A 55,796-nucleotide genomic window follows, 5' to 3' on the forward strand; every position below is an offset into this window, starting at 1 on the left:
CGGCTATGTCGGCTCCAGCGGCATGGCGACCGGCCCGCATCTGCACTACGAGGTGCTGGTCGCCGGCAGCCAAGTGAACCCGCTGAGCGTCGACCTGCCGACCGGCACCACCCTGGCCGGCCGCGACCGGACCGAGTTCAAGCGCCGGGTCGAGACGATCGACCGGCAGTTCCGGCAGCTGACCGAGGAAGCGCCGGTCGCCTCGGTCGGCCGGGTGGACGGCTAGATGCGAGACGAATCGAGGTCCGGCCGCATCATGGCCTGACAGGGACGACGAGCATCCGCGGGACGGCCGGGTGACGGCGGATCCCGGCCTCGACAAATGCCCCTCACCCGGAGACGCAAGCGCCTCCGGCCCCTCCCGCGAGGCGGGAGAGGCGAAAGGGAACCGGTTTCGCAGGTCGGGTTCGCGGCACGCGAACCAGTTCCCGTTCCCCAGCTGATGTGCCTGAGGTCGGGCATCCAGAGATGCGTCGACATTTTCTGGATTGCCGGTCAAGCCCGGCAATGACAGCTGGAGGGATCGCGTCTACCCGGTGTCCGGCGGCTTGCGGCGGGCAGGGGCGGCCGAGCGGGGCTCCGGCGGATCGTCGGCGTCCTCGCCGGCCTGCGGCGGCAGGAAGCCGAGCTCCTCCATCGCCTCGTCGGCCATCTCCAGCCACTGCTCCACCCGCACCGGATAGCCCCAGCGCCGGCACAGCGCCGCCACCGCCACCTCCGGACGGCTGGCCTCGATGAATTCCACCACCTCCGGCCGCTCCAGCCGCTCATGCATCTCGGCTTCACGGCGGTCGGCCTCCTCGCCGTCCCCGGACGCCTCATAGGCCGCCGCCATCATCGCGAGATTCACCCGCAGCCCGTGCCAGTCCTCCTGCGCCGCCTCCCGCTGCGCCGCCGCCTTGCGCTTCTCCTCCGCCTGCCGCGACAGCTTGTCCTCCAGCAGCAGGGTCAGACGCAGCGACCGGGTGACGACGGCGATCCGCTGGCCATAGTCGACGCCGGGCTGCGGCGCCTCCACCGCTTCGGTGCGGGTGGCCTCGATGATCTCCATATGGACGTCCGCCGCCCGGGCGAGCATGCGCAGATGCCGTGCCGCCCGCTCCTCCTGAAGAGCGGGCGCGGCCTCCGATGTCCGATCGGTCTGCGTCGCGTCCATGGAACATAGCATGAACAAAGATGACCGATAATACTACTGCGATCGTGGTCCCGGCCCGCAGGCCGGATCCGGCGTCACGCCATGGACGCCGGGGCCCTCAGCCGGCGAATCGCAGCGCCAGGCCGGTTCCCGGCAAAGGCGGCACCCGCACCTCGCCCGGATGCCGGGCATGGGCGACATGGCCGGCCCGCAGCGCCGCTTCGCAGGCGTCGAGGTCGCCGGTGGCGATGTGCAGCATCGGCTCGGCGCCGGCGCCGAGGGCGAAGCCGCCGATCACGACCGAATCACCGTCCTGCCGCGCCCCGTCCAGCGCCGCCCAGGCGGCCAGGGCGGAGTCTGCAAGGGGCGCCGGCAGGCCGAGCCGCAGGATCCCGGTCGCGCCGTTGGCGTGGCGCTCCCATTCCGGCCGGCGCAGCAGCGCGGGCGTCCGGTGCTCGGTGGCGAAGAGCGACAGGCCGAAGGCGTCGCGCCGAGCCGGATAGGCGAGCCGGAAGGAGGGCTGCACCGGCCCTTCCGGCAGATCGAGCAGCCGGGCCAGATCCCGCGCCGGCTCTCCCCCCGCTCCCGCAGCCTCGAAGGCGGCGGCGGCCGAATCGGCAGAACGGGTCGCGAGCGCGATGCCCAGCAGCCCTTCCCCGCCCCGGGCCAGGCGCTCGCCGAGGCCGTTGTCGAACTGGCTCGGGTCGAGCACGCCGAGCAGCTCGATGTAATCCGCCTCGAGCATGACGCAGTAGTTGGCGGTGCCCCAGCCGATGTGGCGGCCGCGCGGCGTCACGGTGAAGCCGAGGCGGCGCCAGGTGTCGCGCGCCGCATCCAGCGCCGACACCGCCAGGATGACGTGGTCGAGCCCGGTGATCGCCGCCATCAGAAGCCCCCGTGCTCGGCCAGATGCACCTCTTCCTCCGGCGTGCTGGCCCGGCCGAGGATGGCGTTGCGGTGCGGAAAGCGGCCGAAGCGCTCGATCACCGCGAGGTGGCGCCGGGCGTAGTCGACATACTCCGGATCGGCGATGCCGGCCGTCTGCAGCTCCAGGCTGCGCCGCTGGTCGGCCAGATCCTCGCTGTGCTCGAAGGGCAGATACAGGAACAGCCGGTGGTCGTCGGTCAGCGCCGGGTCCCGGTCGAAGCCCTGTTCGACCGCCGCCTTGGCCACGGCCAGCGCCTTCGGATCGGTGGCGAAGGCGCGCGGCGTGCCGCGGAACAGGTTGCGCGGCAGCTGGTCGAGCAGGATGCAGAGCGCGACGGCGCCGAGCGGCGACGCCGCCCAGTCGTCGTGCCGGCCGGCCGCCGCTTCCTCGTGCAGGGTCAGGAAGCGGGCCCGGATCTCGGCGTCGAAGCCGGCGTCGCCGGAGAACCAGCGCTCCTTCCCGGATTCCTCGAACCAGAAGGCCAGCACGTCGTGGGCGGAAACCGAGAGAGGGGTCATGCGGGGCAGAGTCCGTAGCCGATGATGTCGTCGAACAGGGCATGCAGCGGATCCTCGGCGAGGTCCACCGTCCCCTGCGGGTCGAAGCGGGCGGCGAAGCGGCCGGCCATCAGCGCCTTGCGCCGGTCACCCTCGGGGAGATCAGCTGCCGCCTCCTCCAGCATCAGGGCCGCGGCCAGCAGCTCCGCCGCAGGATGCATCAGCCGCCGGGCCAGGCGCGGCCCGTCCTCCGGCCGTGCCCGCAGATGGGCGAAGCCGGCGCGGCAGCCGTCGAGCACCGGGCGCAGCCGCACGGCGATCGGCCGCAGCGCCCCGGGCGCCGAATCGAGAATGCCGGAGACCCGGTCGAGCAGCGCCCGGTCGCCCGGCAGCTTGCCGATGGTGGCGCGCAGGAACTCCAGCGCCTGGACATTGGCCGGCCCCTCCCACACCGCGGTGACCAGGGCGTCGCGGTAGAGCCGGGCCGTCGGCCATTCCTCGGTGTAGCCGTTGCCGCCGACGATCTCGACCGCCTGGGCGGCCGCCGCGGTCGCCTCGGCCGCGGTCCAGTACTTGGCCAGCGCCACCGCGGCGCGGCGCCAGCCCTCGACCGCGGGATCCTCGCCCGGCGCCTCGAAGGCCATGGCGGCCTCGAAGGCCAGCGCCGCCGAGGCCTCCTGCGCCGCGGCGAGGTCCAGCAGCGCGTCGCGCATCATCGGCGTGCTGCGCAGGAGCGTGCCGCCGACCCGACGGTGGCTGGTCCAGGCCAGCGATTCGAGCAAGGCGCGGCGGTGCAGCCCGGCGGCGCCGAAGGCGTTGTGCACCCGGCTGTATTCCAGCGCCTCCAGCATCGCCTTCAGGCCGTGCGGCGGCGGCGCCACCTCGACCGCCCAGGCGCTATCCAGCACGGTCTCGCCGGTGGCCAGGCCGCGGGTGCCGACCTTGTCCTTCAGCCGGCGGACATGCAGCCGGTTCGGCGTGCCATCCGGCAACACCGAGGGCACCAGGTAGCAGCCCAGGCCGCGCGCCCCGTCCGGCGCGCCGCGCGGCCGGGCGGTGGCCAGCGCCGCCCCGGCCCCGGCATTGCTGGTGAACCATTTCAGCCCGGTCAGGCGCCAGGCCGCGCCGTCCGGCTCGGCCACCGTGGTGGTGGCGGCGACATCGGTGCCGCCATGCAGCTCGGTCGCCCAGGTGCCGCCGGACAGCGCCTGGCCGTCCATCCGGGTCAGGAGCGGCAGCCAGCGGCTGCGCACCGGATCCGGAGCCAACCGGTCGAGCACCCAGGCGACGGCGCCGGTCAGCGTCACCGGGCAGTGCAGCGACACGTCGGCCTGGGACAGCACGCCGCCCATGACGAAGGACAGCAGATGCGGCGCGCCCTCCGGCCCGAAGGCCAGGCCGATGATGCCGCGGCGATAGGCATCGGCGTGGCAGGCGCGGTATTCGGCGTTCAGCACCACCCGGCCGACCGGCGCGCCGGCGCCGTCATGGCTTTCGAGCCGCGGCGGGGCGTGCCGGCTGGTGTAGTCGGCCTGCGCCTCCACCGCCTCGCCGACCCAGGCGCCGAACTCGGCAAGCCGGTCGCCGAAGCGCGGCAGCAGGTCCGGGCTGCGCCGGGCCAGGCGGCGCTGCAGGTCGCGGTCGGTCGTGAACAGGTTCAGCCCGCGGATCGCGGGCGGCAGTTCGAGCGGTCGGGTCTCGGTCCGGTCCATGGCGCCCTCCCGGATGGAACACCTGCCCAAAATAGCACGGGGCGGTGCAAGCACCGCCCCGTGCAAGCCCTATCCACGCGAGGATCAGTGGGCGTTGGCCCAGACCTTGCGCTTCACCGAGTACAGCAGCCCGGCGAAGATGATCAGGAACAAGATCACCTTGACGCCGGTGTGCTTGCGCTCCTCCAGCGACGGCTCGGCCGTGAACATCAGGAAGTTGACGACGTCCCAGGCCATCTGCTCGTGCTTGGCTTCGGTGCCGTCGGTGTAGGTCACCGCGCCATCCGTCAGGATGTTCGGCATCGCCGTCACGTGACCCGGGAAATAGGCGTTGTAGTTCAGCCCGTCCGGCACCTGGAAGCCTTCCGGCGCGTCGTGGAAGCCGGTGAGGAAGGCGAAGATGTAGTTCGGGCCGTCGGTCTCGCCGCCCGCGCCGCGCGCCTTGGCCATCAGCGACAGGTCTGGCGGCACCTTGCCGCCATTGGCCGCCGCCGCCGCCTTGTCGTTCGGGAACGGGTTGTGGAACCGGTCCGAGGGCAGCGCCGTGCGCTCGATCGGCTCGCCGGCGTCGTTGGTGTCCGCCACCTTGTACTCGGCGGCGATCGCCTTGACCTCGTCCTCGCTGAAGCCCAGCCCGCTGAGATCGCGGTAGGACATCAGATGCATCGAGTGGCAGGTCGAGCAGACCTCCTTGTAGACCTGGAAGCCGCGCTGGGCGGAGGCCCGGTCGAAGGTGCCGAAGAAGCCGCCGAAGGTCCAGTTCTGGGCCGGCGGCTCGGCCCCCTCCTCCGCCGCCTGGGCCGGGAGGCCGGCGCCAAGCGCCAGCAGGACGGCCGCGGCGGTGAGGGCGGATCTGAGCATGATCTTGTCGAGGAGCGGCATGGTCACGCCTTCACCGTAGTCGTAGCGGCCGACGGCCCGAGGACGGATTCGCTGATGCTGCGCGGCAGCGGCAGCGGCCGTTCGATCTTGCCCAGGATCGGCAGGATCACCAGGAAATGCAGGAAGTAGTAGACCATGCCGACCTGGCCGATCAGCACCGGCAGCCCTTCCGGGGGCTGCGACCCGGCGTAGCCGAGGCCGATCACCGAGGCGACCAGGAGCCAGAAGCACCAGCGGTAGATCGGCCGGAACCGGGCGCTGCGCACCCGGCTGGTGTCGAGCCAGGGCAGCACGAACAGGATGGCGATGGCGCCGAACATGGCGATGACGCCGAGCAGCTTCGCCGGGATGCCGAACAGGCTGAAGGTGATCGAGCGCAGGATCGCGTAGAACGGCAGGAAGTACCATTCCGGGACGATATGCGCCGGCGTCTGCAGCGGGTTGGCCTGGATGTAGTTGTCGGCATGCCCCATCAGGTTCGGCGCGAAGAACACGATGAAGGCGTAGAAGATCAGGAACACGGCGATGCCGAAGCTGTCCTTGGCCGTGTAGTACGGGTGGAAGGGCAGCGTGTCCTGCGGCCCCTTCGGGTCGATCCCCGACGGGTTGTTCGAGCCGGTGATGTGGAAGGCGCCGACATGGATGATGACGACGCCGAGGATCACGAAGGGCAGCAGGAAGTGCAGCGAGTAGAAGCGGTTCAGCGTCGGGTTGTCGACCGCGAAGCCGCCCCACAGCCAGGTGACGATGTTCTCGCCGACCAGCGGGATGGCCGAGAACAGGTTGGTGATGACGGTGGCGCCCCAGAAGCTCATCTGGCCCCAGGGCAGCACATAGCCCATGAAGGCGGTGGCCATCATCAGGAGGAAGATCAGCACGCCGAAGATCCACACCAGCTCGCGCGGGCTCTTGTAGGAGCCATAGTACAGGCCGCGGAAGATGTGGATGTAGACGGCGATGAAGAACATCGACGCGCCGTTGGCGTGGATGTAGCGCATCAGCCAGCCGTAATTGACGTCGCGCATGATGCGCTCGACCGACTGGAAGGCGAAATCGACATGCGGCGTGTACTGCATCGACAGGAACAGGCCGGTGGCGATCATGATCACCAGCATCATCCCGGCGATGGCGCCGAAGTTCCAAAGGTAGTTGAAGTTCCGCGGAGCCGGGTATTCGCCGTACTCCTTGTACATCATCGAGAAGATCGGCAGCCGCGAATCGATCCAGCGGATCGCCGGGTTCTTGAAATGGGTCGGTTGGGCTGAGGCGTGGGCCATGGCAAGTCTCCGGAGCGAGCGGCTCAGCCGATCTTGATCTTGGTGTCGGCGGTGAAGGCGTAGGTCGGCACCTCGAGATTCAGCGGTGCCGGGCCCTGCCGGATGCGCCCGGAGGTGTCGTAGATCGACCCGTGGCAGGGGCAGAACCAGCCGCCGAAGGGCCCGCGGTTCTCACCCGGGTTCTGGCCCAGCGGGATGCAGCCGAGATGGGTGCAGACGCCGACGACCACGAGCCATTCCGGCTTCTGCACGCGCGCCGAATCGGGCTGCGGGTCCGGCAGCTGGCTGAGCGGGACTTCCTCGGCCGCCTTGATCTGGTCTTCCGGCCGGTGGCGGATGAACACCGGCTTGCCGCGCCACTTCACGGTCAGGGACTGGCCGACCGCCACCGGCGCCAGGTCGACGTCGATCGTCGCCAGGGCCAGGACGTCCTTCGACGGGTTCATGCTGTCGATCAGCGGCCAGGCGACGCTGGCGACGCCGACGGCGCCCACCGCGCCGGTCAGGAGATACAGGAAGTCGCGTCGAGTGCCCCCCTCCCCGGATGCGTGATCCCCGGTCGGCGTATGGCTCGGGCCCGGCGTGCCCTGGAGGGTGGTATCCGACATTGTTGCAACGGTCCTTCTTGGTCGACCTTATGTTCCCCCGCGCCTCCCGAGCTGGCTTCGGCCCGGATTCCGGGCAGGAGGCGGCCTCGGGTCTATACAATGCCATTCCGACCCTTGCAATTCGCTAGAACCACACAGCGACGCAGCACCGCGGCCCCCTATGCGCCTTGTCCTCTACGAACCCGATATCCCGCAGAATGCGGGCACGATGATGCGGCTGGCGGCGGCGCTCGGCGTCGCCGTCGACCTGATCGAGCCCTGCGGCTTCCTGGTCGACGACCGGCGGCTGCGGCGCGCGGCCATGGACTACGCGGATTTCCTCGATCTCACGCGCTGGACCAGCTGGCGGCGCTACGCCGAGACCACCCATGCCGGGCGGCTGGTGCTGCTGACCACGAAGGCCAGCCAGCCCTATGCCGGCTTCGCCTTCGCCCCCACCGACCGGATCATGGTCGGGCGTGAGAGCGCCGGCGTGCCGGACGAGGTGCATGCTGCGGCGGATGCCCGCATCGTCATCCCGCTGCGGCCGGAGGCGCGTTCGATCAACGTCGCGACCGCGGCGGCGATGGTGCTGGGCGAGGCGATTCGCCAGACCGGCGCCGGGCCCTGAGACGCCCTGCGGCGCGGATGGCCATTTCCCGCCCATGGCGCGCATCCTATGGTGCCGGCGCTGCAACGAAGGTCCGCCGCATGAGCCCGACACCCGACCTGACCGACTCCCGCAAGGCCGAAGCCGCCGCCTGGTTCGCGGCGCTGCGCGACCGGATCTGCGCCGCCTTCGAGGCGATCGAGGACGATTATGCCGGCCCCCTCGCGGACCGGCCGCCGGGCCGCTTCGAGCGCAAGGCCTGGGACCGGCCGGGCGGCGGCGGCGGAGTGATGTCGATCATGCGCGGCCGGGTGTTCGAGAAGGTCGGCGTCAACATCTCGACCGTGCATGGCGAGTTCTCCGAGGCGTTCCGGGCGCAGATCAAGGGCGCCGAGGGCGACGGCCGGTTCTGGGCCTCGGGAATCAGCCTGGTCGCGCATCTGCAGAGCCCGCTGGTGCCGGCGGTGCACATGAACACGCGGCGGATCGAGACCTCGGTCGGCTGGTTCGGCGGCGGCGCCGACCTGACGCCGATGGTGCCGGACGAGGCCGACACGGCCGAGTTCCACGCCGCGCTGCAGGCCGCCTGCGACCGGCACGACCCCGGCTACTACCCGCGCTTCAAGGAATGGTGCGACCGGTACTTCTTCCTGCCGCACCGGGACGAGCCGCGCGGCGTCGGCGGCATCTTCTACGACAATCTCGACAGCGGCGACTGGGACGCCGACTTCGCCTTCACCCGCGATGTCGGCCTCGCCTTCCTCGACGCCTATCCGCGCATCGTCCGCCGCCACATGGACCGGCCCTGGACCGAGGAGCAGCGGGCCTACCAGCTGCAGCGCCGCGGCCGCTACGTCGAGTTCAACCTGCTGTACGACCGCGGCACCACCTTCGGACTGAAGACCGGCGGCAACACCGAGGCGATCCTGATGTCGCTGCCGCCGCTGGTGGCCTGGCCCTGAACGTGCCGCAGCCCGGCGCTGCGCATTTGCCGGGTGGACAGCGCATCGAGGCCGACGTGAACTGCGCCCCGACATGGACGGCAGTCCCACGGGAGGCGCAGGAATGACGGTTCAGGCTTCGAGTCCCATTGGCCTTCGCGAGGGAGAGCGGCGGCACGCCATCGCCGCGGCCACGATCGGCAACGGGCTCGAGTGGTTCGACTTCACGGTCTACGGCTTCTTCACCCCGATCATCGCCCGGCTGTTCTTCCCCGCCGGCGACGACCTGACGTCGATCCTGCTGACCGTCGGCACCTACGGCGTCGGCTTCTTCATGCGCCCGGTCGGCGCCGTGGTGCTGGGCGTCTATGCCGACCGCGCCGGGCGCAAGGCGGCGCTGACCCTGACCATCCTGCTGATGGCGATCGGCACGGCGCTGCTGGGCTTCGCCCCGACCTATGCCCAGGCCGGGATCGTCGGGCCGCTGGTGATCGTGCTGGCCCGGCTGATCCAGGGCTTCTCCGCCGGCGGCGAGATCGGCGGCGCCACCGCCTTCCTGATCGAATACGCGCCACCGCGGAAGCGCGGCTTCTACGCCAGCTGGCAGCAGACCAGCCAGGCCCTGGCCGTGGTGCTGGGCGGCGTCTGCGGCACCATCGTCACCCAGGCGCTGGACCCGGCGGCGATCGACAGCTGGGGCTGGCGCGTGCCGTTCCTGTTCGGCCTGCTGATCGGCCCGGTCGGCTTCTACATCCGGGCCCGGATCGACGAGACGCCGGTCTTCACCGACGACCGCATCCGCAAGAGCGAGTCGCCGCTGCGCGACGCCCTGGCCGAGCATCCGCGCGGCATCGCCTCGGGCTTCGGCGTCACCATCTTGTGGACGGTCTGCACCTATGTGCTGCTGTTCTACATGACGACCTACGCCGTGAAGCAGCTGGGCATCCCGCTGGCCGACGCCTTCGTCGCCACCACCATCGGCGGCGTGGTGCTGATGCTGGGCTGCCCGCTGGCCGGCGCGCTGTCCGACCGGGTCGGCCGCAAGCGGCTGCTGCTCGCCGCCGCGATCGCCATCGGCGTGCTGGTCTGGCCGCTGTTCGCCTGGGTCAACGCGACCCCGACCCTGGCCGTGCTGGCCACGGTGCAGGCGATCCTGGGGCTGCTGCTGGCGGCTTTCACCGGGCCGGCCCCGGCCCTTCTGGCTGAGCAGTTCCCGGCCGGGCTGCGCTCGACCGGCCTGTCGCTGGCCTACAACTTCGCGGTCACCATCTTCGGCGGCTTCGCGGCGGTGATCGTCACCCTGCTGATCGAGGAGACCGGCAGCAAGCTGGCGCCGAGCTTCTACGTGATCGCGGCCGCCGTGGTCAGCGCCCTGACGCTGCTGGCCATGCGCGACCGCACCGGCCAGCCGATCGACTGAGGCGGACCAGGGAAAAGCGGCGGCATGTCGGATCCTCGTCTCTCCGGCCGTCCTTGGGTCGATCCCGGCGTGCGAAGCGCCGCCATTCGACAGGAGAGACACGATGAGGAAGGTCGTCGCCGCCGCGTTCCTGAGCCTTGACGGCGTGATGCAGGCCCCGGGCGGGCCGGAGGAGGACCCGACCGGCGGCTTCGCGCTGGGCGGCTGGACGTTCCATCACTGGGACGAGGCCATGGGCAAGGCGATGGACGAGACCTTCGGCGCCCCCTTCGACCTGCTGCTTGGCCGCAAGACCTACGAGATCTTCGCCGCCCACTGGCCGCATGTCGGGGCGGACGACCCGATCGGCAAGGTGTTCAACGCGGCGACCAAATACGTCGCCACCCGCTCGACCGCGCCCCTGGCCTGGCAGAACTCCGTGGCCCTGCGCGGCGACGCGGCCGAGGCGGTGGCCGGGCTGAAGCGGCACACCGGGCCGACCCTGCTGCTGCAGGGCAGCACCGACCTGATCCAGACCCTGCTGGCGCACGACCTGATCGACGAGTTCCGGCTGATGACCTTCCCGGTCGTGCTCGGCCGCGGCAAACGGCTGTTCGGCCGCGGCGCCATCCCGGCCGGGTTGACGCTGGTGAGCAGCCAAGCCTCGACCACCGGGGTGGTGATGAGCACCTATCTCCGGTCCGGCGAGGTGACGACCGGATCCTTCGCCCTGGGCGAGCCGTCCGAGGCCGAGCTGGCCCGGCGCGAGCGGATGCAGCGGGAAGGGTGAGGCCGGGAGGCCGCCGGGTCCCGGCGGCCTCCGCGGCATCGGCAGCTACGCCGGCAGGGCGCCGGAGCGCTTGGCGGTCCAGGTCGCGACGTAATCCATCAGCCCCGGCGACAGGCAGTCATAGGGCGGCAGCCCGAGCTCCTTCAGCCGGGCCCGGATGCCTTCCATCCGGCTCGGGTCGACGCCGGATTCGATGATCGAGGAGACGAAGGCGGCGAAGGTCGGCTCGGCATAGCCGTCGTGATCGAACCGCTCCGGATGGATGAAGGACAGGCCCTTGAACGGATGGTCGCGCTCGACCGGCCCGTAGAGATGGACGCCGCACTGCTTGCACGCGTGCCGCTGGATCAGGGCGTTCGGATCGATCACCGCGAGCTTGTCGCCGTTCTCCAGCACCGTCACCTTGTCGGACGGCACCACCGCGACGACCGAGAAGGCGGCGCCCTGCGGCTTCCAGCACTTGGTGCAGCCGCAGGCGTGGTTGTGGGCGACGTCGCCCTCGATGCGCACCTTGACGGGACGATCGGTGCACAGACAGGTCAGCGTGCCGCCCTGGAAGCTGCCGGACCCGCGACGCACGCCGCCGTCGACGACCGGGTGTATGGATTCGCTCATCGCGTTTCTCCCCTTGATGTTCGTTGACCCGGATGGCCGTTCCGACGGAAGTGTCGGACATGCGCGGCGGAATCTCTATTGGACCCTCGGACGAGAAATGGTGCCAAGATCGGGGATCCGCCCAGCCCGAGGAGAGCCATGTTCGACCCCGTTGAGCGCCGCCCGGTCGGCCGCACCCAGCTGCGCGTGTCCCGCCTGGGCATCGGCGGCGGCAGCCTGTTCAGCTCGATCGGCGACGCCGCCGTGGCCGCGCTGGTCGACCATTGCTGGGACCGCGGCCTGCGCCATTTCGACACCGCCGCCCTCTATGCCGGCGGGGTCAGCGAGGAGCGGTTCGGCACGGCGCTGGCGGACCGGCCGCGGGACGAACATGTGCTGTCGACCAAGGCCGGCCGCACCGCCGAGGACGGGCAGAACCGCTTCGACTACACGCGCGACGGGATCCTGCGCTCGGTCGAGCGCAGCCTGGCGCGGCTGAAGCGCGACCGGCTGGACATCGTCTTCATCCACGACGTTACTCCCGACCTGCTCGGCGACGCCTACGACGCCCGGTTCGCCGAGGCGATGGACGGCGCCTACCCGGCGCTGGCGGAGCTGCGCAGCCGGGGCGTGGTCGGCGCCATCGGCGTCGGCGTGGGGAACTGGGAGGTGTGCCGGCGCTTCGCCGAGGCCGGCGAGTTCGACTGCATGATGCTGGCCGGCGGCTACACCCTGCTGAAGCAGGATTCGGTGCCGTTCCTGGACGACTGCGCGAGGCGCGGGATCTCGGTGCTGGTGGCGGCGCCGTTCAACACCGGCATCCTGGCGACGGGCGCGGTCGAGGGCGCGCGCTACCACTACAAGCCGGCGACGCCCGAGGTGCTGGAGCGGACCCGGCGGATCGAGGCGGTGTGCCGCCGCCACGACGTGCCGCTGCCGGCGGCGGCGCTGCAGTTTCCGCTGCGCCACCCGGCCGTGGCCAGCGTCGTCGTCGGCCACCAGTCGGCCGAGGAGGTCGACCGCAACATGGCGCTGCTGCGGCGGGACATCCCGGACGCGCTGTGGGCCGAGCTGGCGGCGGAGGGGTCGGCGGCCTGAGCAACGGGATTCGTCGCAATCCCAAAACCGTCATGGCCGGAGAGCCGATCTCAAGGCCGCTGGTCTAAACCCCCGCCAATTCCCGCAGGCGATCCAGGCTCTCGTCCCGGCCGGGGCGCAGGCCCTGGGCGATCCACCAGCGCTCGACCTCGGCCAAAGCGCGGCCGACGGCGGGGCCGGAGAGGCCCAGAGCGACGACGTCGCGGCCGCGCACCGGCAGGGCGGGCACCGGCTCCTTCTCCAGCGCCGCCAGGGCGCGCCTGAAGCTCCAGCGCTTCGGCGCCGCGGCCCAGGCCAGGCGCAGCCGGTCGCGGCCGCCGGCGCGACCGTGCCGGTACAGCAGCAGCCGCCCCCCGATTTCGTCCGGCGCCTTGTCCGGGACGCTCTCCTGCAGCCCCCCCAGGCGGTCGCGTTCGTCGTTCGACAGCTTCAGTCGGGCTGCCACCGCCGCCGCGTCGCCGCGCAGCAGGGCCGCCAGCCGGAGCAGCGGATCGGCGTCGGGCGCGACCCGGAGCAGCCCCTGCAGCCGGGCGATGTCGCCATCCTCGCCGATCACTCGCCAGGCGATGTCCGTCTCCGCCATCGCCCGCCACACCGGCACCGGGTCGGGCGCGGCCAGCAGCTTCAGGAGCTCGGCCCGCACCCGCTCGCCCGACAGCCGGTCGAGGCTGCCGGCCGCGGCGGCGCAGGCGGCCAGCGCCGGCGGGTCGAGCTCGCCCCGGCCGTAATGGGCATGGAAGCGGAAGAAGCGCAGGATGCGCAGCGCGTCCTCGGCGATGCGCTGCGCCGGGTCGCCGACGAAGCGGACCCGGCCGGCCAGCGCGTCCGCCACCCCGCCGAAATAATCGTGCACCACGCCTTCGGGATCGGCCGACAGCGCGTTCATGGTGAAGTCGCGCCGCGCCGCGTCGGCCCGCCAGTCGGCGGTGAACTCGACGACGGCGTGCCGGCCGTCGGTCTCGACATCGACGCGGAGCGTCGTGACCTCGAAGCTCTTGCCCCCGGCGCGGGCAGTGACCGTGCCGTGCTCCAGCCCCGTCGGGATCACGCCGAGCCCGGCGTTGCGCAGCGCCACCATCACCGCCTGCGGCTTGAGCGGCGTGGCGATGTCGACATCCGCGGCGTCGCGGCCGAGCAGGGCGTTGCGCACGCAGCCGCCGACGAAGCGCGGGTCGAAGCCGGGGATCGACAGCGCATCGATCACCGCCCGGGCGGCGGGGTCGGCGGCCCAGCCGGGCAGCGGCGACAAACGATGGGGTGTCGTCATTCGGCCGTCCCGAGCAGCACGTCGCGGAGATTGCGCAGGATGCCCGCGGTCACGCCCCAGACATAGCGGTCGCGATAGGGGAAGGCCCAGTACTGCCGCTCCACCCCCTGCACGGTGATGCGGTGCCGCTTCGGGTTGCCCGGGGCCAGGATGAAGGCCAGCGGCACCTCGAAGATCTCTGCCACCTCGAACGGGTCGGGCGCGGTCTCCAGGGGCGGGGTCAAGAGGCCGACGAAGGGCTGGATCTCGAAGCCGGTGCGGCTGACATAGGTGTCGAGCCGGCCGACGACCTCGACCTTCTGCCGCGGCAGGCCGATCTCCTCCTCCGTCTCGCGCAGCGCCGCCGCCAGCGGGTCGGGATCGCCCGGGTCGACGCCGCCGCCGGGGAAGGCGATCTGGCCGGCATGGGCGTTGAGATGCGGCGTGCGCAGGGTCAGGAGGATGGTGTCGCCCTCCGGCCGCCGCACGATCGGCACCAGCACCGCAGCCGGCCGCAGCGCCACCAGAGGCTTCAGGTCCGGATTCAGGTCGTGGTCGCCGCGGGAGAGGCGCGGGCGGTACTGCCGCAGCCGCTCCAGGTCGGCCGCGGGCGACCCGTCGCCGCTCACGCCTGGTCCAGCGGGAAGAATGTCCGGTGGCTCCATACCCCCATCCGGCCGTCATGGCTGACGGCGATCTCGGCCAGCTCGTAGAACACCGGGCGCGACAGCAGGGCGTCGAGCCCCTCGGCGATCCGGATATAGGGCGACGGCTCGCCGGTGTCAGGCGCGAAGGTGACGCGGATCGGATGCTCCGGCCCGGCCTCGCGGACATGGTCGAGATTGGTGCGGAAGGTCAGGACCTGGTCCTCGCCCTTCCCCGCCGCCTCCACCGCCACGGCGACGAAGGGCGCGTCGTCGACCGTGATCCGCCCGCGCTCCGCCGGGGTGATCAGCCAGTAGTCGCCGGCGGCGTCGCGCCGCAGCACGGTGGCGAACAGCTTGACCAGGGGCAGGCGGCGGATCGGGCTGCCGTGATAGTACCAGGTGCCGTCGCGGCCGATGCGGATGTCATAAGCCTCGTCCTGCACCGTCGGACCCCGCCGGGCGCCGGCCAGCGCCGCCCCGACGTCTTCCGTGCCGGACTGCGTCCGGCGCCCTGCGTCAGACTGCGCCTGGGCCGGTTGCGTTTTCTTGGACTCGCCGTCGCTCAATTCCGCCATACTCTTGCAATAGATCCGTCAGTTCACCGGCAGAGCGGCACGCCCATGCAAACGACCGTCCCGACCGAGCTCGACACCCCGGCCACCCCAGCCGACATCGATGCGGCTGTGGAGCGGCTGGCCGCCGTGCGCAGCATGATCGGCCGGGTCATCTTCGGCCAGCAAGACGTGATCGACCAGAGCCTCGTGACCATCCTGGCCGGCGGTCATGTGCTGCTGGTCGGCTTGCCCGGCCTGGCCAAGACCCGGCTGGTCGAGACGCTGGGCACCGTGCTGGGCCTCGAGGAGCGGCGGGTGCAGTGCACGCCGGACCTGATGCCGGCCGACATCCTCGGCTCCGAGGTGCTGGAGGAGAGCGAGACCGGCCGCCGCAGCTTCCGCTTCATTCCCGGCCCGGTGTTCAGCCAGCTGCTGATGGCCGACGAGATCAACCGCGCCAGCCCGCGCACCCAGTCGGCGCTGCTGCAGGCGATGCAGGAGCACCGGGTGTCGATCGCCGGCCGCTACCTGCCGCTGCCGGAGCCGTTCCACGTCCTGGCCACCCAGAACCCGCTGGAGCAGGAGGGCACCTATCCCCTGCCCGAGGCGCAGTTGGACCGCTTCCTGATGCAGGTCGATGTCGGCTATCCCGACCTGGCGTCGGAGCGGCGGATGCTGCTGGCCACCACCGGCGTCCACGAGGCCCAGATCGAGGCGGTGATCAGCGCCGACACGCTGCAGCGGACCCAGCGCCTGGTGCGACGGCTGCCGGTCGGCGAGACGGTGCTGGAGGCGATCCTGTCGCTGGTCCGCGCCGCCCGCCCCGATTCGACCGACCTGCCCGAGGTGCAGCGCATGGTCGGCTGGGGCCCCGGCCCGCGCGCCAGCCAGTCGCTGATGCTGGCCTGCCGCGCCCGCGCCCTCCTGACCGGCCGGCCGTCGCCCTCGGTCGACGACGTCGCCGCCCTGGCCCGCCCGATCCTGCAGCACCGCATGGCCCTGACCTTCGCCGCGCGGGCCGATGGCGCCACCATCGCCGACGTCGTCGAGCGGCTGGTCGCGCGCCTGGGCTGAGGCCGAGGTGGCGGCAGGCTCCTCATCCCCCATGACCGGCGCCGCGCGGCGCAAGGCCGCCGATGCGCTGGCGGCGACGCTGCCGCCGCTGCTGATCGCCGCCGACCGCGTCGCCTCGACCGTGGCGCAGGGCGTGCACGGCCGCCGCCGAGTCGGCGTCGGCGAGAGCTTCTGGCAGTTCCGCCGCTACCAGGCCGGCGAGCCGATCGGCCGGATCGACTGGCGCCAGTCCGGCAAATCCGAGGGGCTGTTCCAGCGCGAGACCGAATGGGCCGCGGTGCAGACCGCCTGGCTGTGGCGCGACGCCTCGCCGTCGATGGACTACCGCTCCGACCGGTCGCTGCCGACCAAGCGCGAGCGCGCCGAGGTGCTGCTGCTGGCCCTCGCCTCTCTCCTGAACCGCGCCGGCGAGCGGGTGGCGCTGATCGGCGGCGACACGCCGCCGGCCACCGGCCGCGCCAGCCTGCTGCGCCTGGCCGCGGCGCTGGACCGCGGCACCTCCGACGACGCCAGCAAGGCGGTGCCGTGGGAGCTGCGGGTGCCGCGCCACGCCGCCATGGTGCTGCTGGGCGACTGCCTGGCTCCGCTCGACGAGTTCGGCGCCTCGGTCGCCGCCTATGCCGCGCGAGGCGTGCGCGGCCACATCCTGCAGGTCCTCGACCCGGCCGAGGCGACGCTGCCCTTCGAGGGCCGCATCCGCTTCGAGGGCATCGAGGAGGTCGAATCGGCGCTGATCCCGCGGGTCCGGTCGGTGCGCGACGCCTATCGCGAGCGCTTGGCCGAGCACCAGGACGGGCTGGCGGCGATCGCCCGCCGCGCCGGCTGGAGCTTCGCCATCCACCGCACCGACAAATCGGCCGAGGCGGCGCTCTTGAGCCTGTGGGGCGTGATGTCCGGCGCCGCGACCGGCAGGGCCAGATGGTGACGCTCGGCGGCCTCGTGTTCCTGGCGCCCGCCATCCTGGCGGCGCTGATCCTGCTGCCGGTGATCTACTGGCTGCTGCGGGTCACGCCGCCGGCGCCGCGGCGGCTGAGCTTCCCGGCGATCCGCCTGCTGCTGGGCCTGCAGGCGCAGGAGGAGACGCCGGAGCGGATGCCCTGGTGGCTGATGGTGCTGCGGCTGCTGCTGGCGGCGCTGATCATCGTCGCCCTGGCCCATCCGGTGCTGAATCCCGGATCTGCCCTGCCCGGCAGCGGCCCGGTGCTGCTGGTGGTCGACAACGGCTGGGCCGCGGGCAAGGGCTGGCCGCAGCGGCAGGAGGCCCTGCGCACGGCGGTCGACAAGGCCGAGCGGGCGGGCCGCGACGTGGTGCTGCTGGCCACCGCGCCGACCGCCCCGGGCGAACCGGTGACGGCGAGCCGCCTGCTGCGCCCGGGCGAGGCCCGCGGCCTGATCGACACCCTGGCGCCCAGCCCCTGGCCGACCGACCGGGCGGCGGCGCTGAAGGCGGCCGACGCGCTGCGCCTGCCCGGATCGACCCATGTCGTCTGGGCCAGCGACGGCATCACCGGGGAGAAGGAGGCGGATGGCGTCCGCGACTTCGCCGCCCGGCTGCAGCGCTTCGGCAGCCTGGAGGTGCTGACGCCGCAGGCCTTCGACCTGGCGCATCTGGTCGGCACGCCGCAGGTGGTGGACACCGCCCTGACCGTGCCGGTGAAGCGCGCCGCCGCCATCGGCGACGTGCCGCTGGTGCTGCGTGCAGCGGCCGAGGACGGCCGCCCGCTGGCCCGCACCGAGGTCCGCTTCCCCGCCGGGCAGCGCCAGGCCGAGGCCCGGTTCGAGCTGCCCTCGACCGCGCGCAACGCCATCGCCGCGGTGTCGATCGAGGGCGAGACCACGGCCGGCGCCACGGTGCTGGTCGACGAGCGCTGGCGCCGCCGGCCGGTCGGGCTGGCCGCGCCGCAGGACACCGCCCGGGCCCAGCCGCTCCTGACCGAGAGCTACTACCTGCAGCGGGCGCTGGAGCCCTTCGCCGAGATCCGCCGCGGCGGCATCGCCGACCTCCTGGGCGGCACCCAGCCGACCGACCGGCTGGCCGCCCTGCTGGTGCCCGACGGCACCCTGTCCTCCGAGGCCGACCGCCAGGCGGCGGAGCGCTGGATGGAGGGCGGCGGCGCCCTGATCCGCTTCGCCGGGCCGATCCTGGCGGCCAATCCCGACCCGCTGGTGCCGGTGCCGCTGCGCTTCGGCGACCGCACCCTGTCCGGCGCCATGTCCTGGACCGAGCCGATGCCGCTGGCGCCGTTCGACGCCAAGAGCCCGTTCCAGGGCCTGACCATCCCGGCCGATGTCCGCATCCAGCGCCAGGTGCTGGCCGACCCGTCGCCCGACCTGGCCGACAAGACCTGGGCCCGGCTGACCGACGGCACGCCGATCGTCACCGCCGAGAAGCGCGGCCGCGGCTGGCTGGTGCTGATCCACACCACCGCCGGGCCGGGCTGGTCGAACCTCGCCTTCTCCGGCCTGTTCGTCGACATGCTGCGCCGCGTGGTGGCGCTGGGCAGCGGCGTCGGCGGCGACAGCGCCCAGGCCAGCCTGCCGCCGGTCAGGCTGCTGGACGGGCTCGGCCGGCTGGTGCCGCCGCCGCCCCTGGCCCTGCCGATCGCGGGCCAGGCCTTCGCCAGCACCGTGCCGGGGCCGGAGCACCCGCCCGGCTTCTACGGCACCGAGGACAACCGACGCGCCCTCAATCTCGGCTCCGCCGTGACCAGCCTGGAGCCGATCTCGAACCTGCCGCCCGGCGTCGCGGTGTCGGGCTACGAGGCCCCGGCCGAGATCGACTTGCGGCCCTGGGTCTTCGCCCTGGCCATGGCGCTGCTGATCCTGGACGGGCTGATCGCCCTGTTCATGCGCGGCCTGCTGACCCCGCCGCGGCGCGCCGCAACGGCGTCGCTGCTGCTGGCCGGCGCCGTCGCGGCGTCGCTGCTGGCGCCGGGACCGGCGCGGGCGCAGGACGACCAGCGCATCATCGCCATGGCCAACCATGTCCGCCTGGCCTATGTCGAGACCGGGCAGCAGGATGTCGACGCGGTCAGCCAGGCCGGGCTGGAAGGCCTGGCCCAGGTGCTGCGCGACCGCACCTCGGTCAATGCCGAGGGCGCCGTCGGCATCGATGTCGAGAGCGACGAGCTGGCCTTCTTCCCCCTGCTGTACTGGCCGATGACGCCGGGGCAGCCGGCCCTGTCCGACGCCGCGATCGGCAAGCTGAACGCATTCCTGCGCACCGGCGGCACCATCTTCTTCGACACCCGCGACCAGGCGACGGGCGGCGGCGGCGCGCTGTCCGGCCCGGGGGCGGAGAAGCTGCGCCAGCTGACCCAGGGTCTGGACATCCCGCCGCTGACGCCGGTGCCGCCGGACCACATCCTGACCCGCGCCTTCTACCTCATGCAGGACTTCCCCGGCCGCTACACCGGCGGCGACCTGTGGGTGGAGACCGCGGACGCCACGGTCAATGACGGCGTCTCGACCATCATCATCGGCGCCAATGACTGGGCCGGCGCCTGGGCCACCGGGCCGGGCGGCGCGCCGATGCTGCCGGTGGTGCCGGGCGGCGAGCGCCAGCGCGAGATGGCCTACCGCTTCGGCGTCAACCTGGTGATGTACGCCCTGACCGGCAACTACAAGTCGGACCAGGTGCACGTGCCGGCGATCCTGGAACGGCTGGGGCAATAGGCCATGGACGCCACCTCCGTCGCCCTGTCGCCGCTGCTGCCCTGGACCGTGCTGGGGCCGCTGTTCGGCCTCGCGGTGCTGGCGCTCCTGGTCGGCGCCTGGCGCCGCGCCCCGGGCCTCGGCTGGCGCCTTCTCGCCTTCGCCGCCCTGGCCGCCGCCCTTTTGAACCCGTCGCTGGTGGAGGAGAAGCGCGACCCGATCCGCGACGTCGCCGTGGTGGTGGTCGACCGCTCGCCCTCCGACCAGATCGAGGACCGCCCGGCCCGGATCGACGCCGCTTTGGCCGATCTGCGCACGAAGCTGGCCGCCTTCCCGGACCTCGAGACCCGCTTCGTCACGGTCGGCGAGAATGCCAACGCGCCGCTGGACGAGACCCATCTGTTCGAGGCGCTGGGCGCAGCCACGGCCGACGTGCCGCGGCGGCGGCTGGCCGGCGCCATCCTGGTCACCGACGGCCAGGTGCACGACGTGCCGACGGACCCGGCGGTGCGCAGCTCCTTCGGGCCGGTCCACACGCTGCTGACCGGGCGGCCGGACGAGTTCGACCGCCGCATCGTCGTGGCCCAGGCGCCGAGCTTCGGCCTGGTCGGCCAGGACGTGACCGTGACGCTGCGGGTCGACGACCTGCCGAACGCCGAGCCCGGCGCCGTCGCCACCGTCACCGCGACCAAGGACGCCGGCGCGCCGGAGGCGCTGCAGCTGCCGGTCGGGCGCGACACCCAGGTCAGCTTTCGCCTCGACCATGGCGGCCCGACCGTCTTCGAATTCGCGGTCGAGGGGCTGTCGGGCGAGCTGAGCCAGGCCAACAACCGCGCCGCCATCGTCGTCAACGGCGTGCGCGACCGGCTGCGCGTGCTGCTGGTCTCCGGCGAGCCGCATCCGGGCGAGCGCACCTGGCGCAACATCCTGAAGTCCGACCCCTCCGTCGACCTGGTGCACTTCACCATCCTGCGGCCGCCGGAGAAGCAGGACGGCACGCCGATCAACGAGCTGTCGCTGATCTCCTTCCCGATCCGCGAGCTGTTCGAGACGAACCTCAAGGATTTCGACCTCATCATCTTCGACCGCTACCGGCGGATGGGGGTGCTGCCGAACCTCTATCTCGGCAACATCGCCCGTTACGTGGAGGAAGGCGGCGCCTTCCTGGAGGTCTCGGGCGAGGCCTTCGCCGAGCCGCTGAGCCTGTACCGCACGCCGATCGGCAACATCCTGCCGGCCGAGCCGACCGGCGAGGTGCTGGAGCAGGGCTTCCGCCCGCAGGTGACCGAGCTGGGCCAGCGCCATCCGGTGACGGCGACGCTGGACGGGTCGACCGGCGGCCCGGGCGGCGGGCCGAGCTGGGGCCGCTGGTTCCGCCAGATCGACGTGGTGCCGCATGGCGGCAACGTGGTGATGACCGGGGACGGCGGCCGGCCGCTCCTGATCCTCAACCGGGTCGGCGAGGGCCGGGTGGCGCAGATGGCGTCGGACCAGATCTGGCTGTGGAGCCGCGGCTTCGAGGGCGGCGGCCCGCAGGCGGAGCTGCTGCGCCGCCTGGCCCACTGGCTGATGCGCGAGCCGGAGCTGGAGGAGAACGTGCTGCGCGCCGAGGCGGCCGGGCAGCGCATCGAGATCCGCCGCCGCAACCTGGACCAGAGCAACCCGCCGGTCACCGTGACCGACCCGGACGGCAAGACCCAGAGCGTGACGCTGAGCGAAACCACGCCCGGCCTCTATGCCGGCCGGGTCAACGCCCAGGGGCCGGGCATTTACCGTGTCACTGACGGGGACAAGACCGCGCTGGCCGTGGTCGGCACCCTGAACCCGCCGGAGCTGAGCGACATGCGGGCGGTGACCGACAAGCTGGCGCCGGTGACCGAGGCCAGCGGCGGCGGCGTCGCCTGGCTGGCCACCGACGGCGTGCCGACCCTGCGCCGCACCCGGCCGGACCGGGCGGCGGCGGGCGCCGGCTGGTTCGGGCTGCGCGGCAATGGCGACTACACCGTCACCGGCATGACCGAGACGCCGCTGCTGCCGCCGCTGATCGCGCTGTTCCTGGGCCTCGGCGGGCTGATGGCCGCCTGGCGGCGCGAGGGGCGGTAGCGGCCTCCCCCGGATGGCGGATATTGCCGCCGCCGCCCAGAAAGCGTAATATTTTCATAAGTTTTTATGCGTCTATCGACTGTTGCGGCTGCTCCAGAGACCTCTTCGGGGGAGGCCAAGACGATGGTGGAATGGGAATTGAAGGCGACGGAGCTCGCCAACTGCAATTGCTCCTATGGCTGCCCGTGCCAGTTCAACGACCTGCCGACGCACGGGCATTGCCGCGCCGCCGCCGGGTTTCTGATCGAAAGCGGGCATTTCGGCGATGTCAGCCTCGACGGGCTGAAGGGCGGAGGCCTGTATCGCTGGCCCGGGCCGGTGCATGAGGGCAACGGCACCATGCAGCTGATCATCGACGAGCGCGCCGACGCCGCGCAGCGCGACGCGCTGCAGAAGATCATGACCGGCCAGGAGACCGAGGACATGGCGACGATGTGGTGGGTGTTCACCGCCATGTCGCCGAACCGGCTCGAGACGCTGTTCAGGCCGATGGAAATCGAGATCGACGTCGACCGCCGCCGCGGGCGGATCGTCGTGCCGGAGGTGCTGGAGATCAACGCCGAGCCGATCCGCAACCCGGTGACCGGCGCCGAGCACCGCGTCCGCATCGACCTGCCGCACGGCTTCGAGTACCGTCTTGCCGAGATCGGCAGCGGCACGACCAGGGCCACCGGCGGGATCGAGCTGGACCTCGCCGGCACCTACGCCCAGTTCGCCCGCATCCATCTCAGCAACGCCGGCATCGTGGCGTAGCTGCAGGATGCACGCCGGCGCCGCCCCCTCCGCGATCGAGGCGGTGCTTCGCCGCGACCGCCTGGTGACGCTCGTCGCCCTCGCCTGCGTCTGCATCGCGGCCTGGACGTATGTCGGCCTCGGCATCGGCACGGAAATGCCCGGGATGGAGATGCCCGGGATGGAGATGCCCGGAACGGAAATGCCCGGGACGGCGATGCCCGGAACGGAAATGCCCGGGACGGCGATGCCCGGAACGGAAATGCCCGGGACGGCGATGCCCGGCATGGACATGCCCGGCATGGCGATGGACCCGGCGGCGCCCGCGCCCTGGACCGGCGCCACCTTCGCCCTGATGGCGGCGATGTGGGCGGTGATGATGGTGGCCATGATGCTGCCCGGGGCTGCGCCGATGGTGCTGACCTATGCCGCGCTGCAGCGCCATCGCCGGCAGGCGGCCCCGCATGACGCGACCCTGCGGTTCGCGCTCGGCTATCTCGTGGTCTGGGCCGGCTTCAGCGTCCTGGCCGCCGCCCTGCAATGGCGGCTCGATTCTCTGGCCCTGCTGTCCCCGGCGATGGCGACGGCCAACGCGGTTCTGGCCGGCGGCGCGCTGGTGATCGCCGGCGCTTGGCAGCTCACCCCGCTGAAGCAGGGCTGTCTCGTCCGCTGCCGGTCGCCGGTCGAGTTCCTCACCCGGCACCACCGGTCCGGGCCGTTCGGCCTCGGCCTGCGCCACGGCCTGTTCTGCCTGGGCTGCTGCTGGGCGCTGATGCTGCTGCTGTTCGTCGGCGGCGTGATGAATCTCGCCTGGGTGGGCGCGATCGCGCTGTTCGTCCTGCTGGAGAAGACGATCCCCGGCGGCCCCTGGCTCGGCCGCGCCGCCGGCGCCGGCCTGATCGCCTGGGGAGGCTGGATGCTGGCGGCGTAGGCCGGGGGCCCCGGCCCACGCCCTGCCGGTCTCAGAGCCCTTCTGGAAATGCTACTGGCGCGGCCGTCTGATGGCGGTTTCTCCGCTTCCGGTGCTCACGCACCAAACGTGCGCTGAGCTCCGGTTCTCGAAACCACCACCAGCCGACTCACGCCAGCGCATTTCCAAAAGAGCTCTCAGTTCATCACGATCTCGACCCGGCGGTTCTGCGGCTCGCGCACACCGTCGGCGGTCGGGACCAGCGGGTCGGATTCGCCGACGCCACGCACGATGATCAGGTTGTCGGCGACGCCGTCCGCGACCAGCTCGCGCCGCACCGCCTCGGCCCGGCGCACCGACAGGGCCTGGTTGTAGGCGTCGGTGCCGGAGCGGTCGGTGTGGCCGGTGACGTCGATGCGGGTCGATTCGCCGCGCAGCGCGTCGGTGGCGGCCGAGGCGACGATCGACCGCGCCTCCGGCGTCAGGCGCGAGCTGTCGAAGTCGAAGAACACCAGATAGCTGCGCTGGCCGGTGTCGACAGGGACCTCCGGCGCCGGCTCGCCCGAGGCGGCGCCGAACTCGAAGACGTATTTGACGCCGAACAGGATGGTGTGGTTCGCCGGGGCGTCGAGCTTGACCTTGGTGCTGCCCGAGGTGAACTCGGCATCGGTCTCGCCGAAATAGCGGTACTCCAGGTTCGCGGCCAGCTTCGGCGTGATGTAGTAGGACACGCCGGCGATGCCCTGATAGGCGAAGAGCGGTGAATCGTATTCGAAGTCGATGTTGAAGTCCCTGGCCTTCACCTTCCAGGTGTTGAAGCCGACGCCGATGCCGCCGCCGATATAGGGCACGAAGGGCGAGCCGAACTCGAAGTCGTAATAGACATTGGCCATCAGGCCGATGGTGCGCTCGTGGCCCTTGACGTTGACCTTGACGTCATTGGCGCCGGGGACGGTGATGAACCGGTTCAGCCGGAAGGAATCGTAGCTGAGCTTCGTGGTTCCGATGTCGTTCTGGCGGAAGCTGCCTTCGATATCCGCCCGGATCGCCCCGAAATCATAGCCGATATAGACGTTGCCGGTCGGCGCCGTGTCGAAGGAGACGTCGGCATGGCCGTCGGTGGCCGGGTCGTCGAAGGTCCATTTCTGGTCCTGCCGGATGTTCACGCCGGCGCCCGCGCCCAGATAGATCCCCCTCGCCTGCTGGGCCATGACGGGCGTAGCCAGCAACAGGGCAACGGTTCCCGCCGCACACAAGGTCAGACTCTTCATCTGCCGCCATCCTGGTCAGAGTTCGAACCAGGGCGCCCGCTCCCGGCATTCTTATGCAGGGTTTCATCCGCCCCCGCCGCATCAATACGGAGACTTCGCTGGGCGATCAACCTGAAAACAAAGAATTCAGATCGAACTTTCTACGGACTCTTTATCAGATCGAAAGATTTCAATCCCAGAACAAGAGACAATGTCCGCTAAATGCTATTCAAACATTCCGGCCCATGCCGGTCACCACCCGATCAACGCCGCCGGCAGTCGAACAGGTGGTTCCGGTTCACCCGGAAACGGCGGCGCAGATGCGGCCGCAGCAGGGCCCGGCTGTCGACCACCGTGGGCGCCAGCCCGGCCGCTTCCAGCCGGTCGGGGAAGTCGCGGCCGTTGATGCGGTAGTGATAGGGGTGGCCGAAGCGGCGCATCCGTTCGGCCGGATCGGCGATCCCCGCGCCCTCCTGCGTCGGCCCCTTCGGATCGAAGGGCACCATCAGGATGGCGCGGCCGCCGGGGCGCAGCACCCGCGCCAGCCCGGCGATCGCCGCGCCGTCATCCGGGATGTGCTCCAGCACGTGGTTGGCGATCACCACGTCGAAGGCGGCATCGGCGAAGGGCAGCGCCGTCAGGTCGGCCTGGACATCGGCGAAGGGGTTGAACCGGTCGACCGAGCGGTAGCGGAGGTTCGGCAGCCCGCGCAGCCGCGCCTCCAGCCACGGCTCGGGCGCCGCGTGCAGCACCCGGTGCCGGCCGGCCAGCAGGTCGGTCCGGGCGGTCAGGTAGAGCCAGAGGAAGCGGTGCCGCTCGACGCTGCCGCAGCCCGGGCACATGGCGTTGCGCCGGCCCTCGAGGCCGAAGCGCAGGAAGCGCCGCGCCCGGGTGCCGCAGACCGGGCATTCCAGCACGCCCGGCGGGCCGGCCGGCGCCCGCGGCCGGGCGTAGAGCCGCTCGCGCCGGTACACCGCCGCCTCGTCCAGCCGGTCGCGGGCGATGGCGCCGACGACGCGGCCGAGGTCATGCAGCATGCGACGGCTCCCGCGCCTCCTCCCCGCCCCCGGCCGGGGCACCGCCATGGGCCGCGCCGTTGGCTGCGCGGGCGCCGTCGCGCTCGCGCACCGCGGTCGCCAGCACCTGCACCGCCTGCGGCAGCGAGATGTCGGCCGGGATCGGCTGGAAGGCGAGGTTGGCCTCGCGGAACGCCTTCCAGATGGCGAAGCGCAGATCGGTGCCGACGCCGGCGAAGTTGTCGACATTGGAGATGTGGCAGCGCAGCTCGAGGTCCAGCGTCGCCGTGCCGAAGGCCTTGAACGCCACCACCGGCGCCGGGAAGGCGCTGACCCGGCTGTCGGCCTTGGCGATCTCCAGCAGCAGATCGCGCGCCTTCTCCACATCGGCCGAGGCGGCGATCGAGACCGGGATGTCGACGCGGCCGTTCTTGTCCTTGTGCGTCCAGTTGACGACCTGGGACGAGATCAGGTTGCCGTTCGGCACGATCACCGAGGAGCGCTGGAAGGTCTGGATCTCCGTCGCGCGGACGCTGATCCGCCGGACCACGCCCTCGGCCCCGCCGATCACCACCCAGTCGCCGACCTTCACCGGCCGCTCGACCAAGAGGATCAGGCCGGCGACGAAGTTCTGGACGATGTTCTGCAGGCCGAAGCCGATGCCGACCGAGAGGGCGCCGGCGATCAGGGCCAGGTTCGACAGGTCGAGGCCGAGCACGCCGACGCCGAGCAGCGCCGCCAGCAGCACGCCGAGATAGCCGATGCCGGTGCGGATCGAGTTCTTCAGGCCCAGGTCGATCTGCAGCTTGTCGAGGAAGCGCGAATCGAGCCGCCGCTGCAGGAAGCGGGTGGCGGTGATGCCGAGGGTGAAGGCGACCACAGCGCCGAGGATGTCGAGCGGCGCGATGCGGACGCCGCCGACCGTGGCCCCGTTCAGGATCGCCGAGCCGATCGCCGAGATGTCGCCGGCGCTGAGCCCCAGCACCGGGGCCAGGGCCAGGAAGGCGGCGACGCCGAAGACGATGTCGGCCGAGAGGCCGGCGCCGGTCTCGAACGCCCACAGGCCGCGGTCGTTCGGGAACAGCGAATGGCGGAGCTTGGCGGTGGCGCCGACCGGCTGGGTCAGGAACCGGCCGACCGCCTCCTGCACCATGCGGCGCAGGATCAGGAAGGCGGTGCCGATGCCGATCGTGGCCGCCAGCAGATAGGTGATGTAGAGCGCCAGCTTCTGGTAGCCGATCAGCCCCGCCACCATTACCACCACGGCCAGCAGCGCGGCCAGCAGGCGCAGCCGCGGCCAGCGTCCGGGCGGCCGCGAGGCCGGACGATCGGGGGGCGGCCGGTCGTCGGCGGCCTCGCCCTCCGGCACGGCCGGCAGGTCGGCGCGATGGCCCCAGAGCGATCCGGGGAGCGCGGTCAGCAGCGCCAGCGCCCCGGCGGTCAGCGCCGCGGCGACCAGGAGGGCACGCAGCTCGCTCTGCAGCAGGATCCGCCCGTCGGCGATCGCGAGCGTCATGCCGGCCACGGCCCAGATCACGATCGCCGCCTGCAGGGCGCGATGCAGCGCCCGCGCCGAGGCGTCGGTCAGCTCGATCAGGCGCCAGGCCGGCTCGTCCGGGGTCAGCACCGCTGCGGTCGCGGCCGAGGTCAGGAAGTAGCAGACGACGCCCCAGGCCAGGACGCCCAGCGCGACCATGGCGACGTAGCTGGCCGGGCGGTCGCCGAGCCAGCCGGCGCAGATCACCGCCGCCGCCAGCGTCACCATCGCCGGCAGCACGCCATGGGCGATGGTGTGGACGGCGGCGGCCGCGACCCGGCGGCCGAAGGACGGCACGGTTTCCGACGGGCGGCGGCCGAAATGGCGCAGCAGCCAGCGCCGCACCAGCCAGCCGATGCCGAGGCCGATGGTGGCGAACAGGATGCGGCGCGCCATCTCGCCCACCCCGTCCCAGCCGGCGCTGCCATGGTCCTGGAACGGCCGCAGCAGCCGCATCAGCAGATAGCCGGTCTGGTCCGGGATCTCGACCCAGGTCTCGGGGTCGAAGGCCGCCGGCGACACCGACAGCAGGTTGCGCCGGAACTGGTCCAGCCGCGCCGCCGCGGCGCTGCGCAGCAGGATGTCGGCGCGGGCGCGGATCAGATCCGCCTGCCTGGCCTGGCCGTCGGCCGCGGCGGCCTGGTCGGCCAGGCGCTTGCGGTCGGCCGTGACCGACTCGGCTTCGGGCGGCGCGCCCTCGGCCGGCGGCGGCCCCAGCGCGTCGGCCATCTGCTTGGCCTCGGCGGCGGCGGCGCGGGCGGCGTCGGCGGCCTGGCCGGCCTGGTCGACGATCGCGGCGGCCTGGTCGCGCAGGGCGTTGTAGCTGTCCTCCGTCAGGCCCAGGGCGGAGAGCTGGACCTGGAGTTGGTCGAGGGTGCTCAGCCAGCCGGCGCTCTGCGTCGCGAAATCGGGCTTCGGCGCCTCCTGCTGCTGGGCCGCGGCCGGCAGCGCCGCCGGAAAGAGGGCCAGGAGAAGCAGGAGGCGGAGGAGGAACGCGCGAAGGATCATGTCGGCCGGATGGCACCGCGATGGCAGGGAGGCATCCCACCCTGCATGCCAAAGCGGCCGAAAGAAGGCGAGGCCGCGCAGCGTCGCACCAGCAATGCGGCATCTGCCGGCCGATGCCCACCGGAACCCGGACCGCGCCCGCTCCGTTCGCCGGATAGGCGAAGGAGGTCATCATGGCACGGCAATCCAAGGCCCAGAAGGAGACCGTCGGCCGCGTGATGCACGAGTTCAAGCATGGCGAGCTCCGCATCCGCGGCACCGGCCCCAAGGTGAAGAACCCGAAGCAGGCGGTCGCCATTGCCCTGCACGAGGCCGGCGCCACGCGGCAGGAGAGCCCGAAGGAGAACCGCCGGAACCTGAGCCGCACCAAGGCGAAGGAGCGCCGCGGCGAGACGGCCGAGGCGGAGACCGAAGGCAAGGCCGCGCAGGACCGCACCATGCGCCGCCAGACCGCCCGCAAGCGCGCCGACGGCGCCGGCAGGACCCGCGACGAGCTTTACGCCGAGGCGAGGCGGCGGGATATCCCCGGCCGGTCGAAGATGTCGAAGGGCGAGCTGGAGCGCGCGCTGCACCGATAGTCCCCGAGGCCGGGCGATCCGACCGATCGGCCGTGGCCGACGCGCGATCCGCTTGCTATGAATGCGGGATCGCCCGGCCGGGACGCGCCCACCCGGCCGGCGCGGAGAGAAAAGATCGATCGGGGAGACCCCATGAGCACCGACGCCAGCCTTTTTCCCGTGTCCGGCGACTGGGCCAAGCGCGCCTGGGTGGACGAAGCGAAGTACAGGGCGATGTACGAGCGCTCCGTCCAGGATCCCGAGGGCTTCTGGGCCGAGCACGGCAAGCGGGTCGACTGGATCAAGCCCTTCACCAAGGTCAAGGACACCAGCTACACCGGCGACGTCCGGATCCGCTGGTTCGCCGACGGCACGCTGAACGCGGCGTATAACTGCATCGACCGGCACCTGGCGAAGCGCGCCGACCAGACCGCGATCATCTGGGAGGGCGACGACCCCAAGGACAGCCGCCACATCACCTATCGCGAGTTGCACGAGGAGGTCTGCCGCCTGGCCAATGTGCTGAAGGCGCGCGGCGTCAAGAAGGGCGACCGGGTCACCATCTACCTGCCGATGATCCCGGAGGCCGCCTATGCCCTCTTGGCCTGCGCCCGGATCGGCGCCATCCATTCCGTGGTGTTCGGCGGCTTCTCGCCCGACAGCCTGAAGGACCGCATCCTCGACTGCCGCTCGACCGTGCTGATCACCGCCGACGAAGGCCTGCGCGGCGGCCGCACCGTGGCGCTCAAGGCCAATGCCGACGAGGCGCTGAAGAGCTGCCCGGAGGTCGACAGCGTCATCGTCGTGCGCCGCACCGGCGGCAAGATCGGCTGGACCGAGGGCCGCGACATCTGGCTGCACGAGGCGGCCGCCCAGGTGTCCGCCGACTGCCCTGCCGAGGAGATGGGCGCCGAGGACCCGCTGTTCATCCTCTACACCTCCGGCTCGACCGGCAAGCCGAAGGGGGTGCTGCACACCACCGGCGGCTATCTGGTCTATGCCGCGATGACGCATCAGTACGTGTTCGACTACCACGACGGCGACATCTACTGGTGCACGGCCGATGTCGGCTGGGTCACCGGCCACAGCTACATCCTGTACGGGCCGCTGGCGAACGGCGCCACCACGCTGATGTTCGAGGGCGTGCCGAACTATCCGGACACCTCGCGCTTCTGGCAGGTGGTGGACAAGCACAAGGTCAACATCTTCTACACCGCCCCGACCGCGATCCGCGCTTTGATGCGCGACGGCGAAGGGCCGGTGAAGAAGACCAGCCGCGCCTCGCTGCGCCTGCTCGGCTCGGTCGGCGAGCCGATCAACCCCGAGGCCTGGCTGTGGTACCACCGCGTGGTCGGCGACGGCCGCTGCCCGATCGTCGACACCTGGTGGCAGACCGAGACCGGCGGCATCCTGATCTCGCCGCTGCCGGGCGCCATCGCCCAGAAGCCCGGCTCCGCCACCCTGCCCTTCTTCGGGGTCAAGCCGCTGATCGTCGACGGCGACGGCAAGCCGCTGGAGGGCGCGGCCGAGGGCAACCTGTGCATCGCCGACAGCTGGCCCGGCCAGATGCGCACAGTGTTCGGCGACCATGAGCGCTTCGTCCAGACCTATTTCTCGACCTTCAAGGGCCTGTACTTCACCGGCGACGGCTGCCGCCGCGACGAGGACGGCTACTACTGGATCACCGGCCGGGTCGACGACGTGCTGAACGTCTCGGGCCACCGCATGGGCACGGCCGAGGTCGAGAGCGCGCTGGTCGCGCACCCGAAGGTGGCCGAGGCCGCGGTGGTCGGCTATCCGCACGACATCAAGGGCCAGGGCATCTACGCCTATGTCACCCTGATCGCCGGCGAACAGCCCAGCGAGGAGCTGCGGCGCGAGCTCGCGCAGTGGGTGCGCAAGCAGATCGGCCCGATCGCGACGCCGGACCTGATCCAGTGGGCGCCGGGCCTGCCGAAGACCCGCTCCGGCAAGATCATGCGCCGCATCCTGCGCAAGATCGCCGCCAACGAGCACGAGGCGCTGGGCGACACCTCGACCCTGGCCGACCCGGCGGTGGTGACCGACCTGGTCGACAACCGGATGAACCGGGGATCGTAAGTTGCGAACCCGACGTGGTGATCCAGGGGCGGTGCCGCTGGATCGCCACGCCTCTCTGTGGCCCGCGATGACCCCCCGCGAGATCTGCGCTCGATCAGTCGGATGGGCCAGAGCCACCCCCTCACCCGAAATCGCTGGGCGATTTCGACCTCTCCCCATGGAGAGGTAACGAGGCGCAATTCCTCCCTCTCCTTGGGGAGAGGGAGGGGCCCGACGCCGAAGGCGGCGGGAGGGTGAGGGGGAGCCGGCGGTGCCGTTCGTCTCAGTGCCTAAGCCCGCGCCGGCGCCTCGCGCAGCCTGATGTCGGCGCGGGGGCCGGCGCCGGGGCGCAGCAGCGTCACCAGCAGGGCCGCGACCAGGCCGGCCGCGGCCAGCACGTAGAGCCCGGCCGCGGTGGACTGGAACCCATGCTCCACCGCGGTCTTGACGTTCGGGGCGAAGAAGCCGCCGAGATTGCCGATGGCGTTGATCGCGGCGATCCCGCCCGCGGCCGCCGCCCCACCGAAATAGCCGGTCGGGAAGGTCCAGAAGATCGGCTGCGAGGTGATGATCCCCATCGTCGTCAGGCACAGCGCCGCGATCGCGAGCGCCGGCGGGGCGTTCGCCGAGACGACGAGACCGGCCGCGATGCCCAGCAGCGAGACGACGGCGAAGCTGCGGCGATAGCCGGTCCGCACCGCCAGCCCCGGCCAGACCGTCGCGGCCACGATGGCGCAGGCCCAGGGAATCGCCGAGACCAGGCCGACCATCAGCCCAACCTTCATGCCCAGGAGGGCGCCGACCTGGGTCGGCAGGTAGAAGGCGACGCCGTAGCCGCTGATCTGGATCAGGAAGTAGATCGCCGCGAAATGCAGCAGCCTGGGATCGGTCAGCACGGCGCGGAAGCCGACCCGGCCGGCGGCCTGCTTCTCCCGCTCCTCCGCCGCGATCGCGCGGCTCAGCGCCTCGCGCTCCTCGGCCGGCATCCAGCGCGCCTCGGAGGGACGGTCGCACAGGTAGAAATAGGCCCAGACGCCGACCGCTGAGGCGAGCAGCCCTTCGATCAGAAACATCAGCTGCCAGCCATGCAGGCCGAACAGCCCGTCGAGGTCGAGCAGCACGCCGGAGATCGGGCCACCGAACATCAGCGCCAGCGGCGAGCCGAAATAGAACAGCCCCATCACCCGGCCGCGCGCCCGGGCCGGGAACCAGTAGGTCATGAACAGGATCGCGCCCGGAAAGAAGCCGGCCTCGGCCGCGCCCAGCAGCAGCCGGATCACCGAGAAGGAGGTCTCGCCATGGGCGAAGGCCATGGCCGCCGCCACCAGTCCCCAGGTCACCATGATCCGGGCCATCCAGACCCGCGCCCCGACCCGGTGCAGGATCAGGTTGCTGGGCACTTCGAACGCCGCGTAGGTCAGGAAGAAGATGCCGGCGGCGAAGGCGAAGACCGCGTCGCTGATGCCGGTCGACGCCTGGTAGGCCTGCTTGGCGAAGCCGATATTGGCCCGGTCCAGATAGGCCATCATGTACATCAGGATCAGGAACGGCACGAGCCGCCACGTCGCCCGCCGGATCGCGCGGTCCAGCACGGCCTCGTCCGACGCCGCCGTCGGCGCCGTTGGTCTCGTCGTCATCTTGGCTCCCTCTCGGCTGTTGTCGTTTCCGCCCGGGCCGGTCCAGGCGATCGGGCTACAGGACCTTGCCGGGGTTGAGCAGCCCGCGCGGGTCCAGCGCGTCCTTCAGCCGGCGCATCAGCGCCAGCTCCGCCTCGCTGCGCACATAGGGCAGGAACGGCTTCTTGGTCAGGCCGATGCCGTGCTCGGCCGAGACCGTGCCGCCGAACTCGCGGACCATCGCGTAGACGGTCTCGACGATCTCCTGCTTCGGCTGCGGCTCGGCGCCGGGCACGCCGGCGACGATGTGCAGGTTGCCGTCGCCGATATGGCCGTAGAACAGCGCAAAGATGCCGGGCAGGCGCTGCTCCAGCGCCGCGCGGCAGGCCCCGACATAGTCGTCCATCGCCGCCACCGGCAGGCCGATGTCGAAGGATTCATGCGGCCCCAGCACCTGCCTGAATTCGGCCGCCGCGTCGCGCACACCCCAGAAGGCGCGGATGTCGCCGATCGACTGCGCCACCGCCGCGTCGGCGATCACGCCGTCCTCGGCCTGGCGCTCGAGCCAGGCCTGGAAGCGCGGCCCGTCCACCGCCTCGTCGGTGCCCTGCGCCTCGACCAGCACGTAACCGGCGTGGCCGCCGGAGATCGGGCTGCGGATGCCCGGCGCCTTCTGTGTCACCACGTCCCAATAATCCGGCCACATCACCTCGAAGGCCGAGAGCAGCGGCCCCAGCCCGCGCCGGGCCGCGTTCAGCAGCCGGACCGTGTGGTCATAGCTGGGCAGCCCGCACAGCACGGCCATGGTGCAGCCCGGCTTCGGGAACAGGCGCAGCACCGCTCGGGTGATGACACCCAGCGTGCCCTCGCTGCCGATGAACAGGTGCTTCAGGTCGTAGCCGGCATTGTTCTTCAGCATCTTGTTGAGGCTGGTGACCACCTGCCCGTCCGGCAGCACCACCTCGATGCCCAGCACCATCTCGCGCGCCATGCCGTAGCGGATCACCCGGTTGCCGCCGGCATTGGTCGACAGGTTGCCGCCGATGGCGCAGGAGCCGCGGGCGCCGAGGTCGAGCGGGATGAAGAAGCCGGCCTCGTCCGCCGCCTGCTGCACCGCCTGCAGCGGCGTGCCGGCCCGCACCGTGATGGTGGCGGAGGCGGTGTCGACCTCCTCCACCCCGGTCATGCGCTCCAGCGACAGGGCGACCGAGCCGGCGACCGGCCGGGCGCCGCCGCACAGCCCGGTCAGCCCGCCCTGCGGCACCACCGGGACGCCGTGCCTGGCGCAGATCCGCATCGCCGCGGCCACGCCCGCGGTGTCGGCCGGGCGGACCACCGCCAGCGGCCGCAGCGGGCCGAGCGTGCTCCAATCGGATTCGTTGCGGGCCGGGATGTCGGGGCCGGCGAGCACTGCCGCGGCGCCGAGCGCGGCGGTCAGGGACGGGATGAGGGCGTCCGGGATCTGGGTCGCTGCCTCTTGCACCACGCTGTCCTCCCTCGCCCGGACCTGGACGTCCGCGCTTCGTCTCGCCGGGACGCGATGCCTATTCCAGGCACTGGATCCGCGGCTTCATGTCAGACATATCATCTGACATGTTAGCGAGGCAACAGTGAATGCCGGACAAATCGATCAGGGGCAGGTGAGCGCCGCGCGGGGCGGCGCGGCGATCGATGAATGAGAGGACGAGGAAAGAAGCCGTCAGCCGATGGCGCGCAGCGCCACCACCGCCGCCACGCCCACCAGGATGGTGGCGAGCAGCGGCAGGCGGGTGGCGGCGAGCGCGGTGACCAGCGCCGCCGCGGTCTCGGGCCAGCCGGTGGCCAACACCATCGGCGCGATCACCGCGGTCAGCACCGCCGGCGGTGCCGCGTCGAACGCCGCCTTCATCCGGCCTTGCAGCCGCAGCCGCCCGGCCAGGAACAGGCCGGAGATCCGGGTCAGGTAGGTGACGACCGCCATGCCCAGGATGGCGGCGAAGGGCACGGAATCGACGCTCATGCCGGCACCTCCTCGGGCTCCGCGGCCAGCCAGGCGGCGGCGATGCCGGCCAGCGCCCCGGCCGCGACATGCCAGGGCGGGCCGGCCAGGTGGTAGACCAGGGCGGCGGTGACCAGGCTGGCGGCGATGGTGACGGTGCTGCGATGGCCGCGCCAGAAGCCGACCACCAGGCCGATGAACAGGGCGGTGAAGGCGAAGTCGGCGCCGATCCGGGCCGGGTCGCCGATCGCCGCGCCGATCACGGCGCCCAGCGTCCCCCAGGCCAGCCAGTTGAGATAGAAGAAGGCCCCCATCCCCAGGAAGTAAGCCGGGGTCAGCTCGCGGCCCGCGGCCCGCCGCTCCGCCATCGCCCAGTTCTCGTCGGCCAGCACCGCATAGCCGAGCAGGCGCTGGCCCCAGGTGAAGTGGCCGGTGCGCCGGGCCAGCGACAGGCTCATCAGGATGTGGCGGGAATTGATCAGCAGGGTCGAGACCACCAGCGTCGCCGCCGGGACCGGCCAGGACCAGAGGTCGATGGCGGCGAACTGCGCGCCGCCGGCGAAGACCAGGGCGCACATCAGCGCCATCTCGGCCGGCGACAGCCCCTTGGCGGCGCCGAGCGCCCCGCAGAGCATCCCGATCGGGATCGCCGCGATCGCGGCCGGGAGGATGTCGCGGATGCCGTCCAGGGCATCGCGCCGGAGGTCTCGGGTCATGCGGAAGCCGATGTTGGGGGTATTCAGAGATGAAAGCCGGCCCGGTAGGCGCCGGGGGCGACGCCCAGCCGCGCCTTGAAGGCGTGGGTCAGATGGGCCTGGTCGCAGAAGCCGGTGGCGGCCGCGACCTCGGCCGGCGCCTCGCCCGCCCGCAGCCGGCGCCGGGCGGCCTGGACGCGCAGGTTCAGCAGATAGGCGTGCGGCGTCATCCGCAGCTCGCGCCGGAAGGCGCGGATCAGGTGGTGGCGCGACAGCCCGGCCTCGGCCGCGAGATCGTCGAGCGACAGCTCCTCGGCATAGCGGTCGCGCATCAGCTCGGCCACCCGGGCGATGCGGCCCGAATCCGGCGCCGGCTCGGCCGGGCGGAAGGCGGCATGACGGATCAGGCAACGGCCATAGGCACGCAGCAGCAGCTCGTCCATCGCCAGGACGTCACCCCTGGACTGCGCGGCGAAGGCCTCAGCGAACAGGGCCACGGTGTCGGGGTCGTGCACCGCCGGCTGCGGGAAGAACGGGGTCTCGGTCACCGGCCGGCCGGCGATCTCCGACGCCAGCCGCCGCATCAGCGCGACAGAGGGATAGGTCATGCGGTAGCGGTAGCCGGCACCGTAAGGCTCGCCGTCATGCGCGTCCTCCGGATTGACCAGAGCGAGGTCGCCGGGGCCGCCGTAGCGCTGCTCGCCACGGGCGAGGAAGGTCTCGCAGCCGGCGAAGATGCCGCCGATGGCGTAGGTCTCGTGCATGTGCAGGGCATAGCGATGGGTGCGGAACGTCGCCTCCAGGCATTCCAGCCCGTCGAAGCCCGACGCCGTGAAGAACCGCGACCGCTCGCCCTGCGCGAGCGGCTCGGCCGCCACCGCCTGTTCCTGCGTGATGCTGTCCATCGGCCCGATCATAGGCCCGGCCGCCGGCCCGTCTTGTAGAAAATCGGCATGGCGGAGCAGGCCCGCTTTGCACCGTCACGACCGATACATCCATCGGGCATTGGCCGAAGGACGCCCGCCGGCGCGATAGTCTGCCGGACCAACAGGGCCCATATCCAAGGACCACCGCCATGAGCACGATCAAGGAAGCGCAGTCCTGGAGCGCCGAAGGCTATGCCCGCAACGCCCGCTTCGTCGCCCATCTGGGCCAGCCGGTGCTCGAGCTGCTGGCGCCGCGGCCGGGCGAGCGCATCCTCGATCTCGGCTGCGGCGACGGCGCCCTGACCGCCAAGCTGGCCGCGGCCGGCGCCGAGGTGGTCGGCGCCGACGCCTCGGCCGAGCTGGTGGCCGCCGCCCGCGCCCTGGGCCTGGACGCCCGCATCGCCGACGGCCAGGCCCTGGCCTTCGACGCCGAGTTCGACGCCGTGTTCAGCAACGCCGCGCTGCACTGGATGCGGGACGCCGACGCGGTGATCGCCGGCGTCCGGCGGGCGCTGAAGCCGGGCGGGCGCTTCGTCGGCGAGTTCGGCGGCCACGGCAATGTCGCGGCGATCGTGACGGCGCTGGTCGCGGCGCTGAACGCCCGCGGCCTGGACGGCGCCGCCCGCGTGCCCTGGTTCTTCCCGACCCCGGCCGAGTACACGGCGAAGCTGCAGGCGCAGGGTTTCCGCGTCGACACGATCGGCCTGATGCCGCGGCCGACGCCGCTGCCCACCGGCATGCGCGGCTGGCTCGACACCTTCGCCAACCCGCTGCTGGACGGCATCGACGGCGCGGCGAGGGCGGCGCTGCTGGACGAGGTCGAGGCGCTGCTGGCGCCCAGCCTGCGCGACCGGTCCGGGAACTGGACCGCCGACTACGTCCGGCTGCGCTTCGCCGCGACGCTGGCGTCATGATCGCGTCGGTGCGCGTGGAAGGAGGCCGCCGCGGCGAGGCGGTCGGCTACCTGCTGGCGATCCTCGGGGTCCTGGCCTTCTCCACCCGGCCGGTGCTGATCCGGCTGGGCTATGCCGAAGGCGTCGACGCCGAGACGCTGCTGGCGCTGCGCATGGGCCTGTCCCTGCCCTTCTTCATGGCGATGTGGGCCTGGGCCCGGCGCCGCGCCGCGGGGCCGCTGGCGCCGGACGACCTGCTGCGCACCGTCGCGCTGGGCCTGCTCGGCTACTGGATCGCCAGCTACTGCGATTTCCTGGGGCTGCGCACCGTGCCGGCCGGCCTCGGCCGGATCATCCTGTTCCTGTACCCGACCTTCGTGCTGGCGCTGTCGGCCCTGCTGCTCGGCCGACGACCGCAGCGGCGGGAGATCCTGTGCCTGGCGGTTGCCTATGCCGGGCTGGTCCTGGTGCTGGACGCCGCCGCCGCCGACTTCGACGCGGCCCGGCTGGGCGGCGCCGGGCTGATCCTGCTGAGCGCGCTGGCCTACGCCGGCTATCTGGTGGGCGGCAGCAGCACGGTGCCCCGGATCGGCAGCACCCGCTTCACCGCCATCGCCATGATGGCGGCCTGCGTCGCCTGCATCGCCCAGTTCTTCGTGCTGCGCCCGGCCGACCACCTGCTGGTGTCGGGCAAGGTGCTGGGCATCGCCGCCTGGATCGCGGTGATCGGGACGGTGCTGCCGGTCTGGGCGACCAGCGAGGCGCTGAAGCGGATCGGCGCGGCGCGGGCTGCGCTGCTCGGCGCGCTCGGCCCGGTCTCGACCATCCTCCTGGCCTGGGCCGGGATGGACGAGGCGCTGACCGGGCTGCAGGTGGTGGGGGCGCTTCTGGTGCTGGGCGGCGTCGGGCTGCTGACGCTGCCGCGACGCTGACCGCCAGCTCAAGACAACAGGGCGATGATCGCCGTGACGGCGCCGAGCACGACGGGCACGGCCACCCAGGCGACCGCGACCTCGGACCAGGAAACCCGGGCAGACCGGGCTTCCGTCCCCGAACCCGCCCATCCTTCGCTCTGCGCCATCGAATCGTCCGGCTCGAGGCCGGTCAGTCCGATGAGGCTCATGTTCCAACTCCGCGCTTCATTCCAGCGCAACGCCCCGGCCGGACATCCGGCCGAGGCGCATCCATGACTATGGCGAAGTTGGTGGGCCGGCGCTGTGACCGGGGGCACAGCCGACGCAGAGAAAACCGGCCTCGCGCCGGGCGAGGGGTCGGCTCAGCGCCAGTGGCCCTCGATCCAGAGGCCCCGGCTCCAGTAGCCGGGCACCCAGACCCGGGCCGGCGGCGCGGCATAGACCACGCGCGGAGGCGGCGCGTAGACGACGGGCGGCGGGGGCGCATAGACCACCGGCGGCGGCCCGTAATAGACCGGAGGCGGCCGGTAATAGACCGGGGGCGGCGCATACACCACCGGCGGCCCCACCGGAACGCCGATGCCGATGCTCACGCCGGAATGCCAGCCCCAGCCGCCGCGCCACCAGGCCTCGGCCGGGGTTGAGACCATCAGCGGCAGCGCCAGCGCGGCGCCGAGCGCCGCCATCAGCGTGGCGCGGCGCGGGGTGATGCGGAACAGCTTCAGCATGGTCACACCATCTGTCTGAACGCGGCACGCCGAAGCGGGCGTGTCCCCAATCACACGGACAGATGGTGCTGCGCCGTCGCCGGCGGCAAGGCGATTTACCGCGATTTAATGGGATGGACGGCACGGGCGCCCGGCGACGCCCGTGCCGGTGCCGTCAGGCCTGGACCGTCTTCTGGGCCTGCTCGCCCAGCTTTTCGATGCCGAGGCGGATGGTCTGGCCTGCTTTCAGGTACTTCGGCGGCTTCTGCCCCATGCCGACGCCCGGCGGGGTGCCGGTGGTGATGATGTCGCCCGGCTGCAGGCTCATGAACTGGCTGAGATAGCTGACCAGGAACGGCACCTGGTAGACCATCGTCTTGGTCGAGCCGTCCTGGTAGCGGTGGCCGTCGACCTCGAGCCACATGTGCAGGTCCTGCGGGTCCGGCACCTCGTCGCGGGTCACCAGCCAGGGGCCGATCGGGCCGAAGGTGTCATGCCCCTTGCCCTTCACCCACTGGCCGGAGCGCTCGATCTGGAAGGCGCGCTCGGACACGTCGTTGACCACGCAGTAGCCGGCGATGTGGTCGTAGGCCTCGGCCTCGGTGATGTACTTCGCCGCCTTGCCGATGACGACGCCCAGCTCGACCTCCCAGTCGGTCTTCTCGCTGCCGCGCGGGATCTCGACATTGTCGTTCGGGCCGACGATGGCGCTGGTCGGCTTCATGAAGATCACCGGCTCCGGCGGCACGGCCAGGCCGCTCTCGGCCGCGTGGTCGGAGTAGTTCAGGCCGATGCAGATGAACTTGCCGACGCTGCCGACGCAGGGGCCGAGGCGCGGATTGCCGGCGACCACCGGCAGCGAGGCCGGGTCGATACCCTTCAGCCTGGCGATCCCGGCCGGGGTCAGCGCCTCGCCGGCGATGTCGGGGACCACGGCCGACAGGTCGCGGATCCGGCCTTCGGCGTCGAGCAGGCCCGGCTTCTCCTGCCCCGCGGGGCCGTAGCGCAGCAGCTTCATCGGTATTCTCTCCCTGGACTTTCGGGTGGTGGACGGCCCGGGGCCGCGGTCAGATGGTGATGCCGCCGTCGACGTTGATCGCCTGGCCGGTGAGGTAGGAGGCCTCGTCCGAGGCCAGGTACACGGCCAGCGACGCGATCTCCTCGGCGGTGCCGAGGCGGCCCATCGGCTGCCGCGCCACGAAGGCGGCGCGAGCCTTCTCGACATCGCCCTGCGCCGCCATGCGGTCGTGCAGGCTCGGCGTCTCCACCGTGCCCGGGCAGATGGCGTTGCAGCGGATGCCCTGGCCGACGAAATCGGCGGCGATCGACTTGGTCAGGCCCAGCACGGCCGCCTTGGTGGCGCCGTAGACGAAGCGGTTCGGCAGCCCCTTGATCGAGGAGCAGACCGAGGCGACGTTGACGATGGCGCCGCCGCCGGCCGCGATCATCGCCGGCAGGAACGCCCGGCACATGTGGTAGTTGGAGCGGACGTTGAGATCGAAGGAGAAGTCCCAGTCCTTCTCCTCGCAATCGAGGATGGTGCCGGCATGGACGAAGCCGGCGCAGTTGAACAGCACGTCGACGGCGCCGCGCGCGGCCGCATAGGCCTTGATCGCATCGTGGTCGAGGACATCGAGCCGCGTGACCGTGATGCCGGGCGCCTCGGCCGCCAGCGCCCGCAGCGCCGCTTCGTTGATGTCGGTGGCGTGGACCGTCGCCCCTTCGCGGGCGAAAGCCAGCGCCGTCGCCCGGCCGATCCCCTGCCCCGCCGCGGTCAGCACCGCCGTCTTGCCCGCCAGCCTGCCAGCCATTGTCGCAACCCGCTTGTTAAGTCGGACGTATTCCTCGCCCCGAGCGGCACGCCCGTCAAGCGGAAGCGTATCACCGCTGGTCAAAGCGTGGGCAACAGCGTTAGGAAGGCGCAGGAGTGTTGTGACGAGCGTGGAGTTGTCATGAAGCGGACCCGGACCGCGGTGATCGGGGCGGGCTATTTCGGCAGCCTGCACGCCGCCAAGCATGCGGAGTTGCCCGAGGCCGAGCTGGTCGCGGTCTGCGACACCGACCTCGGCCGGGCCGAGGCGTTGGCGACCAAGCTCGGCGCCCGGGCGGTGACCGACCTGTCCGAGCTGATCGGCCAGGTCGACGCGGTCAGCATCGCCACGCCGACCAACGCTCATTTCGACACCGCGCGCACCTGCCTGGAAGCCGGGATCCACGTGCTGATCGAGAAGCCGATCAGCAACACGCTGGAGGAGGCCGACGCGCTGACGCGCCTGGCCGCCGACCGCAAGCTGGTGCTGCAGGTCGGGCATCTGGAGCGGTTCAACCCGGTGGTGCAGGGCCTGGCCAAGATCCTGGACCGGCCGCGCTACATCGAATGCCAGCGCATCTCCGCCTTCAAGCCGCGCGGCACCGACGTCAATGTCGTGCTCGACATGATGATCCACGACATCGACCTGGTGCTGAAGATCGTGGGGTCGCCGGTCGACCGGATCGACGCCGTGGGCGCGCCGGTGCTGAGCGAGGCCGACGACATCGTCAACGCCCGGCTGCAATTCGCCAATGGCTGCACCGCCACGGTGACGGCCAGCCGGGTCAGCTGGAAGCGCCACCGCACCATGCGGATCTTCCAGCAGGACGGCTACATCATGGTCGACCTGAGCGAGGCGAAGCTGACCTTCATCCGCAAGACCCGCGGCCGCGACGGCCAGCCGGAGCTGTACCAGGAGGAGCAGCAGTTCGAGACCGGCGACCCGCTGAAGCTGGAAATCCAGAGCTTCCTCGACAGCGTCGGCAACGGCCGCCCGCCGGCGGTCAGCGGACCGGAAGGCCGGGCGGCGCTGGCGGCGGCGCTGGACATCACCCATCAGCTGGCCGACTGGCGCCGGCGCTTCCAGGACGGCGACGCAACCGCAAATTGATCGAGGCACGGGGACAGGGGGACCGAGTTGAAACCGGAGAGGGGCGACATCATCTATCCGGATCAAGGACTTACCCCCAGAGATCCGAGCCATGGATGACCCGTATGCCGTGCTGGGCGTGCCCCGCACCGCCAGCGAGGACGAGATCCGGCGGGCCTATCGCAAGCTCGCCAAGAAGCACCACCCGGACCTGAACCACGGCGACGCCCGCGCCGAGGAGCGGTTCAAGGCGGTGTCGAGCGCCTATGACCTGCTGAGCGACGCCGAGAAGCGCCGCCGCTTCGACGCCGGCGAGATCGACGCCAACGGCGCCGAGCGCGCCTATGCCCGCCGGCCCGGCAGCAGCGGCTGGGCCGGCGCCGGAACCGGCGGCACGCGCTACCGGCGCACCGACAATTTCGACGCCTTCGCCGATGCCGGCGACCTGGACGACATCCTGCGCGGCATGTTCGGCCAGGGCGGCGCCCGGGCCGGCGGCGGCAAGGGCCGCGACATCAGCTACACACTGCGGGCCGATTTCCGCCTCGCCACCGAGGGCGGCGAGACCACGGTGACGCTGGCCGACGGCCGCTCGCTCAAGGTCACCCTGCCGGTCGGGCTGACCGACGGCCAGACCATCCGCCTGCGCGGCCAGGGCGAGCGCGGCCCGCGCGGCGTTCCCGGCGACGCGCTGATCGAGGTCCGGATCACCCCCGACCCGGTGCTGGAGCGCGACGGCAGCGACATCCGCATGACCCTGCCGGTGTCGCTGCAGGAGGCGGTGCTGGGCGGCCGGGTCGAGGTGCCGACCCTGCTGGGCCCGGTGATGCTGACCATCCCCAAGGGGTCGAACAGCGGCACGGTGCTGCGGCTGAAGAGCAAGGGCGTGCGCAACTCCACCGGCAGCAATCGCGGCGACCAGTATGTCCGGCTGGCGGTCACCCTGCCCGACCCGATCGACCCGGAGCTCGCCCGCTTCGTCGAGGAGTGGGGAGCGCGCCATCCTTACGATCCACGCAAGGGCAGGATCCGGTAGAGGTTCAGGGATGATGCCCTCGCGGCATTTGTCTGAAACGATCGCCTTCTGATCCCTGCGACAAAAGCAGATTTGACGCCGCCGCGGGCCGGCGCGATAAGCCGATTCATGCATTCCGCCCCCGCCGCCGCGGCCGCCCTGCGCCCTGCCGCCGCCTCCCCCGCGCGCCCGGTCGCGCTGTGGCTGCTCCTCTGCGCCGCCATGGTCTTCGCCATGGCGGTGATCGGCGCGGTCACGCGGCTGACCGAGAGCGGCCTGTCGATCGTCGAATGGGCGCCGATCAAGGGCGCGCTGCCGCCGCTGTCGGACCAGGCCTGGCAGGACGCCTTAGCCGCCTACAAGGCGACGCCGGAATACCTCTACAAGAACACCGGCATGTCGCTGGAGGCGTTCAAGCAGATCTTCTTCTGGGAATGGCTGCACCGCCTATGGGGCCGGCTGATCGGCCTGGTCTTCGCCGCCGGCCTGGCCTGGTTCTGGTGGCGCGGCGGGCTGGACCGCGGCCTGCGGCTGCGCCTGCTGGGCCTGCTGGTCCTGGGCGGGCTGCAGGGGGCGCTGGGCTGGTTCATGGTGATGAGCGGACTGGTCGACCGGCCCTCGGTCAGCCATTACCGCCTGGCCGCCCATCTCGGCCTCGCCGTGCTGCTCTACGCCCTGATCCTGTGGACCGCCTACCGGCTGCTGCTGCCGCGGCTGGGCGGCTTCGCCCAGGCAGGGTCGCTGCGCCGGCACACCTCGTTCGCGATCGGCTGCGTCGCCGTCACCATGTGCTGGGGCGCCTTCGTCGCCGGGCTCGATGCGGGCCAGGTCTACAACACCTTCCCGCTGATGGACGGCCGGTTCCTGCCGCCGGAATCGTTCAGCATCATCCCGGCCTGGCTGAACGTGTTCGACAACACCGCCCTGGTGCAGTTCACCCATCGCTGGCTGGCGATCGGCACCGCCCTCGTGGTCCTGGCCCTGGCCGTCCGCTGCAGCCGCACGCCGGTGGTCGGCTGGGGTCATGCGGTCGGCTTGATGGTCCTGGTCCAGGTCGGCCTCGGCATCTCCACCCTGCTGGCGCAGGTGCCGGTCTGGCTGGGGGCGATGCACCAGGCCGGGGCCCTCGTGCTGCTCGCCCTGCTGCTCGCGCTGCGTTTCGTCACCCGGCCGGTTTCGGAATCGCGGCTCAGATGAGGACAAGAAGAAAGTAAAGAACAAGCGCAACGCCGATTCGAAACTTTCCTTTTTGCGACTTTTGCAAGGCTTGAAACCCGCGCCGGATTCATAGCAGACCCGCGAATTCGATTGCTCAAATGCGGTCGAAACGATACCGTCCACGCCATCACTCCTCGCTGGTGGGAGACGGACGAGAGCGCGCCCGTTGGGGCGCGCCTTGCAAACAAACCAGTGACCGGGAAACCGGAAACAGTAGGGGCGAACACATGCACAGCTTCACCAAGATCCTGGCGCGCGGGCTGCTGGCCGCCGTCCTCCTGGGCGGCGTTTCGAGCGCGGCCCTGGCCGAGATGGTGCTCAACCGCGGCAACGGCTCCGAGCCGGAGACGCTGGACGTCCATAAATCCTCGGGCGTGCCTGAATCCTTCATCCAGATGGACCTCTATGAGGGCCTTCTGATGGCCGACGCCAAGGGCGAGCCGGTTCCCGGCCAAGCCGAGAGCTGGACCGTCTCCGACGACGGCCTGACCTACACCTTCAAGCTGCGCCAGAACGCGAAATGGTCGGACGGCACCCCGGTGACCGCCGACGACTGGGTGTTCTCGATGCGCCGGCTGATCGACCCGAAGACCGCCAGCGACTACGGCTACTTCCTCGACCAGGTCGTCAATGCCCGCGACATCCGCCTGGGCCAGAACGGCAAGACGCTCGAGGATCTCGGCGTCAAGGCGATCGACGACCATACCCTCGAGGTCAAGCTGGTGGCGCCGACCCCGTACTTCCTGTCGTCTCTGCTGCACCACTCGACCCACCCGATCAGCAAGGCCAATTACGAGAAGTTCGGCGACGACTTCGTCAAGCCGGGCAACATGGTCTCGAACGGCGCCTACATGCTGGCCGAGGCGGTGCCGCAGGGCTACGTCAAGGTGGTCAAGAACCCGCATTACTGGGACGCGGCGAACGTCAAGATCGACACGGTCATGTTCTATCCGACCGAGGACATCGACGCCGAGCTGCAGCGCTTCAAGGCCGGCGAGCTCGACATGACCTATGAGCTGCCGAGCCAGCAGATCCCGACCCTGAAGAAGGAAATCCCGGACCAGATCCACATCACGCCGTATTTCGGCACTTACTTCTACGCCTTCAACATGACCAAGGAGCCGTGGAAGAGCAACGCCGACCTGCGGCGCGCCCTGTATCTGGCGATCGACCGCGACACGCTGATCAAGCACGTGACTCAGGCCGATCAGCTGCCCGCCTACAGCTTCGTGCCGCCAGGCACCGACAACTACCCGGGCTTCGAGCCCGACGTGGCGAAGATGACCCAGGCCGAGCGCGACGCGCAGGCCAAGGAGCTGTTCGCCAAGGCCGGCTACGGCCCGGACAAGCCGCTGAAGCTGGAGATCACCTACAACACCAGCGAGAACCACAAGAAGGTGGCGGTCGCCATCGCCGCGATGTGGAAGAAGACGCTGGGCGTCGACGTCACGCTGCAGAACCAGGAATGGGGCACCTTCCAGGAGACCCGCGACAAGAAGCAGTTCCCGGACATCGCCCGCCACGGCTGGATCGGCGACTACAACGACGCCAACAACTTCCTGGAGCTGGAGACCGCCTATATCGGCGAGCAGAACACCTCGGGTTACGACAATCCGAAGTATGACGAGCTGATGAAGAAGGCCGGCCTCGAGACCGATCTCGCCAAGCGCGGCGAGCTGATGGTCGAGGCCGAGAAGATGATGATCCAGGATCTGCCGATCATCCCGATCTACTTCTACACCACCAAGCATGCCGTTTCGCCCGCGGTGAAGGGCTGGCAGGACAACGTGCAGGACTACCACCTGTCGCGCTGGCTGTCCGTCGAGCGGTAAGAGCGGTTCCGTGACGATGCCCGCCTTCCGGTTCGCGCCGGTGGGCGGGCATCGCCCTTTTCACCCCCACGACATGTCCGGCATTCGGGCGGGGGCAGGGATATGAAACGATGCTGACCTATGCCGTGCGCCGCATCCTCGGCGCCATCCCGACAATCCTCGTGATCATCGCGATCGCGTTCTTCATGATCCGGCTGGCGCCGGGCGGGCCCTTCGCCAACGACCGGCCGCTGCCGGTCGAGATCAAGCGGAACCTGGAGAAGGCCTATCATCTCGACGAGCCGCTCTACATGCAGTTCGGCCGCTACATGGCGAACGTCCTGCAGGGCGATTTCGGACCGTCGTTCAAATACAAGGACTATTCGGTCAACGACCTGATCTATCAGGGCTTTCCCTATTCGCTGCAGATCGGCCTGATCGCGATCGCGATCGCCACCTTCTTCGGCATCCTGTTCGGCACCATCGCCGCCCTGAAGCAGAATTCCCCCGGCGACTACGGCACCATGGCGATCGCCATGGTCGGCATCACCATCCCGAATTTCGTCGTCGCGCCGCTGCTGATCCTGATCTTCGCCGTGACCTGGAGGGTCCTGCCCGCGGGCGGCATCGCCGGCGGCTGGACCTCCTTCATCCTGCCGATCGTGGCGCTGTCGCTGCCGCCCACCGCCTATATCGCGCGGCTGACCCGGGCCAGCATGATCGAGGTGCTGCGCTCGAACTTCATCCGCACCGCCCGGGCCAAGGGCCTGCCGGAGCGGATCACCATCGTCCGTCACACGCTGAAGGCCGGCCTCCTGCCCGTCGTCTCCTATCTCGGCCCCGCCACCGCCGGCATCATCACCGGCTCGGTCGTGATCGAGCAGATCTTCGGCATCCCCGGCATCGGCCGCTATTTCGTGCAGGCCTCGCTGAACCGCGACTACACCCTGGTGATGGGCACGGTGATCTTCTTCGCCGTGCTGATCATCCTGTTCAACCTCATGGTCGACCTGCTGTACGGCGCGCTCGACCCGCGCGTGCGCTACGATTGAGGACGCGCCGATGACCGACGCCACCATCGGGACCCTTCCCGCCGCCAAGCCGATCAAGGGCCGCAGCCTGTGGCAGGACGCCTGGCGGCGCCTGCGCGGCAACAAGGCGGCCATCGCCAGCGCCGCGGTGCTGGCGATCATCGCCATCGCCTGCATCGTCGGGCCCTATCTGCTGCCCTGGGGCCTGGACGAGGTCGACTACACCGCCTTCACCGCGCCCCCGACCTTCGCGGCCTCGGCCGACGGCACGGCCGCGCATTATTTCGGCACCGAGGCCAACGGCCGCGACCTCCTGGTCCGCACCCTCTATGGCGGCCAGATTTCGCTGATGGTCGGCATCGTCGGCACCCTGGTCAGCCTGGTGATCGGCGTGGCCTACGGCGCCACCTCCGGCTTCCTGGGCGGGCGGGTCGACAGCATGATGATGCGCGTCGTCGACGTGCTGTATTCGCTGCCGTTCATGTTCTTCGTCATCCTGCTGATGGTGTTCTTCGGCCGGCACATCTTCCTGATCTTCGTCGCCATCGGCGCGGTGAACTGGCTGGACATGGCGCGCATCGTCCGGGGCCAGACCCTGTCGATCAAGCGCAAGGAATATATCGAGGCGGCGCATGCCTGCGGCGTGTCGAGCTGGGGCATCATCCGCAAGCACGTGATCCCGAACACGCTCGGCCCCGTCATCGTCTACATGTCGCTGACCGTGCCGCAGGTGATCCTGCTGGAAAGCTTCCTGTCCTTCCTCGGCCTCGGGGTGCAGGAGCCGATGACCAGCTGGGGCGTGCTGATCTCGGAAGGCGCCCGCAGCATGACCATCGCCTGGTGGATGCTGGTGTTCCCGGCCGTCTTCCTGGCCGTCACCCTGTTCTGCCTCAACTTCATCGGGGACGGGCTGCGCGACGCCCTCGACCCGCGCGATCGCTGAAGCCATGACCGCTACTCTCGTGACCACCCCCACCCCGAGCGCCGGCACCGTGGCCTCCGCCCCCGCCCAGGCCGAGACCATCCTGGCGATCCGCAATCTCGTCACCCGCTTCCAGACCGGCGACGGCGTCGTCGCCGCGGTGAACGGCATCTCGCTCGACATCGCCGCCGGGGAAACCCTCGGCGTCGTCGGCGAGAGCGGATCGGGCAAGAGCCAGCTGTTCATGTCGGTGATGGGCCTGCTGGCCTCGAACGGCCGCGCCACCGGCAGCGTCCAGTATCGCGGGCAGGAGATCCTGGGCCTGCCCCCGGCGAAGCTGAACCGCTTCCGCGGCTCGAAGATGTCGATGATCTTCCAGGATCCGATGACGTCGCTGAACCCCTATCTGCCGATCGCCCGGCAGATGACCGAGGTGCTGGTGCAGCACAAGGGCATGACCCAGGCCCAGGCGCTGAAGCGCTCGGTCGAGATGCTGGACCTGGTCCGCATCCCGGAGGCGAAGCGCCGCATCGGCATGTATCCGCACGAATTCTCGGGCGGCATGCGCCAGCGCGTGATGATCGCCATGGCCCTTCTGTGCCAGCCGGACCTGCTGATCGCGGACGAGCCGACCACCGCGCTGGACGTCACCGTCCAGGCTCAGATCCTGGACCTGATGCGCGACCTGAAGCGCGAGTTCAACACCTCGATCGTGCTGATCACCCACGATCTCGGCGTCATCGCCGGCCTGGCCGACCGGGTGATGGTGATGTATGCCGGCAACGTGGTCGAGACCGGGTCGGTGCGGGACATCTTCTACACCCCGCAGCACCCCTACACCGGGGGGCTGCTGCAGAGCATGCCGCGGCTGAACTCCGACCGCCATGCCGAGCTGCCGTCGATCGGCGGCCAGCCGCCGAACCTGCAGAACCTGCCGCCGGGCTGCAACTTCCAGCCGCGCTGCCGCTACGCCCATGCCCGCTGCGTGGCGGAGGAGCCGCTACTGCGCCCCTGCGGCGGCACTGAGGCCAGCGATGTGCGGCGGGCCAAGGCCTGCCACCTGACGCAGCTGCCCCTGACCGAGGCCGACCGCGCCGTCATCGACGCCGATCGCGCCGCCCGGACCCGTCATTGAGGCCCGCGCCATGACCGATATCCTGCAGACGACCGACCGCCCGGCCGAGGGCAAGACGATCCTGTCGGTGCGCGACCTGCGCGTGCATTTCTCGATGCCGAAGCGGCATCTCTGGTCCAGCCACCGCGACAGCCTGAAGGCGGTCGACGGCATCAGCTTCGACCTCAAGGCCGGCGAGACGCTCGGCATCGTCGGCGAATCCGGCTGCGGCAAGTCGACCCTCGGCCGCGCCGTGCTGCAGCTGATCCCGCCGACCGCGGGCCAGGTGGTGTGGATGGGCGAGAACATCGCCAATCTCGACAGCCATGCGATGCGCGAGAAGCGGCAGGATCTGCAGATCATCTTCCAGGACCCGCTGGCCTCGCTGAACCCGCGCATGACGGTGGGCGAGATCATCGGCGAGCCGCTCGACGTGTTCGAGGGCAAGCTGAGCCGGAAGGAGCGCCGGGCCAAGGTCGAGGAGATCATGGGCCTGGTCGGCCTGCGGCCGGAGATGATTAACCGCTATCCGCACGAATTCTCCGGCGGCCAGGCGCAGCGCATCGGCATCGCCCGGGCGATGATCCTGAACCCGAAGCTGATCGTGTGTGACGAGCCGGTCTCGGCCCTGGACGTCTCGATCCAGAGCCAGATCGTCAACCTGCTGATGCGGCTGCAGCGCCAGTTCGGCCTGTCGCTGATCTTCATCAGCCACGACCTGTCGGTGGTACGGCACATCAGCCACCGGATCATGGTGCTGTATCTCGGCAAGCTGGCCGAGATCGCCGACCGCGACGACATCTACGACAACCCGCGCCACCCCTACACCCAGGCGCTGATCTCGGCGGTGCCGCTGCCCGACCCGGATGCGGAGCGCAGCAAGAAGCGGATCGTGCTGACCGGCGACCTGCCGAGCCCGCTGAACCCGCCCTCCGGCTGCTATTTCCGCACCCGCTGCCCGAAGGCGCAGGACCTGTGCGCCCAGGTGGCGCCACAGCTGACCGAGGTCGGCAGCCCCGGCCACCAGGCCGCCTGCCACTTCTGGGACACCCCGACCCCGGCCCGGCGCGAGGAGGCGGCGTAGCGCGCCGCAGGCGCCGCGCCTCGATACCCCCACCCATGCCCGTCGCGCCGGGGCCTGGAAGCGCCCCAGCGCGGAGCGATGCCTGCGCCTTTCGCCCGTCGGCCAAACGGGCTGCCAAACCGCTTGGCCGATCATCGTTCGGCATTGCCATCGGCCGTCCGGCTTAGCGGACGGACAATTCACCAGAACATACTTTTAATTTTATAGACTTTCGTCCCATCGGATGCCGCCCGATCAGGGCTTTGAGTGAGCCCGCTTACACAGAATGGTATGTAGGGATTTATCCCTCGCCCGTGACATCAAAGTCTCTGCTCCACCCGCACGGCCGAAGCCCTTGGATGGGCGGCACGGCAGAGAGCGCAATTTGTTCGGCGAGGACATAATGGCAGATATTCCGACACTCGATGACGATGTGATCTACGGCACCGCGGGTCCGGATGCGATCGATGCCCTGGCAGGCGACGATCACGTCGAAGGGCTCGACGGCGACGACACCTTGGCCGGCAACGACGGCAACGACTTCATTCTCGGCGGCGACGGCAATGACACCGTGAAAGGCGGCAGCGGCACCGATTATCTGCACGGCGGCAGCGGCGACGACCATCTGTCCGGCGATGGCGAGGCCGACACCCTGATCGGTGCGGAGGGCAACGATCTCATCGATGGCGGCGACGGCGGTGACTATCTGGATGGAAGCACCGGCGACGACATCATCTATGGCGGCCTGGGCTCCGACCAGATCTACGGCGGCGACGGGCTGGACATCCTGGTGGGGAATGCCGGCGGCGACACGCTGGACGGCGGCGCCGGCACCGATCTGCTGAGCGGCTATGAAGGCGACGATCTGGTCCTGGGCGGCGCCGGTGACGACGTGCTCGCCGGCGGCCTCGACCAGGACGCTCTCCATGGGGGCGACGGCAAGGATTCGATCGACGGCGGGGAGGGCAACGACGAGGCCCATGGCGATGCCGGCGACGACGCGATTTCCGGCAGCCTCGGCGACGATCGGCTGTTCGGCGACGCCGGCAAGGACATCATCCTGGGCGGCGACGGCGCCGATACGATCGACGGCGGCGCCGACAACGACACCGTCGAAGCCGGGGCCGGCAACGACCAGATCGACGGCGGCACGGGCAACGACCTCCTGCGCGGCGGCACCGGAAGCGACATCCTGACCGGCGGCGACGGGAACGACACCCTCGTCGGGAACAGCGGCGCCGACATCGCGACGGGCGGCGTCGGCGACGACGTCTATTACATCGACAACCGCTGCGACGTGGTGAACGAACAGCCCGGTGAAGGCAGCGACTGGGTCGTGACCTGCTACTCGACCACCTTGGACAGCACGGTCCAGAATATCGAGAACATCCAGTTCTACGGGCTGTGGGGGCTGACCGCCATCGGCAATGCCGGGGCCAACCGGCTGGTGGGCAACGACGGCAACAACAAGCTCGCCGGGCTGGCCGGCAACGACGTCCTTAGCGGCGGCTTGGGGGCGGACATGCTGGACGGCGGAGCCGGCAAGGACACCCTCACCGGCGGTGCGGGAACGGATACGTTCCGTTTCATGGCCCCGGCCGAGTCCGCCGTCGGTGCCGATCGCGACGTGATCACCGACTTCACCGCCGGGGAGGACAAGATCAACCTTTCCTATATCGACGCGATCGCGGGCGTGTCCGGCAACCAGGGCTTCAGCTTCATCGGCGGCGCCGTCTTCAGCGGCCATGCCGGCGAGTTGCGCTTCGCGGGCGGGATCGTCAGCGGCGACGTCAATGGCGACGGCCATGCCGATTTCGAGATCGGCGTGTCCGTGGCGGCGCTGACGGCCACCGACTTCGTGCTTTGAATTCAGCCCGGGGAGGAGAACGAAAAAAGGGCGCCGGAAACCGGCGCCCTTCGAACCTTGTCCTGGTCCCGAAGGATCAGGCGGCCGCGGCCAGCGAGGCGGCGACGGTCGTGAAGTGCTCGACGATCGAGGCCTTGAACGCCTCCATGTCGAGGTCGTCGCGGGCGGTGATCAGGTTGCCGTCGACCACCACGGTGTCGTCGACCAGCTTGGCGCCGGCGGCCTCGAGCGTCTCGCGGACGCTGTCGCTGGCGACCACGGTGCGGCCCTGGATCCGCTCGGACAGCGCCAGCAGCTGCGGCGCGCCGCCCAGGGCGGCGATCGGCTTGCCGGCATCGGCGAAGCCGCGGAGGATGCGCTTGGTGTGCGGGTTGGCGGCCAGCTTGGCCACGCCGCGCTCACCGCCCGGGATCAGGACGGCGTCGAAATCCGCGGCCAGCGCGTTCGACAGCGGCACGTCGACGGCGAAGTAGTGGCCCCACGCCTTCTCGTGCCAGCCATTGACCAGCCCCTGCTCGGTCGAGACGATCTTCAGGGTGGCGCCGGCGGCGAGCAGGGCCCGCTGCGGCTCGGTCATCTGGACTTCCTCGAACCCGTTCGACACGAGGATGGCGATCGTCTTGCCGGCGAGAGGCTTGTCGTTCTGCATGTATTATTCTCCCTTGCTGAAGCCGGTCCCGGCGGATCCCCTCCGGACCCACATGGCTGCCTTCCGGACGCGCGACGCGCCGTCCTGCGCTGCGGATCGCTATGTCGCGGGCAGCGGCGAAACCATGCCGGGATGGTGATTGAATTCGACCGTAGAAGTGGCGGTGGGGACGGCGAAAGTCAATGCCGTAGACCCATCGCATGGGTGCATTGCACAATGCTGGGGCTCGGTCCGCTTGCGGAACGTCCCGGCCGAACGCAAAACCGCCGCCCGAGAGGGCGGCGGTTCGAGTTCAACGTTCGGTGAGGCGCCGGTCTTGAGTGCCGGCGCTCGCGGATCACCGCGACGAAACGGTCGGTGTCAGGCCGGCAGACCGGAGGTTGCCGACGTCGCCCGATCCGACGCACGTCCCATCAGGGCCGCCGCGGAGATCATGGTCACCGGAGCGCTAGACATCGGATCACCTCCTTTCGTTTGTTGCACCTGCGATAAAGGTCGGGCGAATGGGCCGCTCTGTCAAGGGCGGCTCGTCAATGGGCCAGGCCAGCCGCGATATTGACCGCCAGCGCCAGGATCACGGTGTTGAAGACGAAGGACAGCACGCCGTGGCCGAGGGTCAGCCGGCGCATATAGGAATCCGTCACCTGGACGTCCGAGACCTGGGCCGTCATGCCGACGATGAAGGCGTAGTAGAGGAAGTCCCACACCCCCGGCTCCTCGTCGCCGGGGAACTCCAGCCCGCGCGCGTCCCGGCGCCTGCCGCGCTCGACGCCCGCCCTGCCGTAGTAGAGATGGGCGTAGCGGAAGGCGAAGACGGTGTGCAGCGTGGCCCAGCCCAGCGCCACGCCGGCGATCGCCAGGACCAGATGCAGCGCCGCCGGCGCCTCCGCCTGGTTCATCAGGCTGAAGATCGAGGCGATGCCGAGGCCGGCCGCGATCAGCGTGATCAGCACGATCAACGGCAGGCCCTCGTCGTCGATGTCGGCGCGGCGCCGGATGGTGTCGGGCGTCGCCCGTGCGGCCAGGACGGCGGTCCAGGCGAGATACAGGCCGAAGAAGGCGTCGCCGGCGACGACGACGGCGATCGGCCCGCCGGCGCTGCCGCCCAGGGCGAACCACAGCGCCACGCCCAGCAGCACGCCGGCATAGAAGCGGGTGTGGTGCCGCAGATGGTTGCGGATCGAACCGAGCAGGGCAGCCTCCCTTCGCAGCATCGCTTCCGCGAGGAAGACATTCCCCTGCCCGGCTGTCCAGAACCGTTTCGGCGCGTTCAGCCGAACCGTTTCGCCAGCCGCGCCAATGCCTCGTCCAGCACCGAATCCTGCTTGGCGAAGCAGAAGCGGGCGACGGTCGAGAGCGGGGACTCGGCGTAGAAGGCCGAGACCGGGATGGCGGCGACGCCGACCTCCTCGATCAGGTGCCGGCAGAAGGCCTGGTCGTCGCCGTTGAAGCCGGTCGAACCGATGTCCAGATTGACGAAATAGGTGCCGTCGCAGGGCAGCGCCACCAGCCCGAGCCGCGCGAGCCCGGCGGCGAAGCGGTCGCGCTTGCCCTGCAGTTCGGCGACGAAGCCCCCATAGTAGTCGTCGCCCTTGGCCAGGCCGTAGGCCACGGCGGCCTGCAGGTTCGGCGGCGTGGTGAAGGTCAGGAACTGGTGCGCCTTGCCCAGCAGAGCCGCCAGCGCCGGCGCCGCGGTGACGTAGCCGACCTTCCAGCCGGTCAGGGAGAAGGTCTTGCCGGCCGAGCCGATCTTCAGGCAGCGCTTGCGCATGCCGGGCCGGGCGATCAGCGGCTGATGCCGCCGCCCGTCGAACACCAGGTGCTCATAGACCTCGTCGCAGATGACATAGGCGTCGGAGCCCTCGACGAACTCGGCGAGGAGGTCGAGCTCGGCCGCGCCGAACACCTTGGCCGCCGGGTTCAGCGGGTTGTTGAACAGCACCGCCTTGGTCCTGGGCGAGAAGGCGCAGGCCAGGGCCGCCCGGTCGAAGGACCAGTCGGGCGGAGTCAGATGCACGAATTTCGGCACGCCCCCGGCCCGGCGGACCAGCGGCAGATAGGCATCGTAGAGCGGCTCGAACAGCACCACTTCGTCGCCCGGCTCGATCAGCGCGAACAAGGCCCCCGCCAGTGCCTCGGTGGCGCCGGAGGTGACCACGACCTCGCTGTCGGGGTCGACCTCGAGCCCGTAGAAGCGCTTCTCATGCGCCGCCACGGCCTGGCGCAGCTCCGGCAGGCCCAGCATCGGCGGGTACTGGTTCCAGCCGTCGGTCACGGCGGATGCCGCGACCCGCAGCACGTCCTCCGGCCCCTTCCCGTCCGGGAAGCCCTGGCCGAGATTGACGGCGCCGTGCTGCCGCGCCAGCCGGGACATGACCTCGAACACGGTGGTGCCGAGGCCGGAGAAGATGGCGTTTCCGGGCTTCATCTTGGGTGCGCAGATCCGCTCGCGTCAGTGCCGGGTGGCCGGGGAGTCGTCGAACTCCTCGTCCTCCGGCCCTTCCTCGACCACGTCCAGCATCTCCTCGAACCGGTCGAGCAGGTCGGAATAGTCGCGGTTGGCCCGCAGGAACTTGCGGAACGCCTTGTCGTTGCGGATGTCCTCATCGAACCAGGCATCGGCGGCGCGCTGATGCTCCGGATGGGCGGAGAGGTGGTAGAAGGCGGCCTGCTCGACCGTCGTGACCTCGCGCTCGTCCAGCATCTCCAGCACCGCGCCGACATAGGTCGGCAGGCCGGTGAGGAAGGCGATCTCGTTGGCCGCGGCGGCCAGTTCCTCCTCGTCCAGCGGCTCGTCCGGCGTCTCGCCGGCGGCGGCCTGGGCGGCCTGGGCCGCCTCCTCCATCTTGCGGATCTCGTCGCGCAGCGCGGCAAAGTCGCTGTCGTCGCCGATCAGCGCCTCGTTCGGCGTGCCGCCGATCGCCGCCTCGATCGCCAGCAGCGTGTCGAGCAGCTTGCGCTTGCGCACCACCCAATTGGCCCCGCTGCGGACGTCCTCGGCGATCGACCGCAGCCGCTCCTGCTCCTCCGGCGCCATGTCGGCGAGCAGCGATGTCTCGGGCTTGGCTATCGCGGTCACGGCTCTCGTCCTGTCTGTCGTCCTGCGCCCCGGCGGCGCGGGGCGCACCCTATCACAACAGCTCTGCGGATGGCGAAGCTTGACCCTCGCCGGGCCCACGCCTATCTGGACCGCACGATGGCCAAGCTCCCGATCCTGATCGTCCCCGATCCCCGTCTCAAGACCAAGGCGAAGCCGGTCGCCGCGGTGGACGACCGCGTCCGCAAGCTGACCGACGACATGCTGGAGACGATGTATGCAGCGCCGGGCATCGGCCTCGCCGCGCCCCAGATCGGCATCCTGGAGCGGATCATCGTCATCGACGTGGCCGGCAAGGGCGAGCCGCCGGCGCCGCTGCGCCTGATCAATCCGGAGATCACCTGGGCGTCGGAGGAGCTGCAGACCGCCGAGGAAGGCTGCCTGTCGCTGCCCGAGCAATGGGCCGAGGTGGTGCGCCCGGCCGAGGTGAAGGTCCGCTACCTGGACGAGACCGGGGCGCAGCAGGAGATGCACGCGACCGGCCTCCTGGCCACCTGCGTGCAGCACGAGATCGACCATCTCAACGGCGTGCTGTTCGTCGACCACATCTCGGCGCTGCGCCG

The 55,796-nt window shown here is 70.6% G+C and carries 53 protein-coding genes (2 of these 53 running past the window's edge); 26 read left to right on the forward strand and 27 right to left on the reverse strand.

All coding sequences use genetic code 11. The features are described from left to right. Window positions 1–226, forward strand: partial view of a peptidoglycan DD-metalloendopeptidase family protein gene (locus tag LG391_RS21280; RefSeq protein WP_225770043.1) — the end only. 1,145 nt of this gene lie to the left of the window's left edge; only the last 226 of its 1,371 coding nucleotides appear in the window; the start codon falls outside the window, past its left edge; the stop codon is at window positions 224–226. Between the two features lie 303 nt (window positions 227–529). Here LG391_RS21280 and LG391_RS21285 read toward each other — a convergent pair whose 3' ends face one another. From LG391_RS21285 to petA, 7 genes are all read right to left on the reverse strand, one after another. Then, complete coding sequence (locus LG391_RS21285) at window positions 530–1,156, reverse strand: hypothetical protein (RefSeq protein ID WP_225770044.1); 627 nt, start codon at window positions 1,154–1,156, stop codon at window positions 530–532. Between the two features lie 97 nt (window positions 1,157–1,253). Further along, entirely contained in the window at window positions 1,254–2,021 is a 768-nt protein-coding gene (locus tag LG391_RS21290) for a VOC family protein (RefSeq protein WP_225770045.1), read from the reverse strand. After that, window positions 2,021–2,581 (reverse strand): DUF924 family protein, encoded by a 561-nt coding sequence (locus LG391_RS21295; protein WP_225770046.1) that lies wholly within the window; start codon window positions 2,579–2,581, stop codon window positions 2,021–2,023. The genes LG391_RS21290 and LG391_RS21295 overlap by 1 nt, the downstream gene beginning before the upstream one ends. Further along, window positions 2,578–4,272, reverse strand: coding sequence for an acyl-CoA dehydrogenase family protein (locus LG391_RS21300; RefSeq protein ID WP_225770047.1), 1,695 nt, complete (start codon window positions 4,270–4,272; stop codon window positions 2,578–2,580). Before LG391_RS21300 ends, LG391_RS21295 begins: the two co-directional genes overlap by 4 nt. 84 nt (window positions 4,273–4,356) lie before the next feature. Continuing rightward, the gene (locus LG391_RS21305) at window positions 4,357–5,154 is read right to left on the reverse strand and encodes a cytochrome c1 (RefSeq protein WP_225770048.1); all 798 of its coding nucleotides are present in this window, start codon (window positions 5,152–5,154) and stop codon (window positions 4,357–4,359) included. A 2-nt stretch (window positions 5,155–5,156) separates the two neighbouring features. Next, window positions 5,157–6,431 carry a cytochrome b N-terminal domain-containing protein gene (locus LG391_RS21310; RefSeq protein ID WP_225770049.1) on the reverse strand — a complete coding sequence of 425 codons (1,275 nt, stop codon included), beginning with the start codon at window positions 6,429–6,431 and terminating at the stop codon, window positions 5,157–5,159. 23 nt (window positions 6,432–6,454) lie between these two features. Beyond that, entirely contained in the window at window positions 6,455–7,039 is a 585-nt protein-coding gene (petA, locus tag LG391_RS21315) for a ubiquinol-cytochrome c reductase iron-sulfur subunit (RefSeq protein WP_225770050.1), read from the reverse strand. A gap of 160 nt (window positions 7,040–7,199) precedes the next feature. On the opposite strand from petA, the gene LG391_RS21320 reads away from it, so the two are divergent. The 4 genes from LG391_RS21320 to LG391_RS21335 all read left to right on the forward strand — a co-directional run bounded on the left by LG391_RS21320 (window position 7,200) and on the right by LG391_RS21335 (window position 10,758). Next, window positions 7,200–7,649 (forward strand): tRNA (cytidine(34)-2'-O)-methyltransferase, encoded by a 450-nt coding sequence (locus LG391_RS21320; protein WP_225770051.1) that lies wholly within the window; start codon window positions 7,200–7,202, stop codon window positions 7,647–7,649. A gap of 80 nt (window positions 7,650–7,729) precedes the next feature. Further along, window positions 7,730–8,590 carry an oxygen-dependent coproporphyrinogen oxidase gene (gene hemF, locus LG391_RS21325; protein WP_225770052.1) on the forward strand — a complete coding sequence of 287 codons (861 nt, stop codon included), beginning with the start codon at window positions 7,730–7,732 and terminating at the stop codon, window positions 8,588–8,590. A gap of 103 nt (window positions 8,591–8,693) precedes the next feature. After that, a complete protein-coding gene (locus LG391_RS21330) occupies window positions 8,694–9,989 on the forward strand; it encodes an MFS transporter (RefSeq protein WP_225770053.1) in 1,296 nt (431 codons plus the stop codon). 103 nt (window positions 9,990–10,092) lie between these two features. Next, window positions 10,093–10,758 carry a dihydrofolate reductase family protein gene (locus LG391_RS21335; RefSeq protein ID WP_225770054.1) on the forward strand — a complete coding sequence of 222 codons (666 nt, stop codon included), beginning with the start codon at window positions 10,093–10,095 and terminating at the stop codon, window positions 10,756–10,758. A gap of 45 nt (window positions 10,759–10,803) precedes the next feature. Here LG391_RS21335 and gfa read toward each other — a convergent pair whose 3' ends face one another. Beyond that, entirely contained in the window at window positions 10,804–11,373 is a 570-nt protein-coding gene (gfa, locus tag LG391_RS21340; RefSeq protein WP_225770055.1) for an S-(hydroxymethyl)glutathione synthase, read from the reverse strand. A 138-nt stretch (window positions 11,374–11,511) separates the two neighbouring features. On the opposite strand from gfa, the gene LG391_RS21345 reads away from it, so the two are divergent. Beyond that, window positions 11,512–12,450 carry an aldo/keto reductase gene (locus LG391_RS21345; protein WP_225770056.1) on the forward strand — a complete coding sequence of 313 codons (939 nt, stop codon included), beginning with the start codon at window positions 11,512–11,514 and terminating at the stop codon, window positions 12,448–12,450. A gap of 64 nt (window positions 12,451–12,514) precedes the next feature. Here LG391_RS21345 and LG391_RS21350 read toward each other — a convergent pair whose 3' ends face one another. Genes LG391_RS21350 through LG391_RS21360 form a run of 3 tightly spaced genes read right to left on the reverse strand, consistent with a single transcriptional unit; the run spans window position 12,515 to window position 14,786 of the window. After that, complete coding sequence (locus LG391_RS21350) at window positions 12,515–13,717, reverse strand: CCA tRNA nucleotidyltransferase (protein ID WP_225770057.1); 1,203 nt, start codon at window positions 13,715–13,717, stop codon at window positions 12,515–12,517. Beyond that, the gene (locus tag LG391_RS21355) at window positions 13,714–14,325 is read right to left on the reverse strand and encodes a CoA pyrophosphatase (protein WP_225770058.1); all 612 of its coding nucleotides are present in this window, start codon (window positions 14,323–14,325) and stop codon (window positions 13,714–13,716) included. Before LG391_RS21355 ends, LG391_RS21350 begins: the two co-directional genes overlap by 4 nt. Further along, window positions 14,322–14,786, reverse strand: a complete 465-nt coding sequence (locus LG391_RS21360; RefSeq protein ID WP_225770059.1) for a DUF1285 domain-containing protein — start codon at window positions 14,784–14,786, stop codon at window positions 14,322–14,324. Before LG391_RS21360 ends, LG391_RS21355 begins: the two co-directional genes overlap by 4 nt. Before the next feature lie 177 nt (window positions 14,787–14,963). On the opposite strand from LG391_RS21360, the gene LG391_RS21365 reads away from it, so the two are divergent. From LG391_RS21365 to LG391_RS21390, 6 genes are all read left to right on the forward strand, one after another. Further along, the gene (locus LG391_RS21365) at window positions 14,964–15,971 is read left to right on the forward strand and encodes a MoxR family ATPase (protein WP_225770060.1); all 1,008 of its coding nucleotides are present in this window, start codon (window positions 14,964–14,966) and stop codon (window positions 15,969–15,971) included. Between the two features lie 31 nt (window positions 15,972–16,002). Further along, the gene (locus LG391_RS21370) at window positions 16,003–16,896 is read left to right on the forward strand and encodes a DUF58 domain-containing protein (RefSeq protein WP_225770061.1); all 894 of its coding nucleotides are present in this window, start codon (window positions 16,003–16,005) and stop codon (window positions 16,894–16,896) included. Further along, a complete protein-coding gene (locus LG391_RS21375) occupies window positions 16,890–19,646 on the forward strand; it encodes a DUF4159 domain-containing protein (RefSeq protein ID WP_225770062.1) in 2,757 nt (918 codons plus the stop codon). The genes LG391_RS21370 and LG391_RS21375 overlap by 7 nt, the downstream gene beginning before the upstream one ends. 3 nt (window positions 19,647–19,649) lie before the next feature. After that, entirely contained in the window at window positions 19,650–21,728 is a 2,079-nt protein-coding gene (locus tag LG391_RS21380) for a hypothetical protein (protein ID WP_225770063.1), read from the forward strand. Between the two features lie 123 nt (window positions 21,729–21,851). After that, window positions 21,852–22,481 (forward strand): DUF1326 domain-containing protein, encoded by a 630-nt coding sequence (locus tag LG391_RS21385; protein ID WP_225770064.1) that lies wholly within the window; start codon window positions 21,852–21,854, stop codon window positions 22,479–22,481. 7 nt (window positions 22,482–22,488) lie between these two features. Further along, window positions 22,489–23,391, forward strand: a complete 903-nt coding sequence (locus LG391_RS21390) for a DUF2182 domain-containing protein (protein ID WP_225770065.1) — start codon at window positions 22,489–22,491, stop codon at window positions 23,389–23,391. A gap of 176 nt (window positions 23,392–23,567) precedes the next feature. On the opposite strand, the gene LG391_RS21395 is transcribed toward LG391_RS21390, so the two are convergent. From LG391_RS21395 to LG391_RS21405, 3 genes are all read right to left on the reverse strand, one after another. After that, window positions 23,568–24,641 carry an OmpA family protein gene (locus tag LG391_RS21395; RefSeq protein WP_225770066.1) on the reverse strand — a complete coding sequence of 358 codons (1,074 nt, stop codon included), beginning with the start codon at window positions 24,639–24,641 and terminating at the stop codon, window positions 23,568–23,570. A 242-nt stretch (window positions 24,642–24,883) separates the two neighbouring features. Then, the gene (locus tag LG391_RS21400; RefSeq protein WP_304608538.1) at window positions 24,884–25,657 is read right to left on the reverse strand and encodes a class I SAM-dependent methyltransferase; all 774 of its coding nucleotides are present in this window, start codon (window positions 25,655–25,657) and stop codon (window positions 24,884–24,886) included. Beyond that, a complete protein-coding gene (locus tag LG391_RS21405; protein WP_225770067.1) occupies window positions 25,647–28,181 on the reverse strand; it encodes a mechanosensitive ion channel family protein in 2,535 nt (844 codons plus the stop codon). The genes LG391_RS21400 and LG391_RS21405 overlap by 11 nt, the downstream gene beginning before the upstream one ends. A gap of 173 nt (window positions 28,182–28,354) precedes the next feature. Here LG391_RS21405 and LG391_RS21410 point away from each other — a divergent pair, with 173 nt between their 5' ends. Then, window positions 28,355–28,759, forward strand: a complete 405-nt coding sequence (locus LG391_RS21410) for a DUF6496 domain-containing protein (RefSeq protein ID WP_225770068.1) — start codon at window positions 28,355–28,357, stop codon at window positions 28,757–28,759. Window positions 28,760–28,891: 132 nt separating this feature from the next. Further along, window positions 28,892–30,838 (forward strand): acetate--CoA ligase, encoded by a 1,947-nt coding sequence (gene acs / locus LG391_RS21415; protein WP_225770069.1) that lies wholly within the window; start codon window positions 28,892–28,894, stop codon window positions 30,836–30,838. Between the two features lie 269 nt (window positions 30,839–31,107). Here the strand turns inward: acs and LG391_RS21420 are convergent, their stop codons facing one another. From LG391_RS21420 to LG391_RS21440, 5 genes are all read right to left on the reverse strand, one after another. Next, complete coding sequence (locus LG391_RS21420; RefSeq protein WP_225770070.1) at window positions 31,108–32,454, reverse strand: MFS transporter; 1,347 nt, start codon at window positions 32,452–32,454, stop codon at window positions 31,108–31,110. Between the two features lie 55 nt (window positions 32,455–32,509). Continuing rightward, the gene (locus LG391_RS21425; RefSeq protein ID WP_225770071.1) at window positions 32,510–33,916 is read right to left on the reverse strand and encodes an FAD-binding oxidoreductase; all 1,407 of its coding nucleotides are present in this window, start codon (window positions 33,914–33,916) and stop codon (window positions 32,510–32,512) included. Window positions 33,917–34,132: 216 nt separating this feature from the next. After that, a complete protein-coding gene (locus tag LG391_RS21430) occupies window positions 34,133–34,432 on the reverse strand; it encodes an AzlD family protein (RefSeq protein WP_225770072.1) in 300 nt (99 codons plus the stop codon). Next, window positions 34,429–35,127 carry an AzlC family ABC transporter permease gene (locus tag LG391_RS21435; protein WP_225770073.1) on the reverse strand — a complete coding sequence of 233 codons (699 nt, stop codon included), beginning with the start codon at window positions 35,125–35,127 and terminating at the stop codon, window positions 34,429–34,431. The genes LG391_RS21430 and LG391_RS21435 overlap by 4 nt, the downstream gene beginning before the upstream one ends. 23 nt (window positions 35,128–35,150) lie before the next feature. Next, window positions 35,151–36,011, reverse strand: coding sequence for an AraC family transcriptional regulator (locus tag LG391_RS21440; protein ID WP_225770074.1), 861 nt, complete (start codon window positions 36,009–36,011; stop codon window positions 35,151–35,153). A gap of 170 nt (window positions 36,012–36,181) precedes the next feature. On the opposite strand from LG391_RS21440, the gene LG391_RS21445 reads away from it, so the two are divergent. After that, window positions 36,182–36,946 (forward strand): class I SAM-dependent methyltransferase, encoded by a 765-nt coding sequence (locus LG391_RS21445; protein ID WP_225770075.1) that lies wholly within the window; start codon window positions 36,182–36,184, stop codon window positions 36,944–36,946. 8 nt (window positions 36,947–36,954) lie between these two features. Further along, window positions 36,955–37,857: a DMT family transporter gene (locus tag LG391_RS21450; protein ID WP_225770076.1), complete on the forward strand. Its 903-nt coding sequence runs from the start codon at window positions 36,955–36,957 to the stop codon at window positions 37,855–37,857. Between the two features lie 8 nt (window positions 37,858–37,865). On the opposite strand, the gene LG391_RS21455 is transcribed toward LG391_RS21450, so the two are convergent. The 4 genes from LG391_RS21455 to LG391_RS21470 all read right to left on the reverse strand — a co-directional run bounded on the left by LG391_RS21455 (window position 37,866) and on the right by LG391_RS21470 (window position 40,357). Further along, the gene (locus tag LG391_RS21455; RefSeq protein ID WP_225770077.1) at window positions 37,866–38,048 is read right to left on the reverse strand and encodes a hypothetical protein; all 183 of its coding nucleotides are present in this window, start codon (window positions 38,046–38,048) and stop codon (window positions 37,866–37,868) included. A gap of 153 nt (window positions 38,049–38,201) precedes the next feature. After that, window positions 38,202–38,567: a hypothetical protein gene (locus LG391_RS21460; protein WP_225770078.1), complete on the reverse strand. Its 366-nt coding sequence runs from the start codon at window positions 38,565–38,567 to the stop codon at window positions 38,202–38,204. Window positions 38,568–38,721: 154 nt separating this feature from the next. Beyond that, a complete protein-coding gene (locus LG391_RS21465) occupies window positions 38,722–39,564 on the reverse strand; it encodes an ureidoglycolate lyase (protein ID WP_225770079.1) in 843 nt (280 codons plus the stop codon). A gap of 49 nt (window positions 39,565–39,613) precedes the next feature. After that, on the reverse strand, window positions 39,614–40,357 hold the full coding sequence (locus tag LG391_RS21470; protein ID WP_225770080.1) for an SDR family oxidoreductase: 744 nt from the start codon (window positions 40,355–40,357) through the stop codon (window positions 39,614–39,616). A 141-nt stretch (window positions 40,358–40,498) separates the two neighbouring features. On the opposite strand from LG391_RS21470, the gene LG391_RS21475 reads away from it, so the two are divergent. The 9 genes from LG391_RS21475 to LG391_RS21515 all read left to right on the forward strand — a co-directional run bounded on the left by LG391_RS21475 (window position 40,499) and on the right by LG391_RS21515 (window position 51,487). Next, on the forward strand, window positions 40,499–41,467 hold the full coding sequence (locus LG391_RS21475) for a Gfo/Idh/MocA family protein (RefSeq protein WP_225770081.1): 969 nt from the start codon (window positions 40,499–40,501) through the stop codon (window positions 41,465–41,467). A 91-nt stretch (window positions 41,468–41,558) separates the two neighbouring features. Continuing rightward, on the forward strand, window positions 41,559–42,482 hold the full coding sequence (locus tag LG391_RS21480) for a DnaJ C-terminal domain-containing protein (protein WP_225770082.1): 924 nt from the start codon (window positions 41,559–41,561) through the stop codon (window positions 42,480–42,482). 108 nt (window positions 42,483–42,590) lie between these two features. Continuing rightward, window positions 42,591–43,658 (forward strand): COX15/CtaA family protein, encoded by a 1,068-nt coding sequence (locus LG391_RS21485; protein ID WP_225770083.1) that lies wholly within the window; start codon window positions 42,591–42,593, stop codon window positions 43,656–43,658. Between the two features lie 248 nt (window positions 43,659–43,906). Continuing rightward, window positions 43,907–45,511, forward strand: coding sequence for a peptide ABC transporter substrate-binding protein (locus LG391_RS21490; protein ID WP_225770084.1), 1,605 nt, complete (start codon window positions 43,907–43,909; stop codon window positions 45,509–45,511). 110 nt (window positions 45,512–45,621) lie between these two features. Beyond that, a complete protein-coding gene (gene oppB, locus LG391_RS21495; RefSeq protein WP_225770085.1) occupies window positions 45,622–46,542 on the forward strand; it encodes an oligopeptide ABC transporter permease OppB in 921 nt (306 codons plus the stop codon). 10 nt (window positions 46,543–46,552) lie between these two features. Beyond that, window positions 46,553–47,464 carry an ABC transporter permease subunit gene (locus LG391_RS21500; RefSeq protein WP_225770086.1) on the forward strand — a complete coding sequence of 304 codons (912 nt, stop codon included), beginning with the start codon at window positions 46,553–46,555 and terminating at the stop codon, window positions 47,462–47,464. Window positions 47,465–47,468: 4 nt separating this feature from the next. Beyond that, window positions 47,469–48,578 (forward strand): ABC transporter ATP-binding protein, encoded by a 1,110-nt coding sequence (locus LG391_RS21505; protein WP_304608540.1) that lies wholly within the window; start codon window positions 47,469–47,471, stop codon window positions 48,576–48,578. 10 nt (window positions 48,579–48,588) lie between these two features. Further along, the gene (locus tag LG391_RS21510) at window positions 48,589–49,641 is read left to right on the forward strand and encodes an ABC transporter ATP-binding protein (RefSeq protein ID WP_225770087.1); all 1,053 of its coding nucleotides are present in this window, start codon (window positions 48,589–48,591) and stop codon (window positions 49,639–49,641) included. A gap of 382 nt (window positions 49,642–50,023) precedes the next feature. Continuing rightward, window positions 50,024–51,487 (forward strand): calcium-binding protein, encoded by a 1,464-nt coding sequence (locus tag LG391_RS21515; RefSeq protein ID WP_225770088.1) that lies wholly within the window; start codon window positions 50,024–50,026, stop codon window positions 51,485–51,487. 76 nt (window positions 51,488–51,563) lie between these two features. Here LG391_RS21515 and LG391_RS21520 read toward each other — a convergent pair whose 3' ends face one another. The 4 genes from LG391_RS21520 to LG391_RS21535 form a co-directional block, all read right to left on the reverse strand. Continuing rightward, a complete protein-coding gene (locus tag LG391_RS21520) occupies window positions 51,564–52,136 on the reverse strand; it encodes a DJ-1/PfpI family protein (RefSeq protein ID WP_225770089.1) in 573 nt (190 codons plus the stop codon). 530 nt (window positions 52,137–52,666) lie between these two features. Continuing rightward, on the reverse strand, window positions 52,667–53,350 hold the full coding sequence (locus tag LG391_RS21525; protein WP_225770090.1) for a DUF1345 domain-containing protein: 684 nt from the start codon (window positions 53,348–53,350) through the stop codon (window positions 52,667–52,669). 56 nt (window positions 53,351–53,406) lie between these two features. Then, window positions 53,407–54,564, reverse strand: a complete 1,158-nt coding sequence (locus LG391_RS21530; RefSeq protein WP_225770091.1) for an aminotransferase — start codon at window positions 54,562–54,564, stop codon at window positions 53,407–53,409. A gap of 24 nt (window positions 54,565–54,588) precedes the next feature. Beyond that, window positions 54,589–55,215, reverse strand: a complete 627-nt coding sequence (locus tag LG391_RS21535; protein ID WP_225770092.1) for a hypothetical protein — start codon at window positions 55,213–55,215, stop codon at window positions 54,589–54,591. 117 nt (window positions 55,216–55,332) lie between these two features. Between LG391_RS21535 and def the strand changes: the two genes are divergently transcribed. Further along, window positions 55,333–55,796, forward strand: the 5' portion of a protein-coding gene (gene def, locus LG391_RS21540; RefSeq protein WP_225770093.1) for a peptide deformylase. The gene runs 52 nt beyond the window's last position; only the first 464 of its 516 coding nucleotides appear in the window; it begins with the start codon at window positions 55,333–55,335; its stop codon lies off the right edge, out of view.

Source organism: Inquilinus sp. Marseille-Q2685 (genome assembly GCF_916619195.1).
Lineage (GTDB): Bacteria > Pseudomonadota > Alphaproteobacteria > DSM-16000 > Inquilinaceae > Inquilinus.

Excerpts from the sequence above, each read along its gene's own strand:
- LG391_RS21285 (WP_225770044.1), bottom strand. The coding sequence starts at position 1,156 with ATGGACGCGACGCAGACCGATCGGACATCGGAGGCCGCGCCCGCTCTT.
- LG391_RS21290 (WP_225770045.1), bottom strand. The coding sequence starts at position 2,021 with ATGGCGGCGATCACCGGGCTCGACCACGTCATCCTGGCGGTGTCGGCG.
- LG391_RS21295 (WP_225770046.1), bottom strand. The coding sequence starts at position 2,581 with ATGACCCCTCTCTCGGTTTCCGCCCACGACGTGCTGGCCTTCTGGTTC.
- LG391_RS21300 (WP_225770047.1), bottom strand. The coding sequence starts at position 4,272 with ATGGACCGGACCGAGACCCGACCGCTCGAACTGCCGCCCGCGATCCGC.
- LG391_RS21305 (WP_225770048.1), bottom strand. The coding sequence starts at position 5,154 with ATGCCGCTCCTCGACAAGATCATGCTCAGATCCGCCCTCACCGCCGCG.
- LG391_RS21310 (WP_225770049.1), bottom strand. The coding sequence starts at position 6,431 with ATGGCCCACGCCTCAGCCCAACCGACCCATTTCAAGAACCCGGCGATC.
- petA (WP_225770050.1), bottom strand. The coding sequence starts at position 7,039 with ATGTCGGATACCACCCTCCAGGGCACGCCGGGCCCGAGCCATACGCCG.
- LG391_RS21320 (WP_225770051.1), top strand. The coding sequence starts at position 7,200 with ATGCGCCTTGTCCTCTACGAACCCGATATCCCGCAGAATGCGGGCACG.
- hemF (WP_225770052.1), top strand. The coding sequence starts at position 7,730 with ATGAGCCCGACACCCGACCTGACCGACTCCCGCAAGGCCGAAGCCGCC.
- LG391_RS21330 (WP_225770053.1), top strand. The coding sequence starts at position 8,694 with ATGACGGTTCAGGCTTCGAGTCCCATTGGCCTTCGCGAGGGAGAGCGG.
- LG391_RS21335 (WP_225770054.1), top strand. The coding sequence starts at position 10,093 with ATGAGGAAGGTCGTCGCCGCCGCGTTCCTGAGCCTTGACGGCGTGATG.
- gfa (WP_225770055.1), bottom strand. The coding sequence starts at position 11,373 with ATGAGCGAATCCATACACCCGGTCGTCGACGGCGGCGTGCGTCGCGGG.
- LG391_RS21345 (WP_225770056.1), top strand. The coding sequence starts at position 11,512 with ATGTTCGACCCCGTTGAGCGCCGCCCGGTCGGCCGCACCCAGCTGCGC.
- LG391_RS21350 (WP_225770057.1), bottom strand. The coding sequence starts at position 13,717 with ATGACGACACCCCATCGTTTGTCGCCGCTGCCCGGCTGGGCCGCCGAC.
- LG391_RS21365 (WP_225770060.1), top strand. The coding sequence starts at position 14,964 with ATGCAAACGACCGTCCCGACCGAGCTCGACACCCCGGCCACCCCAGCC.
- LG391_RS21370 (WP_225770061.1), top strand. The coding sequence starts at position 16,003 with ATGACCGGCGCCGCGCGGCGCAAGGCCGCCGATGCGCTGGCGGCGACG.
- LG391_RS21375 (WP_225770062.1), top strand. The coding sequence starts at position 16,890 with ATGGTGACGCTCGGCGGCCTCGTGTTCCTGGCGCCCGCCATCCTGGCG.
- LG391_RS21380 (WP_225770063.1), top strand. The coding sequence starts at position 19,650 with ATGGACGCCACCTCCGTCGCCCTGTCGCCGCTGCTGCCCTGGACCGTG.
- LG391_RS21385 (WP_225770064.1), top strand. The coding sequence starts at position 21,852 with ATGGTGGAATGGGAATTGAAGGCGACGGAGCTCGCCAACTGCAATTGC.
- LG391_RS21390 (WP_225770065.1), top strand. The coding sequence starts at position 22,489 with ATGCACGCCGGCGCCGCCCCCTCCGCGATCGAGGCGGTGCTTCGCCGC.
- LG391_RS21395 (WP_225770066.1), bottom strand. The coding sequence starts at position 24,641 with ATGAAGAGTCTGACCTTGTGTGCGGCGGGAACCGTTGCCCTGTTGCTG.
- LG391_RS21400 (WP_304608538.1), bottom strand. The coding sequence starts at position 25,657 with ATGCTGCATGACCTCGGCCGCGTCGTCGGCGCCATCGCCCGCGACCGG.
- LG391_RS21405 (WP_225770067.1), bottom strand. The coding sequence starts at position 28,181 with ATGATCCTTCGCGCGTTCCTCCTCCGCCTCCTGCTTCTCCTGGCCCTC.
- LG391_RS21410 (WP_225770068.1), top strand. The coding sequence starts at position 28,355 with ATGGCACGGCAATCCAAGGCCCAGAAGGAGACCGTCGGCCGCGTGATG.
- acs (WP_225770069.1), top strand. The coding sequence starts at position 28,892 with ATGAGCACCGACGCCAGCCTTTTTCCCGTGTCCGGCGACTGGGCCAAG.
- LG391_RS21420 (WP_225770070.1), bottom strand. The coding sequence starts at position 32,454 with ATGACGACGAGACCAACGGCGCCGACGGCGGCGTCGGACGAGGCCGTG.
- LG391_RS21430 (WP_225770072.1), bottom strand. The coding sequence starts at position 34,432 with ATGAGCGTCGATTCCGTGCCCTTCGCCGCCATCCTGGGCATGGCGGTC.
- LG391_RS21435 (WP_225770073.1), bottom strand. The coding sequence starts at position 35,127 with ATGACCCGAGACCTCCGGCGCGATGCCCTGGACGGCATCCGCGACATC.
- LG391_RS21440 (WP_225770074.1), bottom strand. The coding sequence starts at position 36,011 with ATGGACAGCATCACGCAGGAACAGGCGGTGGCGGCCGAGCCGCTCGCG.
- LG391_RS21445 (WP_225770075.1), top strand. The coding sequence starts at position 36,182 with ATGAGCACGATCAAGGAAGCGCAGTCCTGGAGCGCCGAAGGCTATGCC.
- LG391_RS21455 (WP_225770077.1), bottom strand. The coding sequence starts at position 38,048 with ATGAGCCTCATCGGACTGACCGGCCTCGAGCCGGACGATTCGATGGCG.
- LG391_RS21460 (WP_225770078.1), bottom strand. The coding sequence starts at position 38,567 with ATGCTGAAGCTGTTCCGCATCACCCCGCGCCGCGCCACGCTGATGGCG.
- LG391_RS21465 (WP_225770079.1), bottom strand. The coding sequence starts at position 39,564 with ATGAAGCTGCTGCGCTACGGCCCCGCGGGGCAGGAGAAGCCGGGCCTG.
- LG391_RS21470 (WP_225770080.1), bottom strand. The coding sequence starts at position 40,357 with ATGGCTGGCAGGCTGGCGGGCAAGACGGCGGTGCTGACCGCGGCGGGG.
- LG391_RS21475 (WP_225770081.1), top strand. The coding sequence starts at position 40,499 with ATGAAGCGGACCCGGACCGCGGTGATCGGGGCGGGCTATTTCGGCAGC.
- LG391_RS21480 (WP_225770082.1), top strand. The coding sequence starts at position 41,559 with ATGGATGACCCGTATGCCGTGCTGGGCGTGCCCCGCACCGCCAGCGAG.
- LG391_RS21485 (WP_225770083.1), top strand. The coding sequence starts at position 42,591 with ATGCATTCCGCCCCCGCCGCCGCGGCCGCCCTGCGCCCTGCCGCCGCC.
- LG391_RS21490 (WP_225770084.1), top strand. The coding sequence starts at position 43,907 with ATGCACAGCTTCACCAAGATCCTGGCGCGCGGGCTGCTGGCCGCCGTC.
- oppB (WP_225770085.1), top strand. The coding sequence starts at position 45,622 with ATGCTGACCTATGCCGTGCGCCGCATCCTCGGCGCCATCCCGACAATC.
- LG391_RS21500 (WP_225770086.1), top strand. The coding sequence starts at position 46,553 with ATGACCGACGCCACCATCGGGACCCTTCCCGCCGCCAAGCCGATCAAG.
- LG391_RS21505 (WP_304608540.1), top strand. The coding sequence starts at position 47,469 with ATGACCGCTACTCTCGTGACCACCCCCACCCCGAGCGCCGGCACCGTG.
- LG391_RS21510 (WP_225770087.1), top strand. The coding sequence starts at position 48,589 with ATGACCGATATCCTGCAGACGACCGACCGCCCGGCCGAGGGCAAGACG.
- LG391_RS21515 (WP_225770088.1), top strand. The coding sequence starts at position 50,024 with ATGGCAGATATTCCGACACTCGATGACGATGTGATCTACGGCACCGCG.
- LG391_RS21520 (WP_225770089.1), bottom strand. The coding sequence starts at position 52,136 with ATGCAGAACGACAAGCCTCTCGCCGGCAAGACGATCGCCATCCTCGTG.
- LG391_RS21525 (WP_225770090.1), bottom strand. The coding sequence starts at position 53,350 with ATGCTGCGAAGGGAGGCTGCCCTGCTCGGTTCGATCCGCAACCATCTG.
- LG391_RS21530 (WP_225770091.1), bottom strand. The coding sequence starts at position 54,564 with ATGAAGCCCGGAAACGCCATCTTCTCCGGCCTCGGCACCACCGTGTTC.